The organism is Altererythrobacter sp. MTPC7, assembly GCF_042851395.1.
Classification (GTDB): domain Bacteria; phylum Pseudomonadota; class Alphaproteobacteria; order Sphingomonadales; family Sphingomonadaceae; genus CAJXSN01.
This window is the reverse complement of the sequence record NZ_BTGS01000015.1, coordinates 1-54163: the sequence shown is the minus strand read 5'-3', so window position 1 is coordinate 54163 and position 54163 is coordinate 1. Positions and strand designations below refer to the sequence as shown.

The following is a 54163-nucleotide window of genomic DNA, read 5'->3' as shown; positions in this document are numbered from 1 at the left end:
CCGGGTGATGTTGCGGAGCATGCAGGCATCGCACGATTTGGCAGTGCGGGAATTGCCGTCGCAGGTCTCGATCAATGTCTCGGCCGTCCAACTGGTCGATAACCGGATCGTCGAGATCGTTCATCGCGCCCTGAACGAGTCTTCGGTGAACCCCTGCGATATCACGATCGAGATTACGGAGACGGCCAGGATCGAGGATTTCGACCGTGCGGGCGCGATCATGCTGCAATTGGCAGAGGAGGGGCTTCGCTTCTCCATCGACGATTTCGGCGTTGCCAGCGCGAATCTCGATGCATTGTTCCGACTGCCCTTCAATGAGCTGAAGCTGGACCAGATGTTCGTGCGCGAGATCGGCCGTTCGAACCTCGCAGGTTCTATCGTCGCCAACACCATCTCTCTCGCCCGCGATGCCGGTCTCTCGACGGTGGCCGAAGGTATCGAGGACGAATCGACCTTCGTATCGTTAAGAAATCTGGGCTGCGAATACGGTCAGGGTTACTATCTGGGTCGACCGCAAACCATTCCGCTGTTCAGGGAAACCCTTATTTTGCAAGGGGATATGGAGGATCGCCAGAGATCGTTTGGTTAATGCTTTACTAATCGTAAACCTTAAGATATTCCTACTGGTCCAAACCATTAAGGGGATATTTTATGTTCCGTTCGATCTGGGACTGGCTTTTCGGCAACTGAGCCGATCCAGCAATTCAAGAAAAAAGGCTCCGTTGACGGAGCCTTTTTTTGTTTCAGGGCCAGTTTGGCGCGTTTGCGGTAGGGCGGATAGGCTCGCCGCACGCGCATATGTTGCTGCTTTCTTGAAGAGCGGCAGGGCACTAGCCCGAGGTGACGCAATACCGCTCGGCTATCAGGTTTGAGGCCCTCGTCGGGCGGCGATCACATCACCCCTCGGGCGCCTTCTTTCGACGACGCATCATGCCTTCCTGCGCTACGCTGGCGACGAGGTTTCCGTCCCGGTCGAAGATGCGGCCGCGGTTGAAGCCGCGTCCGCTGCCGCTCCACGGGGCGTCGGTGGCGTAGAGCAGCCATTCGTCGGCCCGGGCCTCGCGGTGGAACCAGATCGCGTGGTCGAGGCTGGCGCCGACCAGTTCGCCGCGCATCCAGCTTAAGCCATGCGGCAGGGCGCTCGTACCGAGCAGGGTGTAATCGCTGGCATAAGCGATGACGGCGCGGTGGATGGCGGGGTCGTCGGCGATCGGGGGAAGGGTTCCGGCGGTCTTGAACCAGCTATGCGCGCGCGGCTCCTTGGGTTCCGCGTTCATCCAGTGCAGCTTGTCCGTCGTGCGCATTTCGATGGGGCGGGGGCGCAGCATGATCTTGCGCGTTTCTTCCGGCATATTGCCCTTGTCCGCGAAATACCGCCGCATCTCCATGTCGGATTTGAGATCCTCGGGCGGGGCGACGTCGGGCATCGCGCTGTCCTGGTGCGCCATGCCTTCCTCCGGCCGCTGGAAGCTGGCGGTGAGGTTCAGGATCGGCTTGCCGTTCTGCGAGGCGACCGCGCGCCTGTTGGCAAAGCTGCGACCTTCGAAATCGCGGGCCGTGGCGTGGTCGATATCGACACCTTCTTCGCCGCCGCGCAGGAAGTAGGCATGCAGGCTGTGCGCGTGCTTTCCGTCGCCGACGGTAGCCTGTGCGGCCTGCAGCGCCTGCGCAATGACCTGCCCGCCGAATACGCGGCCGAAACCGTCTTTCTGCTGCCGCCCCCGGAAGCTGTCCTCGCCCTTGCGCTCCACCGTCAGGAGACGGACCAGGCCGTCTGTCAGCTGCTGGGGATCGGGCGTCTCGTCGCTATTGTCACTCATCGCAACCGCTCATGTGACGCGGTCGCTGTATCGTCAAGACACGCGCCTTTCAGCCGCCGAGGCCAAGTCGCCGGGCTGCGCGGTACGCGAGCGCTTTCCCCCGGTTTGTGGCAGGCCAGCGGCCGGGTGCGGAGGGTTCGAGCCCCGCGCGGCGCGCCAACCGGTTGAACCCGCGCGCATCGGCCTCTGCAAAGCTCCAGTCGCTGCGCCAGGTGATCGAAAGCGAGATCGAGCTTTCGGGGCCGTTGCGCACGAAATGCGGCGCCATCACGGGCACGAACAGGGCTTCTCCGGCAGTGATGGGATAGTCGGTGCCGCCCGGTGCCAGCGCGTCGCTCCACGGCAATTCGCGCGCTCCGCCTGAATGATAGCTTTCGTGCACCGTATCGGGCGCATAGGCCGCGTCGCCCGCGGGAAACTGGGTCATCACCTTTCTGCCGACCAGTTGCAGAAGGATGTTGTGCTCGGGATCAAAATGGTAGGGCGTAACCGCATCGGGGCTGGAGATGAAGACGAAGCCCTGCGGCCGCAGCATCTCGCCTGTCTTTGCCTCGATCGACGGTTTGAGTTCGCCCAGCAGGCGCAGCAGCAGGGCACGATAGGCCGGGGCCTGTTCGATATTCTTCAGGACCGCCCAGCTATTGCTGGTGGCGATATGGCGAATGGTTTCGGCGATCGAGAGGCCGTTGCTACCGGGCTTGCCGTCCACGCCGATCGGCAGATCGCCGCGATTGTATTCGATGCTGCCTGCAGGGAGAGCCTGCGCCAGCTTCGCCAGCGCGTCCAGCGTCAGCAGGTCGTGCCGTTCGAGCGAATGGCGCAGGACATGCGGCGTTTCGGGATAATTCGCGGCGAAGGCATCGCGAGAGGACGGGGGGAAGACGGCTTGCGGCAGCGCCTCTGCGTCGCCCGCCATATCGAAGGCGGCTGTGCCCGTTGCATGGTCCATCATGACGTCCTTTCCAGAGCCGCGCTGCGGCTCCCGGTTTCGAGCTTGCGGGGAAACTGCCGCGTTTCGGCGGCGAGGAAGGCGCGGGCGGCCTGTCGCCGCAGCATTCCGCCGAGACCGATGGAAACGCGCAGGATCGTGCGTTTCTCGCGCCAGATACGTTCGATCATCGGATGCCCTTCGGAGGCGCAGCTATCGCACCATTCGATGTCGCTACGCTCCAGCAGGTCGAGGTTCTCGCGCTGCAGCAACACGCCCGGGCTGAAGCGCGCATAGGCCTCGTCATAGGCCGTCTTGAAGCTGAAAACGCCCGGGGCCGCGACAAGGTTTGCCAGCATTGCGATGGGCGCGCCGTCGAGCGTCAGTGTCAATCGTTCGAGGCGGCCCAGACCGGCCGCGTTCTTCATCGCCTCGCGGAAGAAACGCTCGGTTTCGGGGGCACTGGCGAGCGCGCTGCCTTCGTCGCCTTTCCAGCCCTTCTTCTCCAGCGCCAGGAATTGATCGGACCACTGTGAGATGCTGCGTTCATCCGTCTCGCGGGAGAAGTGGAGCGTGCCTTCCTCGCCCAGGCGGCGTGCCTGGCGTCGCAGTTCCTTGCGCTTCTTGCCGCTCATCGACTGGTCGAAATAGGCAGCAGGGGCGAGGTCCGAACTGAGCAGGGCGCGCTCTTCGCGCATGACGACGGCAGAGGGCCGGTTATGCCGGTCCGCGGCGCGCGCAAGCGCGGCGTAGAGCGGGCCGTCTTCGGGCAAGCCTGCCAGGTGGAGGAACAGCGCGCTGGCAGAGGCTGCGTCGGCCCAGTCCAGCAACGCCTGCCAGAACGCATCCTCGCGTCCCTGCAACACCAGCGGCGCGCCGCAAAAGGCATTGGCGTGAAGCCATGTGCGGTAATGCGGCACGGGATAGCCGTAATAATCCCCGCTATGGACGACGGGCAGCAAGCCGATCAGACGGTCCGCCTCGTAGATGCAGGCAATGCGAACGCTGTCGCCGGGGGCAAACGCACCCAGCGCAGGGAGCAGCGCCCAGCGTTCGAAGAAGGGGTTGGGCAGGGCGCTGCCCTGCGCCAATTGGTCCCACCGCGCGGCAGGCAGGTCCGGATCGCCGCGCCGCAGCAGGGCGACCCGGATGCCTGTATCGTGACTGTCCGCGTGTGCGGATCGTGCGCTGCTTGCCACCGTTAACCCTCTTGCACGGCACACGTCTGTGCCGCCTGCCGGGATGTAGCGGGCGCTCTATTAAGAATGTTTAACTGCGGGGGCGTGTGTCCGGGATCGATACACAAGGCCCCGCCCGGGTTAACGCCGGGCGGGGCCATGCTTTTCTTCCCCCGAGGGAAGCGTTCGATCAGTTCGCGGCGAGGGCTGCCAGCAGCAGCAGGGCCACGATATTCGTGATCTTGATCATCGGGTTGACGGCCGGACCTGCGGTATCCTTGTAAGGATCGCCGACCGTGTCGCCGGTCACCGCGGCCTTGTGCGCTTCGGAGCCCTTGCCGCCGTGATTGCCGTCCTCGATATATTTCTTCGCATTGTCCCATGCGCCGCCGCCGGCGGTCATGGACAGGGCGACGAAGATACCGCCGACGATTACGCCCAGCAGCAGCGCGCCCAGCGCTGCGAAGCCGTTCGCTTGGCCTGCAACCAGTGTGATCGCGAAATAGACCGCGATCGGCGCCAGGACAGGCAGCATGGACGGCAGGATCATTTCCCTGATCGCCGCCTTCGTCACGAGGTCGACCGTCCGGGCGTAGTCGGGACGGCTGGTCCCTTCCATGATACCGGCATCGTTCGCAAACTGGTCGCGCACGTCGACCACCACGTCGCCCGCGGCACGGCCCACGGCGGTCATGCCCATTGCGCCGAACAGGTAGGGCAGCAATGCGCCCAGCAGCAGGCCCACGATGACGTAGGGGTTTTCCAGGCTGAAGCTGACATCGACTTCGGGGAAGAACTCCTCCAGGTCGGCCGTATAGGCACTGAACAGCACCAGCGCGGCCAGCCCGGCAGAACCGATGGCATAGCCCTTGGTCACGGCCTTGGTCGTGTTGCCCACGGCGTCCAGCGCATCGGTCTTGTCACGCACCGACTGGTCCAGTTCCGACATTTCGGCGATGCCGCCTGCATTGTCGGTCACCGGGCCGTAGGCGTCGAGCGCCACGACCATGCCCGCCAGCGCCAGCATCGACGTGGCGGCGAAGGCGATGCCCATCAGGCCCGCTAGCTGGTACGTCACGATGATGCCGACCACGATCACCAGCGTGGGCAGGGCGGTCGATTCCAGCGAAATCGCGAGGCCCTGAATCACGTTCGTGCCGTGGCCGGTTTCCGACGACTTGGCGATCGAGCGGACCGGACGGTATTCCGTGCCGGTGTAGTACTCGGTGATCCAGATGATCAGCCCGGTCACTGCCAGGCCCACCATCATCGACCAGAACAGGTCCATGCCGGTGAAGCTGGCGACGGTCGCCTCAGCCGTTTCGGTCGTGAAGCCGGTCTCGCCCGCCAGCGGAGCGCCGCCGATGGGCGCGTTCATGTCGCCCAGCACGAAGGCGGTGGCGAAATAGATTGCCGGGATCGACAGGACGGCGGTTGTGATGAACCCCTTGTAAAGAGCGCCCATGATGTTCTGCGACTTGCCCAGGCGCACCAGGTACGTGCCGATAATCGAGGTCACGATGCACACCCCGCCGACCAGCAGCGGCAGGCTCATCAGCGCGTTGAGCTGGTCCGCGGCAAGGCCGGTGAACAGCAGAGCGGTCAGCACCATGGTGGCGCCGACGGTCACGACATAGGTTTCGAACAGGTCGGCAGCCATGCCGGCGCAGTCGCCGACATTGTCGCCCACATTGTCGGCGATGGTGGCCGGGTTGCGCGGATCGTCCTCCGGGATGCCTGCCTCGACCTTGCCGACCAGGTCGGCACCGACATCGGCGGCCTTGGTGAAGATGCCTCCGCCAAGACGTGCGAAAATGGAGATGAGCGAGGCGCCGAAGGCGAGGCCGACCAGCGCGTCGATAATCTCGCGCTTTTCATCCAGCGCGGTCAGGTCCAGCCCCATCGGGCCGACCAGCACGTAATAGAAGCCCGCAATCGCCAGCAGGGCGAGGCCTGCGACCAGCATCCCGGTGACCGCGCCTGCACGGAACGCGACGGTCAGGCCGTGCTGCAGGCCCGACTGCGCGGCGGCAGCGGTGCGGACATTGGCGCGCACGGAGATATTCATCCCGATGAACCCGGCCACGCCCGACAGGATCGCCCCGACGATGAAGCCGATGGTCAGGACCGGTCCGAGGAACAGGAAGACGATGACCGCAACGGCCAGTCCGACGATACCGATGGTGGTGTACTGGCGGCGAAGATAGGCCTGCGCGCCTTCCTGGATGGCACCGGCAATCTGCTGCATCTTCTCGTTCCCGGCCCCTGCGCCAAGAACCTGTCTGCTGGTAATGATGCCGTAGACGACGGCAAGCAAACCCAGCAGGATCGCTATGATAATTGTGTTCACGTGATGGCCCCTCTCCGAACCTTGTGTTCTTTTTATGTGGCCGGCCCTGGTTCTTTTGCGGGTCCGGTCCGCGAAAAGGTATAAACACTGGTCGAAGGCGCGCAAGCCTGCTGCGCCGTAGTGTCAACCGCGGCGAAATCCGTGTCTCCGGCAGGTTTCTAGTGCGCGTAGCCGAGGCCCGATGCATCGGTAACGGCCAGCCCGTCGAGGATGAGCGGCGTCTCGCCTTCCTCGACCGTGCCGACCGGAACTGCGCCCGCCGGCAGGGCTGCGGTCAGGGGCGCGGTGAAGAGCAGCTGGTAATCATCGCCCCAGCGCAAGGCATCGGCGCGGCGGTCTTCGGGCACAGCGATCGGCACCTCTTCCGATGCGATGACCAGCGTCACACCGCTGGCCGTTGCCAGACGCCAGCTGTCGAGCAGCAGACCGTCGGACACGTCCATCATCGCGGTGACATGGGGTGCAAGCGCGAGGCCCTGTTCCAGCAGCGGCATCGGGCGGCGGAATGCGGCGGTGTCGCCCTGCGTCCCGGCGCGCAGGGCCTCGAACCCGGCCATCGCCGCGCCAACCGGGCCGGTCAGGAACAGCGTATCGCCCGGCTGCGCGCCCGACCGAGAGGGGACGGGCGTATGCACCGCGCGCCCGATGGCCGTCAGGCCCAGCGTCCGGTCACCGCCATCGCCCTTTACCGTGTCGCCGCCCAGCAGGGGGCAGCCAAAGGTCAGCATGGCTTCGCCCAGGCCATGCAGGAAGCGGTCGTCGTCCCGGCCCAGCGTGTGGGACAGCATCAGGCCGACAGGCTCCGCCCCCTTGGCCGCAAGGTCGGACAGATTGGTGGCGACCAGTTTCCAGGCGACGTCGGCCATGTCCTGCGAAGGCAGCCAGTGGACGCCTTCGACCATGCTGTCATGGGTCAGCACCAGCGTTTCGCCGCCGATTTCCAGCACGGCGGCATCGTCTGCCAGACCCCGCGCGCCCCGGTGGAGGGGCAGGCGGCGCAGCGCCTCGATGAAGGCAAGCTCGCCCGTCAGGCGCGCACGTCCTTCGCCACGCCGTCGAGCAGGCCGTTCACGAATTTCGCCTCGCGGTCGTCAAAGAAGGCCTTGGCCACGTCGACATATTCGCTGATCGCCGCGCCGACCGGAATGTCCGCCCGGGCCAGCAGTTCGTATGTCCCGCAGCGCAGGATCTGCAGCATCGCCTTGTCCAGCCGCTTGAGCGACCAGCCGCTGGCCAGCCGGGCCTCGATCGCTGCGTCGATTTCCCCGCGGCGGGCATCGACGCCCTTCACGATGTCATCGAAGAAATCGGTTTCCGCCTCGGCATATTGCTCGTCCTCGACCTCCTGCCCCAGCCGGTGCTGGTGGAATTCGTTAAGCAGCTTGGGCAGGGGCGTGCCTTCCATGTCCTTCTGGTAAAGGGCCTGGACGGCGGCGAGGCGTGCGGCGGAGCGCGCGACAGATCGTTTGGGAGAGTTCATTTGAGGCGCATCTCTATAGATGCGGCATGGGCAGGCAAGCCCTCCGCATGGGCCAGGCGAACAGCGGCAGGGCCGAGCGCGGCCAGCCCGTCTGCGCCCATCGCGATGAAGCTGGTGCGCTTCATGAAATCGAGGACCGAGAGCCCGCTGGCAAAGCGTGCGCGGCGACCGGTCGGCAGGACATGGTTCGGCCCCGCAACGTAATCGCCGATGGCTTCGGGCACGTGGCGGCCGAGGAAGACGCTGCCTGCATGGCGCAGGCCCCTCATCAGCGCGTCCGGATCGTCCACCGCCAGCTCCACGTGTTCCGCGGCAAGGCGATTGGCGAGGGGAAGGGCGTCTTCCAGCGTATCGACGACGATCAGGGCGCCGTTGGCATCCCAGCTCTGCCGGGCCGTCTTGCCGGTCGCCAGCGCGGCGCATTGCAGGTCGACCTGGTCCTCCACCATGGCGGCGAAGGCGGCATCGTCGGTGATCAGGATGGACTGGCTGGTCGGGTCGTGTTCGGCCTGGCTCAGCAGGTCGGCTGCAATCCATGCCGGATCGTTCTTCGCATCGGCAATGACCAGGATCTCGCTCGGCCCGGCAACCATGTCGATGCCGACCGTGCCGTAAAGCTGGCGCTTCGCCTCCGCGACCCAGGCATTGCCGGGGCCGGTGATGACATCGACCGGCGCGATGCGGTCCGTGCCGTGGGCCAGCGCGGCAATGGCCTGCGCCCCGCCGATGCGCCATATCTCGTCCACGCCCGCAATGTGCGCGGCTGCCAGGACCAGCGGATTGACCTCGCCCTTCGGTGTGGGGGTGACCACCGCCAGACGCCCGACGCCCGCGACCTTTGCAGGGATGGCGTTCATCAGCAGCGAAGAGGGATAGGCCGCGCGTCCGCCCGGCACATACAGGCCCGCGGCATCCACCGGCAGCCACTTCGCGCCCAGCCGCACACCCGCGTCGTCGGTATAGTCGCGATCCTCGGGCAGTTGCGCCTCGTGATAGGCGCGGATGCGGTCCGCCGCCAGGTGCAGCGCATCGCGCAATTCGCCGTCCAGCCCGGCATGCGCTTCCTCGCACCGGTCGGCCGAGATCGTCCAGTCGCCATCGCCGCCGAGGCCGTGGCCGTCGAAACGCTGCGTATATTCGACCAGCGCGCGGTCGCCCTGCGCCCTGACGCGGGCGATGATGTCGGATACGTCGCGGCCGACATCCTGCGCGGTGTCGCGGCGGGCATTGACCAGCCGGTCGAACCGCTCTGCAAAATTGGGATCGCTGGTGGAAATGTGTCGCATCAGGCTGCCTTCTGCCGGTCTTCGGCATCGGCCCGGAACGCCTCGACCAGCGCGGCGACGCGGGCATCGGTCTTCAGCGCCGCACGGTTGACGATCAGGCGCGCACTGATGTCGAGAATGCGTTCACGTTCGACCAGCCCGTTTTCCTTCAGCGTACGGCCGGTGGAAACCAGGTCGACGATGCGCCCGGCAAGGCCCAGCGACGGGGCAATTTCCATCGCGCCGTTCAGCTTAACGCATTCGGCCTGGATGCCCTGCGCCTCGAAGAAACGGCGGGTCAGGTTGGGATATTTGGTCGCGATCCGCAGGTGGCTGGCTCCGCGCGCGCTCATGTCCATATCGGCAGGCTCCGCCACGGCGAGATGGCAGTGACCGATGTCGAGATCGACCGGCGCATAGAGGTCGGAATAGTCGAATTCCTCGATCACGTCGGAGCCGACAATGCCCATCTGTGCTGCGCCATGCGCGACGAAGGTCGCCACGTCGAAGGCCCGCACGCGAATGAGCGACATGTCGTCCCGCGTGGTGGCGAAGGTCAGGCTGCGGTTGCCCTTGTCGTGGAATGCGTCCTCCGGCACGACACCCGAACGCGCCATGACCGGCAGCGCTTCGTCGAGGATACGGCCCTTGGGCACGGCGAAGGTAAGCGGCGTTTGCGACATGGCGCGCGAGATAGGGACCGGAGGCTGAAAGGGCAATCGCGATGATGGCAGATGGGCAGGATTCGGGCGAAAGGGGCGGCGGCGGTAAAGCAGCCTCCGGCAATCCGGGGGCGGTGATGGAAATCGCATCCATCCCGCTGGCGATCGAGTGGCAGTCGCGCCACTGCGAGGAGGCTGGCGCGCCGGGCACCGCCATGGTGGTCCGTGCCCTGCTGGCGCTGGAAGACAGCGAGGCAGCGACCGCCCGGCGCATTTTCGGCTGGCAGGGCCTGACGCTGAAGGACGCGCTGCCGCTGCGGATCAATGGCGGCCTGCACAACCTTGTCCTGTCGGGCGAGGATACGCGGCTGGCCGCGGTCTATGGCGGACAGGTGCGCGATCAGGCCCATGCCGATGCGCTGGTGCGCGAATTGGTGGAAACCTACGACACGCGGCTGCTGCCGTGGCTGGACGGGCCGCCGCAGACCAACGAGGCCGGGCGCTCGGCCAGCCTGATGGCAGGCCTGCTATGGCTGGCGGAGCTTGTGTGCCCCCGCTTCGAGATGCTCGAAATCGGGTCCAGTGCAGGCATCAACACCATGATGGACCGCTATTTCTTCGATCTGGGCGGCCGCACGGTCGGCCCGGCAGGCAGTCCGATGCGGATAGGGCCCGAATGGAAAGGCGAGGCGCCGCCCGCGACGTCGCCCGAGATCGTGTCGATCAGGGGATGCGACATCGCGCCCGTCGACCTGACCGACGAAGAGGCGGCCCTGCGTCTGAAGAGCTATGTCTGGCCCGAGGCGTCGGAGCGGATGCACCGGATCGATGCAGCGCGGGAACTGGCGATGGAGAGCCCGCCCGATATTGCGCGGCTCGATGCTGCCGGGTTCGTGACGCAGGCGCTCGGGCACGACCAGGCGGAGGGGACCACGCGGGTGCTGTTCCATTCAATCGTCTGGCAATATGTCCCCGATTTCCAGCAGGATGCCGTGATCGAGGCGATGGAGGAGGCAGCCGCATCCGCCTCGCCCGGGCGTCCGCTGGCGTGGCTCTCGCTCGAGACCAACCGGAAAACTTTCGCGCACGAACTGGTCGCCCGGTACTGGGACGGAGCCGCAAAGGGCGAGCCGCATTTGCTCGCCAGCGCCCACCCGCATGGTGCGTGGGTGGAGTGGCTGGCCTAGCGCGAGAGGAAGTCCTCCATCGCTTCGTTGACCGCTTGCGGCGCCTCCCACGGGATGAAGTGCCCGCAGCCTGGCACCTCCACCACGGTCAGGTCGTCGATGACCTCGTCCAGCCCCTGAAGGTTCTCCGGCGGTAGCGCCCCATCGTCCAGCGCCCAGATGACGAGGGTGGGGATGGAAAGGTCCGGCAGGGCGGGCGGCGTCCAGTCCGCCGGGATTTCGAACGGCGCGTCCATCGGCGGCACGACGATCGGGCTGGCGCGGTAGTAATTGATCATGCCGACGGCGGCGTCGCGATCCTCGTAATCGCGCATCAACGCGTCGTGTTCTGCCTGCTCCATCGCGTCGGACCGGCCCCAGGTCACTTCCTGTTCCAGAATGCCGGGAATGCCCTTCTCGCGGATCAGGGCGTCGTTCGCGGGATCGCGGAAGCCGCGGATATACTGGCTGGCCTCGCGCTGGCCGGGATGGGTGTACAGCAGCCTCTGGAAGACCAGCGGATGCGGCGCGTTGGCGATGATGGCCCGCGTCACGCGCGACCCCTGTCCGCCCAGCGCCACGCCCCACGCAATCGCACCGCCCCAGTCGTGGCCGACGATGGTGAAGGTCTCCACGCCCAGCGCATCGGCCAGCTGGAAGATGTCGCCGATCAGCTTGTCGGGCGTATAGGACGCCGCGTCCTGCGGTTTCGACGACCCGCGATACCCGCGCTGGTCGGGCGCAATGCAGCGATAGCGGTCGCGGAAGTGCGCGATCTGGTGGCGCCAGGTCCGGTGGCTTTCGGGAAAGCCGTGGAGGAAGATCAGCGTGTCGGCGTCGTCCTGCCCCGGCGGAGGGCCGGTATCGACGACGTCCAGTTCGATCCCGTTCGCCAGCCGGACGCGAACCTGCTCCATCACTCGCTGGCCTCCATCTTCTCCATGTAGCCGTCGGCGACCATGCCTGCGACCTGGTCGAACAGCTGGTCGGGCGTGCGCCGAAGCTCGCCCATCGCTTCTTCCATGCCGCGCGCCACGATGATTTCGCGCTGGTTGAGGGCGACGGCGTCGAGCATGGTCGCGGCCGCCTCGTCCGCGGGGATGCCGTTGTCGATTACCTTGTCGCTCTTATCGCGCTTCGCCCCGTCGCCCTTCAGCGCGTTGCGGCTGACATCGGTGGCGACCGAGCCGGGGTAGATGACATGGACACCGATGCCGTCCTGCGACAGCTCTGCACGCAGGGCATCGGCATAGCCGGCAAGACCGAACTTCGCCGCGCAATAGGCCGTGCGCATCGGCACGCCGACCTTGCCTGCAATGCTGGAAATGAACAGCAGGCGGCCCGATTTGCGCTGCGTCATGTGCGGCAACAGCGCCTGCGTCGCGGCGATCTGGGACGTCAGGTCGATATCGATGATGTCGCGGTAGACCTGCATATCCGTCTTCGCCGCGCGGCTGCGCTGCGACACGCCCGCATTGGCGACGAAACCGTCGATCCCGCCCGAGCTGTCCGCCGCCGATTCTCCGGCCCAATCCGTGGCCTTGCCGGTCGCCTGCAGCATCGCGTCGTGGTCGCGCACGTCGAAGGGGAGGGTGAGCGTCTGGGTAGCGATTTCGCTCGCCACGCCGGCCAGCCGGTCCTCGTCGCGGCCCGACAGGATGACCCGCGCACCGCGTGCGCCCAGTTCGCGGGCCAGCGCGGCGCCGATGCCGCTGGATGCGCCGGTAATCCACCAGCATTCGTTTTCGTAAGCCATGGTCTCTCCCTGATCGTGATGTCAGGGATAGGTGACCGTCTTCGGCACGTCGGGCAAGGGGATGCGTTCTTCCCGGTCGCCCGGCACCTCGGGAAAGCGGCCGTTTCGCCAGTCGTCCTTCGCCTGCTCGATCCGCTCCTTGCTCGACGATACGAAGTTCCACCACGCGGTGCGCCTGGTTGCAAAAGCCTCGCCGCCCAGCAGTACGACCCGTGCACCCTCGGCAGAGGACAGGGTCATCGCCATGCCGGGTTTCAGCACGGTCAGCTGGTAGGGCTCCAGCGCAATCCCGTCGATTTTCGCATCGCCGCCCACGACCATGACCGCGCGCTCGTCCGCCTCGGCTTCGACCGGGATACGGCCACCGGGGCCCAGCACGATTTCGGCATAGATCGTATCGGCATAAGTCGTCGTGGCAGCGCGTTCGCCCCACAGGCTGCCCATCACGACGGTCGCGCGGGCAGAGCCGTCATCGACCACCGGCAGGTCCTTCACCGCCTCGAACGCTGGATCGATTTCCTCGCGCCCGTCGGGCAGGGCAAGCCAGGTCTGCATCCCGTAAAGTTGCGGTCCTGCCTCGCGTTCTTCCTGCGGGCTGCGTTCCGAATGCACGATTCCCCGGCCTGCCGTCATCAGGTTCACCTGCCCCGGGCGAATGGTGCTGAACGTGCCCAGCGAATCGCGGTGGTCGATCGCGCCCTGGAACAGCCATGTGACGGTCGCCAGGTTGATATGCGGGTGCGGGCGCACGTCCATCCCGTCCCCGATGGCGAGCGATCCGGGCCCGAACTGGTCGACGAAGATGAAGGGCCCGACCATGCTGCGCGCCTTCGACGGCAGCGCGCGCCGCACCTCGAACGCGCCCAGATCGTGGGTCGTCGGCGTGATGACCTGTTCGACCGCTTCCTCCAGCCGGCTCATGGCGTGGGCGCGCTGGCCTGGATGGCGAGAGCGTGGACCCGTTCGCCGGGGATGTCCCCTAGCGCCTTGTTCACGGCGCGCTGGCGCTCCACGCGGTTCATGTCGGCAAAGGCGGGGGCCTCTATCACCACGGTGAAATGCGATTCCCCGCTGCCGTCATCGCCCGAATGGCCGGCGTGGCTGGCACTGTCGTTGATGACTTCCAGCCGCGTGGGCGAGAACGCTTCCATCAGCAGCTTTTCCATTTCCTGTTGCACCTGGCCTGCCATGACGATCCTTTCGCGTTTTGCGGTCCGGGGGGTTTTCACCCGGCCTTGCATACCCCATCCTAATGGCGATGCGCAGTGCAAGGTTCCATGGACGATACGAGGATACTGGCCACACGTGCGAGCACCCGACCTGCCAGGAAGCAGGCGAGTTCCGCGCGCCCGGGGCCAGCGGCAACAGCTTCGACGGACCCGGCCAGTGGCGCTGGTTCTGTCTCGATCACGTGCGCGAATTCAATGCAGGTTATGACTGGTTCGAAGGGATGAGCGCGGACGAAATCCTGGCCGCGCAGTCGCCCGCATCCGGCTGGCGCACGGAAAGCCGCGCCTTTCGCGGAGGGCCGGGCAGCCTTGGTGCCGGGGTCGACGGAATGCCGCGCTGGTCCGATTACGACGATCCGCTGGATGCCATCGGCGCGCGTGCCGCCGGGATCAAGAGCCGTGCCCGGCGCGAGGCGGAAATGGCCATGGACGGGCGGTTCAGCCCGGACGAGGCCAAGGCGCTGGAGGTCATGGGGCTGGGCCTCGAAACCGATCGCCGCCGCCTTCGTCGCCGCTATTCCGAACTGGTCCGCCGGTATCATCCAGACCGCAATGGCGGCGACCGGAAGTTCGAGAAACGCCTCAACCGCGTAGTCGATGCCTACCAGTTGCTGCGAAAATCACGCGCTATCGGCTGACCGTCAGACGGCATCGCCCGGCGTGATATGGGCGATGACCCGGCGCAAAGTTATGTACATCAGCACGACCGTGGCCCCGGCCAGTCCGATGACGGTCACGGTCCCGATGAACAGCGCTTCGTAAAGAGTCTCGAACCATTGGCGGGGCAGGTCCTCGAACTCGCCGACCGGAAAGACGAACGCCAGCAGCAGGAACAGGCTACCGAGCAGGCTGGCGGTCGCGAGACGGGCGATCAGGTCGACGTCGCGATAGGCCTGGTCGCTGAAGTCGTGGTCCATCCGCCGGATCATGCCGATCAGCGTCAGCATCAACGCAAGGATCGTGGTGGAGCCGCCGGCAATGGCCGAGGCTAGATACAGTCCCGCACGCGACAGGGCATCCAGCAGCACGATCGCCTCCGCCGCGGAATAGACCGTGCCGATGGCGCTCCGTGCGAAGTAACCGGCAGCGGCGATAATGAAGAAGGTCGCGATGGGCCAGGCGTGGCATTTGATAAATTGCAGCATCGCCTGACCTAGCCTTAGGTCGGTAGATCGTTCCGCCCTGTCTGCCTAACCCTTGTTAAGTCGGAGTTGGCAGACATCGGTCCTGCACGCTGCTGCCTCAGTGCCCGTGCATCCTTGCAGGGTTTCAGGCGGGCGGGGCCGTCATGCCAGCTTGCCGTCCGTGTCGAAGATCGGCTGGAAGCCGGAGAAGATCATGCGCTTGCCGTCCATCGGCATCTCGCCCAGCGCTTCGAACCGCTCGTCGCTTTCCATCTTTGCATAGGCCGCGTCGCGGGCGGCCTTGTCGGGATATTCCATCCAAGAAAACACCACCGTCTCGCCGTCCTTCGCATCGACGGCGCGGTAGAAATCGGTCTGCTTGCCGCGCATCAGGTCGTCGCCCCAGCATTCGACCATGCGCGTCACGCCGATATCCTTGAACAGCGGTGCGGACTTGCGGGTGAATTCGAGATAGTCCTCTTTCCTGTCGGCCGGAACGGGGGCGAGAAATCCTTCGATATACGGCATGCCATGGTCCTCCATCGTTTTCCTACACGCGCCTTTTGTGCCAGCACGTCCGGTCGATGGAAAGCTATCACGATTCGCGTCGGTTTACCTGTTTGCTGACGGGGCCAGCGCGATTTTCCCTCGCTCCCCGCGCGAAGTGTCAACTTCGTGTTTTCAAGGACTATCGCTTCGTTTCAGGGACTTGTCTGACAAACCTGCGAAGAGGGAGAGATTTGCACTGTCGCCTTCGTCAACTTCGCAGCTTTCGGGCAGGGCTATTGGCGGAAGGCCCAGCGCAGCGTCCTTCCCACGCCCCATGTCGCCGCACGGGCGGGGATGCCGCCGATGCCGGGACGCTCCAGCCCGAGCATCGACCGGGCGAAGGCGGGCAGGGTGGCGGTCGCTTCCGACACAAGCGCTTTCTGCAAGGCGGCTGGCGCGCCCTCGGGCTTGATCTCGCTCACGAAGCGGGCAACCTCGCGAGCCTCGGGCGAGGTGGTCAGGTCCGCTCGCAGCTCGCGGAAGATGGCCTCGGCCTCGCGCTGGTCCAGCGGGACCGGATCGGCACCCAGCGCGCGGGCGATGATGGCGAACTGGCGGTAATATTCGTCCCGCTCGCCATGCGGCATGTCGGGCCGGACATGGCGGACATAGGCGGCAAGGAAGCTGGTCGCCTCCGCCACGTGGACCCAGGCCAGCGTGCGCGGGTCGGTCGCGGAATAGGGGGTGCCGCCGGGCAGGGTGCCGTTAACGTGGCGGTGGATGCGGTTGACCCGCTCGATCGCCTCTTTCGCGCGGTCGCGGTGGCCGAAAGTTGTGGTGGAAATGAAGCTCGCCGTGCGCCGCAGCCGTCCGTGCATGTCGGTGCGGAAATTGGAATGGTCAAGCACGCCCTGCAGCGCATGGGGGTGCAGCATCTGCAGGAACAGGCCGCGAATGCCGCCGACCATCATGCCCACGACATCGGCATGGACCATGCGGATCGGGCTGTCCTTCTCGAACAGGGCATGGTCGCTGGGCGGTTCGGGCTGCACCAGGTCGGGCCGCTCGTGGAAAACCGCGCGAACGCGGCCCACCAGCTGGCGTCGCAGGAATTCGGACGGGGAGGGCGGCGATGGCGGCATTGCGCGGTAAATATAGGGACTTGTCAGCAGGGAACAAAATGTCGCCCTTGGTCCCGCTTGCAGGGGAGGGTTCGCGCGGCTAACCGCTGGCAGCAATGAACGACATGACCGAAAAAACCTTCGAAGCCCGCGACAAGACCCTGATGGCCGCGCCCGACACCACCGTCGACGTGCGCGAAACCTTCGGGGTGGATATCGACTGGCAGGTCCCCGCCTTCTCGAAAGCGGACGACCGCGTGCCGGATCTCGACGAAAGCTACGTGTTCGACCCGGATACCACGCTGGCCATCCTTGCCGGGTTTGCCCACGACCGCCGCGTGATGGTCCAGGGCTATCACGGCACGGGCAAGTCGACGCATATCGAACAGGTTGCAGCGCGGCTCAACTGGCCCTGCATTCGCATCAACCTGGACGCGCATATCAGCCGCATCGACCTGATCGGGCGCGATGCCATCGTGCTGCGCGACGGTTTGCAGGTGACGGAGTTTCGCGAAGGCCTGCTGCCATGGGCCCTGCAGCATCCCGTGGCTCTGGTGTTCGACGAATACGATGCGGGCCGACCCGACGTGATGTTCGTGATCCAGCGCGTGCTGGAACAGCAGGGCAAGCTGACGCTGCTCGACCAGAACCGCGTGATCCGCCCCGATCCGAATTTCCGTATGTTCGCGACCTCGAACACGGTCGGCCTGGGCGATACCAGCGGGCTGTATCACGGCACGCAGCAGATCAACCAGGGCCAGATGGACCGCTGGAACATCGTGGTCGGGCTGAACTACCTGCCTGCCGAGGTGGAGCAGGACATCGTCGCCGCGAAGAACCCCGATACCGATCCCAAGCTGCTGGCCGACATGATCAAGGTCGCGGACCTGTCGCGGCAGGGGTTCATGAACGGCGACATCTCCACCGTGATGAGCCCGCGTACGGTCATCACCTGGGCGCAGAATGCCGCCATCTTCAAGGATACGGGCTTCGCCTTCCGCTTGAGCTTCCTCAACAAGTGCGACGAGGCGGAACGGATGCTGGTGGCGGAATACTACCAGCGCGTGTTCGGCGAGGAATTGCCCGAGAGCGTGGTTTCCAGCGCGAACTGACCGTCAGGCGGACTTGCGGCCCACGCCGGGCTGTTTCTCCGTATCGGTGGCCGCCGCCTTCAGTTGTGATACCTTCGCCGGCTTCGCGCGGGCAGCGCGAAGCTCGGCACCGTGTTCCAGCTCTGCAGCCGGCCGGGCGTGGTCGAACAGGAACCCCTGGACGGACGTGCAGCCCGTTGCGCGAATGCGTTCGAGCTGCTCGGAATGCTCCACGCCCTCGGCCGTGGTCCGCATCTTGAGCTTGCCTGCCAGGCCGACGACCGCGTTGACGATGGCGTCGCTGTCTTCCTTGTTGGCGATGTCGCGCACGAAGCAGCGATCGATCTTGATGCGATCGAACGGGAAACTGCGCAGGTAGTTGAGGGAGGAATATCCGGTCCCGAAATCGTCGAGCGCAATCTGCACGCCGATATCGCGGATGCGGTGCAGCAGTTCGATATTCTCGTCATTGTCCTGCATCAGCAGCGATTCGGTGATTTCCAGCTCCAGCCGCTGCGGCGCGACCCCGCTGGCGGCAAGCGCGCCGACAATCGTGTTGAGAAGCCCCTCGTCGCGCATCTGCGCAGGAGACAGGTTCACGGACACGGTCAGATGCTCGGGCCAGTTGGCCGCCTCGTTCAGCGCTTCGCGCAGGACCCAGGAACCGATCGCCATGATCTGCCCCGTCTCCTCCGCAATGGGGATGAAGACGGCGGGGCTGACATCGCCGCGCTCGGGATGATGCCAGCGGAGCAGCGCTTCGTAACCGACGGTTTCGGTTGTCGCAGCGTCTTTCAGCGGCTGGTACTGCACTTCCAGTTCCCCGCGCGACAGCGCAGCCCTGAGGTCGAGCTCGAGCGCGCGGCGGTCCTGCACTTCCTTCTGCATGCCGGGGTCGAACACGCTCGCCCCGCTGCGACCGCGCGACTTGGCATCGTAGAGCGCAAGGTCGGCGGCCTTCAGGACGTCCTCGCCGGTGATGCCGTTGTCGGGCGCAAAAGCGACGCCCACGCTGGCCCCGATGGGAAGGGGCTGGACCTGACCGTCGATCTCGATCGGATCGTCCATCGCTGACACGATCGCCTGCGCGATGCCGAGCGCTTCCTGGCGGTCGGCGAGCCTGTCCAGGAGAACGGCAAACTCGTCGCCGCCAAGCCGTGCCACCATGTTGGAATTGCCGACGGCCTGTTCGATCCGGCGTCCGGCCTCGGCCAGGACCGTATCGCCGATGGCATGGCCGTGCGTATCGTTGATCGCCTTGAAGTGATCCAGGTCGACGTAAAGGATACCCAATATCTGGTCGTGGTCCTGCCGGTCGAAGGCGCGGCGCAGTGTGGTGTTGAACAGGCTGCGATTGGGCAGGTTGGTCAGCACGTCGTAATGCGCCATGTAGGTGACCTTGGCCTCTGCCCGGCGCGAGCGGGAGATATCGGCCATGAACCCTCGCCAGCAATCGAGATTGCCCTCGCCGTCGTAGATCGGGCGCGCGCTGATCGACCACCAGCAGCTTTCGCCTTCGATGGTGAGCGGGATGACCAGGCCACGAAAATTGTCTTCCTTCTCGCCGAGGACACGCAATTCGTCGCGTTCCGGACAGTCGTCGAACAGGAGGGAAAGCCGCATTCCGTCGAGCTCTTCCGCCGACCGGGCAGCGGCCTTGCAGAAACGGGCATTGGGACGAAGGATGCGGCCATCCTCGTCGCATTCGAACAGCCAGTCGCTGCCGTCTTCGTCATACTGGTTCAGCAGGAGCTGGATGGTCTCGCTCGCTTCCCTCAGGCGGCGCGTACGCAGGCGGCGCGTCGCGAACAGGAAGTGAAGGTTGAAGACCGCCCAATGCAGGAAGAGGAACCCGGAACAGGCCAGGATCGCCGCCATCAGGACAGGGCCCGAATGGAAGGCGACCAGCGGAACGGTGGTTGCCGCTGCATAGATGGCCGTCGCCAGGATTGCGCGGCGAGGCATCGCCACCATGCACAGGGCATCGACGAACATGATGAACAAAGCGCTCATCGCGATGATCGGCGCATATGCGGGAGGAGCGATGGAAAGACCGACCGCCGTCACGCCGCCCCAGAAGAGCGCCCGAACGATGACGAGATCGCGGTAAGAGGCATAGTTCTGCCTGTGCGACTGCGTGCGCGACGCGATCCGTTTCTCGATCTGGATCTGGCGGACGATAATGGCAAAGCCGCCAGCTGCGAAGATCCCCAGCAATATGGCATTCGCGAAGGTCGCATAGATAATCAGACCGGCTGCAAGGCGGGCAGCATCCCATCCGAGGTAGGGGAAGGCCGCCGTATGATTGAGCTTGCAACGCGCCCACCATTCCACGTCCCTGTCGGCAACGCGGTGATTGATGAGATTGAGGAGCAGAAACTCCCTGACGGACTGTTTTTGCAACCAGCTATTCAGCATCGACCCCTTAACCCTCGCCGAAAATTTTGTGGTGAGAGCCGTTTAGGTCCGGGTGGTTAAGATGATGTTGCCGCTGAATAGCCCGCAAACGAAGCTCTCGTCTTTACCGTGTTAATGGTCTAATACAGTCTGATGCGTCGCTTTTTCCGTCGATCCCGCCAGACAGAGGGCGAACCGTCCCGTCACGAGGGGTATTACGCCATCGCGGACAGTCCGGCAGCGGGCTGGAGCGAGGAAGACGACTGGGATGCAGAGGCCGACTGGGACGACCGGCCGGGAGGCGTAGACCGGGACCCCTTCGAAAACGAGGTGGATCGGGAATCCCGCGGACAAGGACGAACCGGCTGGCGTCGTCTGCTGACGTGGAAATGGTTCAGGCGCGGCCTCCTGCTGTTTGCCGCCGTCGTCATATTGCTGATCGGCTACCTGGCGATAACCGCTCCGCTCTCGAAGTCGCTTCAGCCGGTTGTCCCGCCGCAGGTCACGCTGCTTGCATCCGACGGCACCCCGATCGCGCGCAGTGGCGCGGTTACGGAGCCTCCAGTGCCTGTATCGGAGCTTCCGCCCCACGTGGTCGATGCGTTCCTGAGCGTCGAGGACCGGCGGTTCTATTCGCATTGGGGAGTTGATCCGCGCGGTCTGGCGCGAGCCGCCTGGTCCAATGCCACGGGCGGAACCGTCCAGGGCGGCAGCACCATCACCCAGCAATTGGCGAAGTTCACCTTCCTGACGCCGGAACGCAGCCTGACCCGAAAGGCGCGAGAGATGCTCATCGCCTTCTGGCTGGAGAGCTGGCTGACCAAGGACGAGATCCTGACGCGCTATCTCGCCAATGCGTATTTCGGGGACAATACGTACGGATTGCACGCCGCCAGCCTGCACTATTTCCATCGCCGGCCGCAAAACCTGACTGTGGCGCAGGCCGCCATGCTTGCGGGCCTTGTGCAGGCGCCGTCCTACCTCGCGCCGAGTAAGCATTACCAGCGCGCCGAAGAGCGCATGCGCGTCGTGCTGGGTACCATGGTGGCGGCGGGGCACCTGACGCAGGCGGAAGCGGACGCGGTGAAGGCCCCTGCGCTCGATATCCGCCGTGGCGACGTGATGCCGACTGGGACCTATTTCGCGGACTGGGCACTGCCGCAGGCCCGGGATCGCGTGGAAAGCGGTTATGCCCGGCAGACCCTGACCACCACGCTGGATGCCCGGTTGCAGACAATTGCGCGTGACGCGGTTGCCCGCGCTCCGCTGGGCGGCGCGCAGGCCGCGCTCGTCGCGATGCGCCGCAATGGCGAAGTCGTCGCCATGGTGGGGGGCAGGGATTATGCCAGCTCGCCCTTCAACCGCGCCACGCAGGCAAGGCGGCAGGCCGGATCGACCTTCAAGCTGTTCGTCTATCTAGCGGCGCTGGAGGCCGGGGCGCAGCCGGACGACGTCGTCAGCAACCTGCCGATCGAAACCGGTTCCTATCGGCCGAAGAATTCCGGTGGGAAGTACAGCGAGAGCCTGACACTGGAACAGGCCTTTGCCGCGTCCAGCAATGTCGCCACCGTTCGCCTGTTCGAACAGGTGGGGAGCGAGAATGTCATCGAAATGGCCCGCGCCTTCGGGATCGAGGCCTCGATGGACCAGGGCGATCCCAGCCTTGCACTGGGCACGGCCAGTATTCCCCTGATCGATCTCACCGCGGCTTATGCGGGCGTTGCCAGCAATGCCTTCCCGGTTGAGCCGACGGCGTTCCCCAAGCCGGAACAGGGCTGGTGGGACTGGTTCTGGAACGGGCCGGAAAGTCTGGGTTCCGCCGATCACGAGGCCATCGAGACGATGCTGCGTAGTGCCATCAACTCGGGAACGGGACGCGCGGCGATGCTCGCCGGACCCAATTACGGGAAGACCGGGACCACGCAGGACAACCGCGACGCGCTGTTCGTCGGTTATGCAGGGGACCTCGTGGTCGGCGTCTGGATCGGGAACGACGACAATTCGTCGCTTGGGGACATCTCCGGCGGCGGTGCCCCTGCTCGGATTTGGAAGGACTTCATGCGCCATGCCCTTGGCGCGCAGGACCGGGCGACCAATGGCGGCAGCGCGCCCAGAGCCGATCCGTCAGGTCCGGTGGAACCTCTCGACGTGCCCGAACCGTCCGACATTCCGTCCGACCTACCCGGCGACCTTCCGGGCGGGCCGGGTGATGTCAGCCTCAGAATGGAAGACGGCGAGGTCATCCTGCGGACCCGGGTCGAGGGCATTCCGATCGATGTGCGCCTTGGCGAAGGCGGCATGCGGATGGACGACGAGGCGATAGAGGAGGCTCGGCGCGAAGCGGAGGAAAGGGTTCGCGAAGAAATCGCCGAAGCGACCGAAAGAGCGCGCGAGACTGCAGGCGAGCGCTAGGTCCCGGATGTATCGGACGCCTCGGGAGCCTCATCCTCGATTTCGCCCATCAGGACATTCATCACAGCGGTCGCACGCGGCCTTGACCTGTCGTCCTGCCAGCATTCGACCTCCACATTGGCATTCCTGCGGCCCAGCTTGGTGATCCGCGCCTGCGCGTACAATGTCTCCGACTTCGCGCCGGCGAGGAACTGCATGGTGATGTTGATCGGCTTGAGCTGAACCTGCGTCCGCCCGTCCTTCTTCAAACGCATCCGGATTGCGCCGTAGCCTGCTGTTTCGAGCAGACCACTGATCGCGCCGCCATGATAGTGGGACGGCCGGCCCTGCACCGTATTGGAAAACGGCACGCTCAGGATGGGTTCGTCCTGCAGGTCATGGACGGTTATGCCCATCGACCGGGCGTATGGGGTGAGCAGCGCGTCCATGTCGGCAGGGTCGTTCGCAAACGTATCAACGGACATTTCTCGTTCCTCCACCGATGGCCATGAACACCCCGGCCATGTTCGCGACGGGATCGTCCGGATCGCCGTCATGCGCGATGCCTTTCACGAAGGCTGCAGAGCGCGTGAGGCGGTAGCACTGCGAACGGCCGAAAACGGCTTTGCGAACCTTTGCCGGACGCAGGTAATCCACCCGCAGGTCCAGCGTCGCAATTGGCCGGAATTCCCCCATCCGCGTCCAGATTGCCATCCCGCTCGCCATGTCCATCAGGCTGATGATGGGGCCGGAGGCGAGTACCGCGCGGTCCTCCTCCCCGATCAGGTCCTCGCGCCAGGGGAGCTCTATTTCCACCCAGTCGCCCCCGTGGTCCGCATAGCGCATGCCCAGCCAGCCATTATGGCTGCCCCCGAACATGAACGGCGCGAAGGTTTCGGGATCGAATTTGGCTTGCTCGTCAGTCATCGCTTCAACCCAGTGATAGAGGTCCGCCGCGATGACAATGTTTTAATTGTCCCGGTGGACCGGGGCGCGCCAGTTTCGCGATCCGCGTTGCCCATTCCGGGCCGCCGCAACAGGAGGGTCGCAAACCTTGAAACTACCTGAAATCAGTAACGACAGCCTGCCCGATCTCGAACGGGTGACCGGCGTTTTCGGCAGCCTGACCGACGGCGCCAGCGCCACGGTGGACGACCGCGTCGTGATCATCATGGTCTATCTCTACGACCATATGTCCCTCGGCCTCTAGGGGAGGCGGACATGGTTCCCTGTGCCGAACTTTCGGCCTTCATCGCCAACCGTTCGGCACAGGTTTCTGCCCAGCGCCTGATGACGCGTGCAGCCACTGCATGGCGGGAGTGCGAAGACGTGGCGCCCGTGGCGAAGGCCCTGCGAGATTATGGCGAAGGTTTTCCGCCGGATGGGTGCGCTGCGCTGTTCGATCTGATGTCTGATCCCGCAAAGGCCGAAGCGTTCGCAAGTGGGTTCCTGACGGCCATGGCAGCGGCCATGGCCGAACAGCCGCTGGGCCATCCATGTTTCTGGCACAGCATCGAAGGCGATTTCACCGCTGTCCACTTGCTGCATTCGGGACAGGCGACACTTTCCCTGGTGGTCGTCGAAGCGGACCCGGGTTCGCGGACAACACCCGTGGTTTCCGCCAGCTTCACCGCGACCGAGCGGCACGAGATCATCCTCACCGGAAAGGCCGAAGGGAAAATATACAGTCTCGAAAACCGGTCGAACCTTCGCCGCAACAACGGCCGAAAAGTCTTTGAAAAGGGACAGGTCCTGCATTTGCCTGCATGGACAGTGCGGGTGTTCCAGCGGGTTTCGGCTCCGCTCGTCAGCCTCCGCCTGTCGCACCGACCCCAGCCGATGCCCGTCACGAAGCAGGTGCGGCTCTCCGATGGAGCGGTGCTGCACGAGGCAGCGGGCGATCCGGTGGATACGCGTCACGAATTGATGGCGGCCCTCTTGGGCGAGATGCAGCATGAAGAGGCGACGCCGGCACTTGCGGCCTTTGCATCCCGTCCCGGCTTTTCCGGCGCCCGGTGGGAAGCGCTGCGCCGGACGCTTGCGCTCGACACGGAGACCGGTTTCCGGCTGCTGACGCGCATCGCCGACGATCCGGACGACCCATTAGCTGCAGACGCATACAGGCTGCGCGGTCGTCTTCTGGAATCCCATCCGGTCCTTGCGAATTTGGTGGAGGGCTGACCATGCCAGCTGTTATCGAGCCCGCGAAATGTGCGCCAATCTCCCTGGCAGAGGCCATCGCGAGGCTAGACGCACTCGACCCGGACTTCCGGGACGACGGGGATATTTCCGAAGCGGCCCGATGCCTGTTCGCACTCGACGCGAATCGCGCTTTCCTCGGCGATCTGATCGCTCGTGAGCTGAAGACAGGCCACAAGGAGGTGCCGGGCGAAAACGGTTACGGGCCTCAGGCTATCATGCTGTCCGGGGCCCGGCCCGGCTATTTCCTGCGCGCGAATATCTGGCCATCGCCGGGCGAAAGCGCTTTCCGATCGAGCGGGCCGGAAAGCTTCGTCTACGGACTGCCGCACGACCACAATTTCGATTTTCTGACCGTCGGTCACTTCGGGCCGGGTTATGGCAGCGACTATTACGAGTACGATTACGATACGGTCGCGGGCATTTCGGGCGAGCATGCAGGCCTGCGGTTCGCAGAACGGTCCATCCTGTCGCCGGGCCGAATGCTGCATTACAGGGCGCACCGGGACGTGCATGCGCAATTGCCGCCTACCAGCCTGTCCGTTTCGCTGAACATCGTTGCAGCGGACCCGGCGCGCAGCTGGTGCGACCAGTACCGCTTCGACGTCAGGGAAAACCGCGTCGCCGCAATCGTCAATTCCGGAGCGAGCGAAGCGCTGCTGCGATGCGGCATCGCCATGGGTCACGGCGAGACGCTGGATATGGCAGGCCGGTTCGCACGTCATCATCCGTGCGAGCGTCTGAGGCTGGCCGTTTTCGACGCTCGCAGCCGTATGGAAGTCGATGCCGACGCGGTGTGGCGCGAAGCGGAGTTGTCGGGCAGCCGCCTCGTCGCAGGGGAGGCCCGGCTGAGGCGGCAACAGCTGGAGCGCTAGAAAATCGCCCCGCCGGCAAGCCTGTCGATCGCGGCTTGCAGGATGATGGCCGCCGCGTGGCTGTCGATCCTTTCCGCCCGGCGGGCACGGCTGGTACCCTGGTCGATCATGGCGCTATCGGCACTCTGGGTCGACCAGCGCTCATCCCACAGCAGGATGGGCAGGTCGAACGCCTCCACCATGTTTCGGGCATAAGCGCGGCTGGCCTGCGCCCGCGGCCCCTCGCTCCCGTCCATGTTGCGGGGCAGGCCGATGACAATGCCTGCGACCTCTCGCGGAGCCATGATGGTGCGCATCGCCTCGCGGTCGCGGCCGAACTTGCCACGCGGCAGGGTCTTGCCCGCCGTGGCGAAACGCCATCCGGCATCGCAGGTCGCAATCCCAATGGTCTTGGTGCCGAGGTCGAGCGCCATCAACACACCGCCATCAGGCAGCGCATCGCCGAATTCCGCAGCGTTCTCGGTAATCAGCGCGCTGCTTCCCATGCCCGGACCCTGCTCACAACGTTTTGCTGGAGGTTCCGCCAGAACAGCGGGATGTCGTAGACGTGATAATTGTTCCCCGGCAGCACCGCGCTGCCGATTTCCGGCGGGTCGCCGATCAGCAGCAGCCCGCTTTCATCGCATCGCGCCGGAACGCCGCCGGGAACAAGCGAAGCGGAGGAGAAATCCTCTTCCGGTATGAGCGTACCCAGATTGGCGGAAGCAGGCGCGCTGCCATTAGCGCTACCTGTGATGGGATTGACGCACACGATCGGACCGTCGCCCCGCGGCTGCTCGTCGAACCCCGGCGTCATGCTGTAGCGCTCCATGACGAAAGAGGGATCGTTGTCGTCTGCGAAGCTCGACCAGGTCGAGATGCAGGCCGACTGGTCGACGCTGCCGCAGACGGGGAAGGGCAGGGCCGGGAGGTCATGCTCGACGGAAATCGGCCAGCCTATCGGATAGACGGCGGCGATCCTGTCCTCCAGCGGCGTTCCCGCCACGCGGTCCTGCAACAGGCGCAGGATATGCAGCGAACCCTGGCTGTGGCCGGCCAGCACGATTGGACGCTCGTCGTCGACGCTTTCGATGAAATAGGCGAAGGCCTGCTCGACATCGCGATAAGCGGCATCGATTGCCTTTTGCGCGTCGTCCCTGTCGGTCAGGAACGCGCCGACCGATGCCTGCCTGTATTTCGGGGCCCAAATCTCGTCCGCACGGTTGAACGCGCTGGCGAGCCCGCGCAGGAACAGCCGCGCCCGCAATTCCGCCTGTTCGTCGCCCAGCGCAGCGTTCCAGTTCACCTCGTCCCGGAAATTGACCGGGATGTAACTGGTGGGATGGACGAAGAAGACTGCGAAATCGGGGATATCCTCGGCGGGCACGATTTCTGCCCGGCGCGTCGTTTGCGGCGTCAGGTCTGCGCTACCCTCTGGAAGGCTGGCCTCCGTCGCCGGGTTTTCGGGCGACGGGGCGGGGGACGCGTCGTCCGCTTCCTCATCTTCGGCAATCGCAGGCTGATAACGCGAGGGATCATCCGTGCCGATGCCGGGCCGCGAATACCACATGTCCGGATCCTCGTAGGCATTCCGGGCGAGGGCATCCTGCTCCACGAATTCGCCGCGCGGGACGAGAGCGATCTCGGTCGCTTCTCTCGACCAGATGCTGAGCGCGAAGCCCGCAACGACCACCAGAACGACCAGGAAGACGATGAAGTAGAGGAATTTGCGCGCCAATTCAGGTTCCCGTTTGCATTGTTGCAACACCGTCGCTGTCTGCCTGCGACTGTATCGCCTCGTCGTTCTGCTCCGCTCGGCGTTCCAGCGCTACCTTCAGCATGGCCATCAGCGGATCGGCCAGCAGCAGGCCCAGTATACCGAACAGAATGCCGAGGATCAGCTGGGCGGCCAGTACCAGCGCCGGTGCAAGGTCGACGGTCTTCTTGGCGATCATCGGAATGACGACATAACCGTCGAAGGTCTGGACGAAGAAATAGATGCCGATGGTGTAGAGGCCGGTTTCCACGTCCACGCTGAAACCGACCATGGCCATCAGCAGCCCGGAAATCGGCGCGCCGATATTGGGAATGAACGCCAGCAGGCCTGTCAGGATGCCGAGCAGGGCCGCCATTGGCACATCGAACATGGTCAGGGCCAGGAAAGTCACGAACCCTTCGAACACCATGCCGAGAAGACGTCCGGCCATCAGGCGCCGCAAGGTATGGGCCATCCGGTCCAGTGTGACGCTGAAGGATTGGCGGCTGCTGCGCGGGGCAAACCATTCGACACCGCGTTCGTAAAGCCTAGGCTCGAAAGCGACGTAGATCCCGATGATGACGATAAGGATTGCCGTTGCCACCCCGCCTGCAAGGCCCGTGAGCGCCTTAGTGACCGTACCGACGCCGCTCAGGACCTGGCTGCTCATGGACTGGAGTTGCGACAGGGAAACGGCAATGCCGTTCGCCTCGGCCCATTGCTCGATCAGTGTCGCCTGCCGCTCCACGATGGATGGCAGTTCGGCGGCCTGCTGCGCGATCTGCGCGCCGGCGAATGTAACCAGCCAGTAAAAGAACGCGACGACGCCGATCAGGACCAGCGAAACGCGCCAGCGCCGACCGATCGGCAGTACCCGGCCCAGAAGGCGCGAGCCGCCATCGATCATCGATGCGAAGACGAGCGCACCGAAAATCACCAGCAGGCTTTGCGAGATATAGACGGCGAGTGCGACCAGCCCGATGACCGAGACCCAGACGAAGGCGCGGTTTGCCTCTTGCCGCAGCCGCGGATCGAGGATGAATGCCGGGCTGGAGCCGTGCGTTTCAGGCCCCTTGTCGTCGGTATCGGGCCCTGCTTCGCTCATGCGACGGGATCGGTTTCCGCATCGGCCGGCGGCGTGCTCATCTCCGGCCGCAGGCTGGTCCAGGCCCGCCCGCTACGCATCGCGGCAAACCAGCTGATCGGGTTCCATGACGCCGTACCGTCGAGCGAGAAGGTAATGAACTCGGCCCGGCCGCCGATATTCTCGAACGGGATGGGGCCACCAAGTCCCTGTTCCATGATGCTGGCGCGGCTGTCTGCCGAATGGTCGCGGTTGTCGCCCATTACGAAGACGTGACCTTCGGGAATCAGGATTTCGTCCATGTTGTCGAGCGGGTAATCGGGCTGGTGATCGAATATCCGGTAGGTCGCGCCGTTGGGCAGCGTTTCCTGGTATGTCGGGATGCGGCAGACCTCCTCGCCGTTTTCCGTGCGGGCCTGGAGCCCCGGATAATCGAAGGTGGTGCAGGGCGAATTGGGATCGACCGGGACTTCGATGGCCGGCACGACTTCCTGCGGCACGGGTTCCCCGTTCAGCACGAGCTGGCCGTTCGTCACTGCGATCCGGTCCCCCGGCAGGGCGACGACGCGCTTGATATAGTCTTCGTCCCGTTCGGGATGAACCGGGATGACGATATCGCCATATTCCGGGACGCTGCCGAAGACGCGCCAGTCACCGCGCGGGGCCATGTGGAAACTGATCGAGGCCCAGCTATAGCCATACGGGTATTTGCTCACCACCAGCCGGTCACCGACCAGCAGGTTCGGCATCATGGATTGGGAAGGGATGTAGAACGGTTTCGCGATGAAGCTGTGAAACGCCACGACGGCGAGAAGCATCAGTGCCAGCCCGCGTATCTCTGCGAACCAGTTCACTTTCTCGTCGTCTTTTTTCTTGGTCTTGTCGGTCACGGGATTGTCGGTATCCGTAGGTGGGTCTGGATCAGATCGGGTGGGCCTCGATGATCACGAAGGCTTGTGCCCATGGGTGATCGTCGGTGAGGGTGAGGTGAATGACCGCCTCATGGCCATCGGGCGTCAGTTCCGCAAGCCGCTTGGCCGCGCCGCCTTCCAGCGCCAGGGTCGGCGCACCGGATTTTGCGTTCACGACGCCGATGTCCTTCATGAAGACCCCGCGGCGAAAACCGGTTCCAACCGCCTTGGAGAACGCCTCCTTGGCGGCGAAACGCTTGGCATAGGTGCCAGCGATGGTGAAGGGGCGGCGCCGCGCCTTGGCGCGCTCCGTTTCGGTGAAGACGCGGTTTTCGAACCTTTCCCCGAACCGGTCGAGCGAGTTCTGGATGCGCTCGATATTGCAAAGGTCCGATCCCAGCCCGATGATCATCGCACTTCGTCCATCAGGTCGCGCATCCGCCGGACGGCGTTTTCCAGGCCGACGAACACCGCCTCGCCAATGAGGTAATGACCGATATTCAATTCCGCGAGCTGGGGAATGGCGGCAATCGGCTGCACGTTCTCGTAGGTGAGGCCGTGGCCCGCATGGGGCTCGATCGCGTTCTTCGTCGCCAGCGCCGCCATGTCGGCAATCCGCTTTACCTCGCTCGAGACTTTCTCGCGGTCATCGTCGAGGCAGGCGTGGGCATATTCTCCGGTATGAAATTCCACGATGTCCGCGCCCAGGCGAATGGCAGCATCCAGTTGCCGCTCCTCTGCCTCGATGAACAGGGACACGCGGATGCCGGCATCGACCAGGTTTGTGACGATGGGCGCCAGCTGGTTGTGCAGGCCGGCCGCATCCAGCCCGCCCTCCGTCGTCCGCTCTTCCCGCTTTTCCGGCACAATACAGGCGGCATGCGGCTTATGGGCGAGGGCGATGGCCAGCATTTCGTCGGTCGCCGCCATTTCGAGATTAAGCGGCAGGCCGGTCGCCTCCTGGATCCGTTTCAGGTCGCCATCGCGGATGTGACGCCGGTCTTCGCGCAGATGGGCCGTGATCCCGTCGCCGCCGACTGCCGCAACGATCTGCGCGGCGCGCACCGGATCGGGATGGTCGCCGCCCCGGGCGTTCCGGATGGTCGCCACATGGTCGATATTCACGCCGAGGCGCAGTTTCGCGGCAGCGTTCAAGATGCGCGGCTCCCTGGCTTGGTCACGGGCACGGCTGCCAGCTCTTCGGGGACGTCTTCATCGGCATAGGTCGGGAAGTTCAAGGCGACGAGCGGATAGAATGGTACCCCGAGGTCGACCGAACCGCCCGACCTGTCGACGAGCGACACTTCGGCGATCACCTCGCCGCCTTCATTGCCGACCGCCTTTATCGCCTCGCGGCTGGAAAGACCGGTGGTGACCACGTCCTCCACCATCAGCACCTTCGCGCCGGGTTGCAGAGCGAATCCGCGCCGCAGGTGAAAGACTCCGTCCGGGCGCTCGAGGAACATTGCGTCCTTGTCCAGCGCGCGGCCCATTTCGTGGCCGATAATCAGGCCGCCCATGGCCGGGGACACCACGCAATCGATCTGCTGACGCAGTTCGCGGGGGATATTTCGCGCCATCGCAGCCGCCAGGCGGGCCGCGCGTTCCGCGTTCATGAGGACGCGCGCACATTGCAGATAGAACGCGCTGTGGCGTCCCGACGACAGGAGGAAATGCCCTTCGAGCAGGGCGTCGCAGCTACGGAATTCGGCAAGTACGTCTTCGTCCGTCATCGGGTCCTCGATACTGTTGCAAGGCCATTATGGGGCGCCGATCTGGGCTGGCAATTGCAAGCGACACCACGGGGCTTGCGGAAAAATGTCCGTAGAAGCGCTTGAGACAGTGGGCAAGCGTCCGTATAGGCCGCGCAGTCCGGCTGCCCTATATGGCAGGCGAAGCCCCCCTGTGCGGGGCAAACTACAGATGCCAGATGGCCAGCAATGGCCGGAAATTGGGAAGCTTGTTCGCAATGATGACTACCGCCCGGCCTACTGCCACCCTCCGCGCCTTGGCGATGCTGTTTGCCGCCGTTCTTCTGGCATTCGGCGCACAGGCCGCTTTCGCGCAGGACGTATCGCTTGTCCCGGAGGCCGGCAGGGTCGGTGAAATCGATCCTGCCGCTTCGGCAGAAGTTGCCGACAGTGACGAAGTGGCCCCCGGTGCGGATGCGGCCGGCTACGAATATTACGGCCCAGAAATGATCAAGGGTCAGCCGACCGCCTTCGAAGACGATGCGCTGGCCAGCATGACCTTCCAGGACCAGTACACCGAAAACGGCGAATATGCGCAGTGGATGCATGACATCATCCTGATGCCGATCATCACGGTTATCAGCCTGTTCGTCCTCGGCCTGCTGCTGTGGGTGGTCGCGAAATATCGTCGCCGCGAAGGTCGCGAGCCTTCGAAGACGACGCACAATACGCTGGTCGAGGTGGTGTGGACAATCGTTCCCGTCATCATCCTCGTCGTGATTGCCGTTCCGTCCATCACGCTGCTGGCGCGCCAGTACGAAACGCCGCCGGCCGATGCCATTACGATCAAGGCGACCGGTTACCAGTGGTACTGGGGCTACACCTATCCCGACCAGGGCGGCTTCGAGATCATTTCGAACATGATGCCCGAGGAAGAAGCTCTGACGAAGGGCCTGCCGGGCCAGCTGGCTGTCGATAACCGGATGGTTGTTCCGGTCGGTGTGCCGCTTCGTATCCAGACCACCGCCGCCGACGTCATTCACTCATTCGCCGTGCCGAGCCTGTGGTTCAAGCTCGACGCCGTACCGGGCCGCCTGAACGAGCGCCTGCTGACGATCGACGAGCCGGGCATCTATTACGGCCAGTGCTCCGAGCTTTGCGGCGCGCGTCACGGCTACATGCCGATCGCTATCGAGGCTGTCCCGATGGAGCGGTATCGCCAGTGGGTCGCGGCACAGGGCGGTACGTTCGGTGAAGAGGAAGAGACCGCTCCGGAAGCCGCTCCGCTGCAGGATCCGGAAAGCTCCGTCCCGGGCGCTCCGGGTGCTGGCGCCCCGGCCACGATCGACACCGCTCCCGAAGGCGCGGACGCGCTCGACACCGAGTAAGACAGGGCACGTTCCCCTGTCCGTAGTGACACCGGGGAGCGGCAGGACTAATGATAATCGCCGCGAAGGCGACCAGACGCTAAGAGAAACGAGACCGAACGATGGCTACCACCGCTGAAGGCTACCAGGCCCACACAGAGGATACGGCTCACGGCGCACATCACGACGCCGATCACAAGCCGGGCTTCTTCGCCCGCTGGTTCATGTCCACCAACCACAAGGACATCGGTACGATGTACCTGATTTTCGCGATTTTCGCGGGGATCATCGGTGGCGGCATCTCGGGGATCATGCGCGCAGAGCTGGCCGAGCCGGGTATCCAGGTCCTGGGTTACTGGGTCGAACTGATGGGCGGCGAGGCTGCTTTCGACGCCAACCTGCACATGTGGAACGTCCTGATCACGGCGCACGGCCTGATCATGGTCTTCTTCATGGTCATGCCGGCCATGATCGGCGGCTTCGGCAACTGGTTCGTCCCGCTCATGATCGGCGCGCCCGACATGGCGTTCCCGCGGATGAACAACATCTCGTTCTGGCTGACCGTGGTCGGCTTCATCTCGCTGCTGTTCTCCCTGTTCGTGCCGGGCGGCACGGGTCTGGGTGCGGGCACGGGCTGGACCGTATACGCGCCTCTCTCGACGAGCGGATCGACCGGTCCGGCCGTCGACTTCGCGATTTTCTCGCTTCACCTCGCGGGCGCAGGCTCGATCCTCGGCGCGACGAACTTCATTACCACGATCTTCAACATGCGTGCACCGGGCATGACCCTGCACAAAATGCCGCTGTTCGTGTGGTCGGTCCTGGTGACCGCGTTCCTGCTGCTCTTGGCCCTGCCGGTCCTGGCAGCCGCCATCACCATGCTGCTGACGGACCGTAACTTCGGTACGACCTTCTTCGACCCGGCAGGCGGCGGCGACCCAGTTCTCTACCAGCACCTGTTCTGGTTCTTCGGTCACCCCGAGGTCTACATCATGATCCTGCCGGGCTTCGGCATGGTCAGCCAGATCGTGGCGACGTTCAGCCGCAAGCCCGTGTTCGGCTATCTCGGCATGGCCTACGCCATGGTCGCGATCGGCGTCGTCGGCTTCATCGTGTGGGCGCACCACATGTATACCGTCGGTCTCGACGTGAACACGAAGATGTACTTCACCGCCGCGACGATGGTCATCGCCGTGCCGACCGGTGTTAAGATTTTCAGCTGGATCGCCACGATGTGGGGCGGCAGCCTGGAATTCAAGTCGCCCATGGTGTGGTCGCTCGGCTTCATCTTCCTGTTCACCGTCGGCGGTGTGACGGGCGTGGTCCTTGCCAATGGCGGTATCGACGACAACCTGCACGACACTTACTATGTGGTGGCGCATTTCCACTACGTGCTGTCGATGGGTGCGGTCTTCTCGATGTTCGCGGGCTTCTATTACTGGTTCCCGAAAATGAGCGGCCGCTGGCACAGCGAGTTCCTGAGCCACCTTCACTTCTGGCTGTTCTTCATCGGCGTGAACGTGATCTTCTTCCCGATGCACTTCCTCGGGATGCAGGGCATGCCGCGGCGCTATCCGGACTATACGGCAGCCTACGCCTACTGGAACGAGATCGCTTCCTACGGCTATCTCATCATGGCCGGTTCGATGCTCGTGTTCTTCGTGAACCTTGCCTACGCCTTCACCGCGGGCCGCAAGGCTGAAGCGAATACGTGGGGCGCAGGTGCGACGACGCTGGAATGGACGCTGCCCAGCCCGCCGCCGTATCACCAGTTCGAAACCCTCCCGGTGATCGAAGACCATCACGATTACCACGATCACATGTCTTCGCCTGCCAAGGCGTAAGCGACCGGTTCGCCAGTCAGCGGACCGACGCAGACCAGAGATCGAGGGGGCGCATCAGCGATGGTGCGCCCCCTGTTGCAGGAAAACCGATAGAGAACTGTAAGATCCGATGACCGCCGCGACACCCTCTGCCAACGCACTGCCGAGCGACTGGCGCGATTTCTTCGCGCTGACCAAGCCGCGCGTCATGAGCCTGGTGATTTTTACCGGGCTGTGCGGATTGCTGGCGGCGCCTGTCGGCATCAACCCGGTTATCGGCTTTACTGCGATCCTGTGCATCGCACTGGGCGCGGGCGGGGCCGCCACGCTGAACCAGTGGTGGGAAAGCGACCTCGATGCGGGGATGAAGCGGACGAAGGACCGCCCGATCCCCGGTGGCAGGATGGCGAGGGGCGATGCCCTGACTTTCGGCCTCCTGTTGTCGGCATTCTCGGTCATGACGATGGGGCTCGCCGTACACTGGCTGGCAGCCGGCGTGCTGCTGGTGTCGATCATCTACTACGCCGTCGTCTACACCATGTGGCTGAAGCCGCGCACACCGCAGAACATCGTCATCGGGGGCGGGGCAGGGGCGTTTCCGCCACTGATCGGGTGGATTGCCGCGACCGGTGAGATCACGGCGATGCCGCTGCTGCTTTTCGCCATCATCTTCATGTGGACGCCCCCGCATTTCTGGGCGCTGGCACTTTTCGTGCAGTCGGATTACGCGAAAGTCGGCATCCCGATGATGCCGGTCGTCCGCGGCGAGGTCAGCACCCGCAAGCAGATCCTCATTTACGCCGTACTGCTCCTGCCTATCGCCATAGCGCCGTGGCTGATCGGCGGTACGGGTGTTATCTACGGCATCGCAGCGCTGGTCCTGACGCTCGCCTTCATTGCGCTGAGCGTTCCGGTCGCGACGCGCCGCAGCGTCGAAGGCGATACGATGAAGCCGGAAAAGCGGCTGTTCGCCTTCAGCATCCTGTATCTCTTCGCCCTGTTCGCCGTACTGGTCCTAGACCGGTATGTGACGCCGCTGCTGGACACTGTATGATGCCTTCCATGACACCTGAAGAACAAGCCGAACTGGAACGCCGCCGCAAGTCGCGCAATGTCGCGCTCGGCCTGCTGCTGCTGTTTTTCGTCGTCCTGTTCTACGCCATCACCATCGTCAGGATGGGCGACTGATGGCAAGCATCCCCGTAGACGAGAATCGCAACGCCCGGACCGGCCTGATGGCGATCGGCCTGGCATTGGCCATGCTCGGCCTTGGCTACGCCGCCGTACCGCTTTACGATCTCTTCTGCCGGGTGACCGGTTTCGGCGGAACGACACAGGTGGCAAGCGAAGCCGACGCCGCGATTGCAGAGCGGTTGGCCGCCAGTGCCGGGGCGAAGCCGATTTCCGTCCGGTTCGATGCCAGCACCGCGCGCGACGTGCCATGGGTCTTCCAGCCGGCGCAGGCGACCGACACGGTGCAGATCGGCGTGCGCGACATGGCATTCTATACCGCGAAGAACACGTCTTCCGTCCCGATTACCGGCACGGCGACCTTCAATGTCGAACCGGAACAGGCGGGTAAATACTTCAACAAGATTCAGTGCTTCTGTTTCACGGAGCAGACGCTGCAACCGGGGCAGGAAGTGCGGATGCCGGTTCTGTATTACGTCGATCCCGCCATTCTCGAGGACGAAAACGCGAAGGGCGTGGAGCAGATCACGCTGAGCTACACCTTCCACAAGGCAATTCCGGGCGAGAGCGACGAAGAAAGCTGACACTTGCGGGCACCCGCCCTCTAGACCACCGCGCGCTGCCGTATTAGGGGCAGCCATACGAATTCAGGACTACCAAGCAGGATACGCGACCCATGGCCGGTAACGTCAATCACGACTATCACATTCTCGATCCCGACATCTGGCCGCTGGTCGGTGCCTTTTCGGGCCTGACCTTCACGTCCGGCATGGTTCTCTACATGCACGACATGGCGAACGCCTGGCTGGTTCTGGGGCTCGGTATCGCAGGTCTGATCGCAACGTTCTGGGGCTGGTTCTCGAAAGTCGTGAACGAGGCGGAGCGCGGCGACCACACGCCTGTCGTGCAGCTTCACATGCGTTACGGCATGATCCTGTTCATCGCGTCCGAAGTGATGTTCTTCGTCGGCTGGTTCTGGAGCTGGTTCGACTTCGCCCTGTTCCCGAGCGAGCTTTCCGAAGTCGTCGGCGGCGTCTGGCCGCCTGCCGCGATCGAGGAAGTCCTCAATCCGTTCGATCTCCCGCTGCTCAACACGCTGATCCTGCTGTGTTCGGGCACGACCGTGACCTGGGCCCACCATTCGCTGCTGAACGGCGACCGCGAAGGCCTGAAGAAGGGTCTGTGGGCAACGATCCTGCTGGGCGCGCTGTTCACCTTCGTCCAGGTGTACGAATATGGCGTCGCGCCGTTCGCTTTCGGCGGCAACACCTACAGCTCGGCGTTCTACATGGCGACCGGTTTCCACGGGTTCCACGTCCTGATCGGTACGATCTTCCTGATCGTCTGCCTTGCCCGTACGTACAAGGGCCACTTCACCCCGCGCCAGCACTTCGGTTTCGAAGCTGCGGCCTGGTACTGGCACTTCGTCGACGTCGTGTGGCTGTTCCTGTTCATCGTCGTCTATGTCTGGGGCGGCTGGGGCGCCGAATACCACTGATGGCAGTGACCGGTTCAGGCGGCTCGCCGGACCACGAAAAGGGGCAGCCCGCCATCTGGCAGGCTGCCCTTTTCGGTTTGTGTCCGCGTTGCGGGGAGCGCACTCTGTTTCGCGGGATCGTCAGCTTTGCTGCGACCTGCCGCGCTTGCGGTCTTGATTTCGCCAAGTTCAATGTGGGCGACGGACCTGCCGCTTTCCTTATCCTGCTCGTCGGGACTCTTGTGGTCGGGCTGGCCACATGGATGGAGGTTGCCCTGGCACCGCCCGTGTGGATCCACGCAATCTTGTGGCTGCCATTGATCACTGTCCTGACGCTTGTCGGCCTGAGACTGGCGAAGGGGGCTCTGATCGCGTCGGAATTCCGGCACGGCGCGCGCGAAGCACGGAGCAATCACGGGTGACGAAGAAACTTCCCCTGATACCGACCATCATCGTCCTGGTCGCCGTGCTGGTCATGATCCGCCTGGGATTCTGGCAGCTGGACCGCGCGGACGAGAAGGACGCGATGCTGGCCCGCTATGCCGGGGCCGGCGAAATTGCCGCGCCGGTCCGATACCCGCGATCCGAAGAGGCGGCAGAGCCCGTCCTCTATCGTCGCAGTTCGGTCGAATGCGAGCGGGTTGTCGAACGGCGTGCAACCGCCGGGACCAGCGAACGCGGCGCGAAGGGCTGGGCGCAGATTGCCCGGTGCGAACTGGCAGGTGGCGGCGAGACGGAAATCGCGCTCGGTTGGACCAGAGCGCCCGGCGGCCCGCAATGGACCGGCGGGCAGGTGACGGGAATCATAGCGCCGGGTCCGCGCCTGCTTGCCGATCCGCCGCGAGCGGGACTTATCGCCCTTGCACCGCCCGACCCTGCCGATCTGCCCAACAACCATCTGGCCTATGCCGGCCAGTGGTTCTTCTTCGCCCTCACGGCGCTCGTCATTTATTTCTTGGCGATCCGGCGCCGTCTTCGTGACGGGGATGGCGATGTTCGCACGGCGCGGCAGGTGGACGATCTCGACCATGATGAAGACTAGCTTTCTTGTCGCAGCCGCGGGCCGCCGCTAGCACCCCGCCATGCGCTACGTATCGACCCGCGGCTCCGCCCCCGTCCTCGACTTCGAAGGGGTGACCCTTGCCGGCCTCGCCAGCGATGGCGGGCTTTACCTGCCGGAAGAATGGCCGCAATTCTCCGCTGCCGAAATCACGGCCATGCGCGGGCTCCCCTACGCCGAAGTCGCTGCCCGGGTGATGGAGCCCTTCATCGGCGATTCGCTGACGCCCGAAAGGCTGCGCGAACTGACCGAGCAGGCCTATGGCCGCTTCTCGCACAAGGCCGTGGTTCCGCTGGTGCAGATGGACCAGCAGCACTGGCTGATGGAGCTGTTTCACGGACCGACTCTGGCGTTCAAGGACGTTGCCCTGCAAATGCTGGGCCTGCTGTTCGAGGAATTCCTGTCCCGCCGCGGGAAAAAGCTGACCCTGGTCGGCGCAACCAGCGGCGATACGGGGAGCGCGGCCATCGACGCTGTGGCGGGGCGCGACGGGGTTGAGATATTCATGCTCCATCCCGAAGGCCGCATCAGCGACGTGCAGCGTCGCCAGATGACGACCGTTCTCGCGCCCAATGTCTACAACATCGCGATTTCCGGCAGTTTCGACGACGGACAGGCCGCGGTAAAGCGCATGTTCGGCGATGACGCGCTGAAGGGCACGCTGAGGCTTGGCGCGGTCAATTCGATCAACTGGGCGCGGCTTCTGGCGCAGGTCGTCTATTACTTCACCAGCGCCCTGCAGCTCGGCGCGCCGGACCGACCGATCGCCTTCAGCGTTCCCACCGGCAATTTCGGCGATGTGTTCGCTGGCTATGTCGCAGCGAAAATGGGCCTGCCGGTCGCGAAACTGGTGGTGGCGACCAATGTGAACGATATCCTCCACCGCGCTCTCTCGGCAGGCGATTATTCCGCTGGAGAAGTCACCCCGACTGCAGCGCCCAGCATGGACATACAGGTCAGTTCTAATTTCGAGCGGTTGCTGTTCGATTGCGGCGGGCGCGACGGAGCTGCACTGGCCACGCAAATGGCAGGGTTCGAGACAAGCCGCGCCATGATGCTGAGCGACCTTCAGCGAAGCAGTGCTGCGGAACTCTTCACCAGCATACGGGTCGATCAGGACGCCATGGCGCAGACCATGCGGCGCGCGCATCAATATTGCGGGCAGGTCATCGACCCGCACACGGCCATCGGTTTCGACGCCGCGATGAAGGCCGATTTGCCGTCCGATGTCCAGGTGGTCACACTGGCAACAGCGCATCCGGCGAAATTCCGCGATGCGGTGGAGCGCGCAACCGGAACGCGGCCAGCGCTCCCGGCAAGAATGGGCGACCTGTTCTCGCGCGAGGAACGGTGCGTATCCCTGCCGGGGGATTACGAAGCCCTGACCGCTTACATCCTCGAACACGCCAGCCCGAGCGCCTGATGGCGCAGCTTGTCGAACAACCCGTCGTCATGGCGGGCGAGGGGTGGGACGACTACACCCTTGTCGACAGCGGCGAGGGCCGCAAGCTGGAGCAGTTCGGGCCTTACCGCTTTATCCGTCCGGAACCGCAGGCGATGTGGTCGCCCCGGTTCAATCAGGATGGAGAGGACTGGCAGGCCGACGGCGAATTCATCCCCGGCGCGGACGAGGATGGCGGCGGGCGCTGGCAACTTTCACCCGATGTGCCGCAGGAGGGCTGGCCGCTGGCGTGGCGCGAAACTCGCTTCACAGCTCACAATACGCCGTTCCGCCATCTCGGATTCTTCCCCGACATGGCCCCCGTCTGGGACTGGATGCGTTCGGAACTGGCGGGAACGCCGGATGCCAGCACGATGAACCTGTTCGGCTATACCGGGGTGGGCACGCAGGCATTGAGTGATTGCGGCCCGGTGACCCATGTCGACGCATCGAAGAAATCGGTCGCGCAGGCGCGTGACAATGCTGCACTGGCGGAAATGGACGATCGCCCGATCCGCTGGCTGGTGGACGACGCCGCCAAATTCGCCGCACGCGAGGTGAGGCGCGGCAAGAGGTATGACGGCATCATTCTCGATCCGCCGAAGTTCGGGCGCGGTCCGAAGAACGAGACCTGGCGTATCGAGGAGGGGCTCGCCCCGCTGGTGCGCGATTGCCGTGCTCTGCTGGACAGTGACAGCCGCTTCCTGTTCCTGACCGTCTATGCCGTGCGGATGAGCAGCCTCTCGCTCGGCGCATTGCTGGCGGACATTTTCGCTGATCTGCCCGGCAGTATCGAGCATGGCGACCTCGCCGTGCGCGAGACGGGCGAGGATGGTCGCTTGCTGCCGACGGCAATCTTCGCGCGCTGGTCGAATCCGCGCTAGACAGTCGCCCGATGGCCGATTCGCTGACCCTTCGCTTTGCCGACATCGAAACCGATGTCCTGACCGGTATCTATTCGGAAGAGACCGGCAAGCCCCAGCCCCTGCGCATCACGATAGAGGTCGGGTACAAGGTTGCCGACAGGTACGAACCGGATACGCCGCTCGAATCCAGCAAGAATTACATGGACCTGAAATTCGCCGCCACCGAGGCCCTGCCCGAAGGGGTGCATTTCAAGCTTATCGAATCGGTCGCGGACCATATCTGCGACACGCTGTTCGCGCAGGACGAGAACGTGCTGAGCGTGACGGTCCACATCGTGAAGCTGGCCATCGCCGTAGGCGCGGAAAAGATCGGTATCACCCTGTCCCGCGAGCGCCGATGACAGGCGCTGTGCCGGGCTCGACGCAGGTCGTCATCGAGACCGGTCCGCTCGCGCCGGGGGCGCTGGAAGCGGCCGCCACTTTCTACGAACGGTTTTCAGGCGCGGTGGCCCATGCCATTGCCGATGGTGCGGGCAGCGTCGTTCTGGTCCTGCCAGCCGCGCCTTACGATCACGCCGACTGGCGACGTGCAGCAGCGCGCGACATGGCACGGCTTCATGCCCCTGTCCGCGTCAATGTGATCGGGGGCGACGATCCCCGCGCAAGGGCGGCCACGACCGAATATCTCGCCATGGCCGAGGCTGTCACGGGACAGTATCTTCCGCTCGAAGCAGGCAGCAACGAATTCGCGCCGGGGCAAGGAGACGTTTGGTGACGGTCGGGCGGAACCTGGTCGATGGTTTCGGACGCCGGATCACCTATCTGCGTCTATCCATCACGGATCGCTGCGACCTGCGCTGCACCTATTGCATGCCGGAGCGGATGACCTTCCTGCCGCGCAAGGAAGTGCTGGACCTCGAGGAGCTGTATGCGCTGGCCCGGGGTTTCATGGATCGCGGCGTGCGCAAGATACGCCTGACCGGAGGAGAACCCCTCGTCCGCCGTGACGCGATCGATCTCGTCCGCGCCCTTGGCCGCCATGTCGGCGATGGGCTGGACGAATTGACGATGACGACGAACGGCACGCAGCTGGCGACCCATGCGGCTGCCTTGCGCGATGCCGGGGTGGCGCGGATCAACGTCTCGCTCGACACGCTGGACCGGGAAACATTCAGGACGCTTTCCCGGCGCGACGCATTGCCGCAGGTGCTGGAGGGCATAGCGGCGGCGAAGGCTGCCGGCATCGCGGTCAAGATCAACACGGTCGCGCTGAAGGGGGTTAACGAGCATGAAATCCCCTCCCTCGTCGAATGGGCGCATGGCGAGGGGCACGGTATCACGCTTATCGAGACCATGCCGCTGGGCGTGGTGGACGAAGACCGCATCGACCGTTTCCTGCCCCTGTCCAGGGTGCGCCGTGAACTGGAGCAGCGCTGGACGCTGAAACCGTCGGACCACCGCACCGGCGGCCCGTCGCGCTATGTCCGGGTGGAGGAAACCCGCGGACTGCTCGGCCTGATAACACCGCTGACCGAGAATTTCTGCGCCGGGTGCAACCGCATCCGTGTCACCACGACCGGGCAGCTGTTTCCCTGTCTCGGCGGCGGAGAACGTGTCGATCTGCGCGCCGCCCTCCGGTCTGAAAAACCACGGGAAAACCTCGAGGCCGCGCTGGACGAGGCTATGGCGATCAAGCCCGAGCGACATCATTTCCGTATTGGTGTGGGCGAAGCGCCTGCGCTGGACCGTCACATGTCGATGACCGGGGGCTGAAGATGGTTCGCGTACTTTTCCTGGGGCCGCTGGCCGATCTCGAAGGGGCGGAGGAACGCGTTTTCGCAGCCCCACTGGATTGGGCCGGATTGCTGGCGCAGGTATCGTCCCGAGTGGCCGAGCAATTGCAGGATAGCCGCGTCCACGTCGCGTGCCGCGGCAGCGTGCTTTCCGACAAGACCGGTCTCGATGCCCAAAAGGGCGACGAGGTTGCACTGCTTCCGCCGGTCAGCGGTGGCTAGGCTGCAGATAGCGACGCCCGCCGATGTGCGCGTGTGGGAAAGCGGCTTCTCCGTGGGGGAGGCGCTGGCTGCATTCAACGCTGCCCATCCGGCGTCGGGCGGTCTGACCAGCTTTACCGGTAAGGTCAGGCCGGACGGCGACGTGAAGGCACTGGAACTGACGCATTACGAGCCGCTGACCCTGCCCGGTATGGAAGTCATTGCGGCAGAAGCGATACGGCGCTGGAATCTCGACGGGGTGCTGGCTTGGCACCGGGTGGGCATGCTTCGCCCCGGACAGGCGATCGTGCTGGTGGCGGCGGCGGCGCGTCACCGCCGCGCAGCGTTCGAGGCGGCAGATTTCGTAATGGATCACCTGAAAACCGCCGCGTGGTTTTGGAAGCGGGAGCGCCGTGGAAGCGGCGACGATGGTGCATGGCACTGGATAACCCCGCGCCAATCGGACCATTCCGACCGGGAACGCTGGCAGCGGGCGGAATAATCTTCGCAGTTTGACCTGCGTCAAAGCGCGCCGACGCGTGTCGGTGCACAAGGTCCTCCGACACCAATGGAGGATTTCCCGATGTCCGATCTTCTCGCCCGCCACGTGCTTGCCGCCAATGCCATCGTTCACGATACCCTGCCTTTGCCGCAGGAAAAGCCGCACGAAGTCGACCGCACCTTCGAAATGCCGAAGGCTCTCTACGGTGTGACCGTGGCGCTCTATCTCGGATTTCTCGGTATCATGGCAGCGGGCATGCGTTCGCCCGGTCTCATCATCCCGATGGCGATCTTCGCCCTGTTCATCGTGGCCGGGTTCGGCGTCCCGGCACTTTGGGCGCGGCTGGACCCGCCGACCGACGCCAGGCCGCTGAGCATGGCGGCGTTTCGCAGCCAGGGCATCATGACCCATACCGGACCGCTCAAATCGCGGGATGCGGCGATCCAGATGCTGATCCTGCCCGTCCTGATCGTTTTCTGGGGCCTCGCCTGCGTGACCATTGCTGCGATCGTGGCCTGAGGGGCAGCCGCTAAAGAGGTCCCGAGAGGGCGGAGAGGCGCGCGGGATCGACCAGTTCGATCCCGCGTTTGCCGTGTCTGGCGATAATGCCATCCTTCTCCAGCTGCGAAAGGCGGCGGCTGACCGTCTCTATCGTGATACCCAGCATTTGCGCCATTTCGCCGCGCGTCAGAGGCAGGTCGAAGGTTCGTGCCGGGTGACAGGGGGAATGGCTGGCCGCATTGGCGAGCGAAAGGATCAGGCCCGCAAGCCGTGTTCCCGCATCCTGCTTGCCGGTCAGTTGCAGCAGGGACCGCGCGGCGTGCAGTTCGTCCTGCGAACGCCGCAGCAGGGCGGTCGCGAGCGCCGGATGCCGCTCCAGCGCCTGCTCCATCGATGCGCGCGAGAATATGCACAGCCGGCAATCGGTCAGCGCGGTAACGTCGTGGTCGGTGAAGGGGCGGAACATCTCGCCGACGAACCCTGCGGGATGGATCAGGGCGAGGATGCGTTCCTCTCCCGCTGCATCGACCGACGACACCTTGAGCGCGCCGGTCAGCAGGGTGGCACAGGCATCGTTATCGTCGCCTGCGGAAAAGAGGACCTCGCCTCTGGAGAGCAGCCGCGTCCGGCCGGCGCTTGCCAGGTCGGTCCGCTCCTGATCCGACAGGACTGCGCAGGCGGCCCGGTCGCGAACAGGGCAGGAGGCGCATTCCAGGTTCACTAGCGAATCCGTGAACGCAGGCCTGCCAATACGCGGTCTTCCTCTTCGACCAACGCGGTGACTTCCGCATGGGCCTCTGCGATCTCGGCTACCGGGTCGAAGGCGGTCGCCTGCGAGACGAGAAGCTCGTCGAGATCAGCCAAGGGAATGGCCGTTCGCGAACGCTGGGTTTCAAGATCGGCCAGGGCGACCTGCGCACTCGCCCATGCATCGCTGGCGCGGGCCGCACCGGCGCCTGCGGCGACGGCACGGCGAGCCGCCGGGGCCGAGCGGAGGAAACGCTGGTGCGCCGACGCGGCCTCGCTTCGCAGGTCAGAGACTTGTCGCAGAATGTCCGCTCCGACAACGCGCGGTGGAGGCGGGGTGGGTTCGGCTGGGGGAGGGGCGTCGATCGCGCCGCGCGGCCGTTCGGCGTCGCGGATGGCGAGAGAGGGATAGTCGCTGCTCGCTGCGGCACATGCGGACAGGGCGAGAAGGACGGCTGGCGCCATGAGAAGCTTGAAGGTCATCGTCGGACTTTCCATACCATGTGCCCTTACCACGTGCGGGGGGCCGCGCCACCCTGCATGGTGGGCGACACCCGACCGGATAATGGGGATGCGGGGAAAGAGTCCGTGCCGCGCCAGATTCCGGGCGATCGGTCGTTGACTTGGCGGCCGCCGTGCCTTAACGGCGACCATCTTTCCGGGCACTGCCATCAGGCGGTTCGTCCGGCGCGCCGTTCCTGCAAGGGGTCGGCACAGCAACTAAAACGGAAGTAGATAAGCCATGTTCGCTATCGTGCGCACAGGCGGCAAGCAGTATCGGGTTGCCGCCGGAGACAAGATTGCAGTCGAAAAACTCGCCGGGGAAGCTGGCGAGACCATCACGCTGGGCGACGTCCTGCTTGCAGGTGAAGGCGATTCGATCGCCGATGCCAGCAAGGTGACGGTGTCGGCCGAAATCATCGCGCAGGCGAAGAGCGAGAAGGTGACGGTTTTCAAGAAGCGTCGCCGTCACAACTACCGCCGCAAGGCCGGTCATCGCCAGATGATGACCCTCCTGCGCATTACGCAGGTCGGTGACAGCAAGGCCGAAAAGGCCGCGCCGAAGAAGGCTGCGAAGGCCTCCGATGCTCCGGCAGAGGAAACCAAGGCGGCCCCGAAGAAGGCTGCTCCGAAGAAGACGAGCGCTGCGAAGAAGCCCGCAGCCAAGAAAGCGGCCCCGAAGGCCGACGACAAGAAGTAAGGAACCCGGACCATGGCACATAAGAAAGCAGGCGGTTCATCCCGCAACGGCCGCGACTCAGCCGGCCGTCGTCTTGGCGTCAAGAAATTCGGCAGCGAGGGCGTTCTTGCTGGCAACATCATCGTGCGTCAGCGCGGCACCAAGTTCTATCCCGGCACCAATGTCGGCATGGGCAAGGACCACACTCTGTTCGCGCTCGAAGACGGCGTGGTGCGATTCCACACCGGCAAACAGGCGCGCAAATACGTATCGGTCGATGCGATTGCGGAAGCAGCCGAATAAACGGACGGTTCGATAAGGGATCCGTCCACCGGGACGGTCCCAGCCGGGTTTACCACCGGCACACGTAGAGGGAGATGGGGCTTTCCTGGTTCACAGGGAGCCCGTCTCCCTCTTGTCGTTTCTCCCTCTCCGGTCAGCCGATTTTGCGATTGGCGACAGGAAACCGTCATGATGCACCGCTAGTTGGATGCATCGGGGCACGGATGAGGAGAAGTGCAGTGTTTCATCGCAGCGAAAGATTGCTGCTCAGGCCCCCATGGCCAGAGGACTGGAGCCAGGTGCTCGGCGGGATCGCCGACGAAGGCGTCGTGCGTAATCTCGCGCGCGCCCCGTGGCCCTATTCACCCGAAGATGCGCGCGCATTTGTCGAGCTGCCGATCGCCTTCGATTACCCCCGCTTCCTGATCACCCGGGCCGACGATGCGTCCCTGGTCGGCTGCGTAGGTATCGATCCGCTTGATGGTGATGTGGAACTCGGCTACTGGATCGCGCGGCAGCACTGGGGTCAGGGCTATGCGACGGAGGCCTGCCAGGCCGTGCTGGAAGTGTCGCAGACCCTGGGGCATGGCCGCGTAGTCGCAAGCCATTTCCTCGACAATCCCGCGTCCGGTAGGGTGCTGGAGAAGCTCGCCTTCCAGCCCACGGGCCGGATCGTGGAGCGCCATAGTTGCGGCCGCGGTGAAGCCGCGCCGACCGCCGAATATGCGCTAAGTCTGGGCGAGGGCGCTTTGCTTCAGGCAGAACGCCGCGCCGCCTGATTCCGCCGGACAGCGTACAAGAAAAAGCCCCGCTACCGCGCAAACGGTACCGGGGCTTCTCCTTGGAGAGAGGTTTATTACTCCGCAGGCAGCAATGCGGCTTCGAATTCGCCTTCATACTTGCCGATCAATTCGCGGTCGTCATGGTCCCACGGATGGAAACCCGGCTTGAAATAGGACAGCCAGGCGGGGAAAATCCGGCGCACGACGCCGGGGCTGACGGTCAGGTACTTGAAGAGGCCCCAGCGCGCCTTCCACCCGGTGATGCCGTCCTGGGCGAGAAGCTCGATGGTGTCGGCCCAGCGGTTCTTGAAGAAACGCGCCGTCACCAGCAGCATGGTCAGCGAGCGGACCTTCCACGCCTTCCAGCCGCTCCAGTCGCGCGTGGCGTGCAGCCAGGTATCGTAAGCCACGCCCTTGTGCTCCACCTCTTCCACGGCGTGCCAGCGCCACATGTCGCGCACTTCGGGATCGGCATTCTCGAAATGCTTCGGGTTGGCCAGGAATTCGTGCGCCATCATGGCCGTATAGTGTTCCAGAGCCATCGTGACCGCGAGGTTGGCGATAGCGGGCCGGCCCTTCGTCAGTTCCAGCATTTCACGGACCCGGTCGTCGATCTTCGCGATGTCGTAACCCGCATCGGAAGCCAGGCGGTTGAACGCGATGTGTTCGCGCGTGTGATTGATTTCCTGCCGCACGAAAGCGCGGATCTCCGCCTCCAACCTGGGGTTTGCGCCTTCGCCGGGCTGGGGCCGGTGCGCCTTCACCGCCTCGATAAAGAACGCTTCTCCGCGCGGGAAGGTGGCAGACAGCGCATTGTGCCACGCCGTTCCGAACGCATCACCGGCCCACCAGCGATTGGGGGAGGTGTTGCGGTTGAACCGTTCGTCGCGGATGCGAATTTCCAGATCGGCGGGGCTTCCCGAGGGGGAGGTAGCTTCGGACTGGATGGAGGTATGGGCGTTCATGGCGTCCTCGATTTAACTTACAATGATGTCAATAACGTTACTGACATATATGTCAATAAGCGATTTGCAGCGATGCTTGTCGCAGGCGCGAGCGCACTCTATCAGCGGCTGCAATGGCCACTCGCAAAAGACTTTCGCCCGAGGAATCGCGCGCTTCCGCACTTTCTGCCGCCCGTGCCTTGCTGATCGAGGCGGGGCCCCAGGCGGTTACGCTGAAGGCGGTGGGCGCACGGATCGGGCGCACCCATGCGAACCTGCTGCATCATTTCGGCTCGGCGTCCGGCCTGCAGCGCGCGCTTGCCTCGCATCTTGCGGAAACGGTCTGTGAAAGCGTTGCGGAAGCGGTGCGGGCCAATCGCGCCGGGCTCGGTACGCCGCGCGAAGTGGTCGATATCGCGTTCGACGCTTTCGACAAGGAAGGCGGGGGCGCGCTCGTCAGCTGGATGCTGGCGACGGGCCACGAGGATTCGATCGAACCCTTCGTCGAGACCATTCATAACCTCGTGCACGACCTCCATCCGGAAGAAAGCGACCGCGAGGAAACGCGCGTTGCCCACGAGGCGACGCTGGCGGTCGTGCTTCTGGCTCTCGGCCAGTCGCTGATAGGCGCACCGCTGGCGCAATCCCTGAAGCTGGGAAGCTCCACGGCGCGCGACATGGCGGCCAACATCATCGATGCGTCCCTGATACAGGCTTCGATGGACAGGGAAGGGGCGGGGTAGGGCGCGCCGGCCTGGACCGGCAGGCGGGTCAGTCTTCCGCCGTCAACCGCATCCACTCCGGCGTCACGTCGGGGTCGATATCGGCGACACGCATATGGGCGACGACCAGCCCCAGGTCGTCATGCGCCTTCTTCACCCGCTTCTCCTCGGCCCGATCGGCAGGAAGAACGATCAGCCGCCGATTGACCTTCTGGCGCCAATTCATCCGGGCAGTGTTCTCCTGCCCGACATAGCAACCCTTGGCGAAGCTCACCCCGTTCAGCTCGGCAGCGTTTGTTTCCAGCCACAGGATGTCACCGAGTTCCTCGCGGCCTTCCGGCACGCCGAGCGAAAGGCGGTGGTTGCGCCATGCCGCATCGGCCGCTGCGTCCGCTTCGCCAACCGGAGCGATCCAGCGCTGGCCCAGAGCGGGCAGTCTTGGATCCGGAGCGCCGCCGTCGCCTTGCTGGGCCTGCCAGTAAACGCCGAACCCGGCATCTACCGAAATGTCGATCTTTCGGCGCAACCGGTAGAGGGACAGCCGCTTGACCAGTTCGTCAGCCACGGCCGCTTCGCAGTCGAGCATCAAGCCGCCGTCGCCCGCAGGCCAGACTATCATGTCGAACAGGCACTTGCCCTGCGGACTTAGCAATCCGGCGTAGGCGGGAAGCGGCCCTTTGACGTCATTGGTCAGCAGGCCTTGCAGAAAATCGGGGACGTCCTCGCCTCCATCGGAAGGGGTCAGTCGCACGAGCGCGCGGTCGAACAGTCGGGAAGCGGTCATACCGGACAAACTGGGCCTTCCTGCGATGCGGTCAAGGGAGAGTGTCCCTAATCCGGTTCGTTCCGGCAATTCGCCCGCCCTTCTGCAAAGCGTCTGGAAACAGGCCGTGCGCCTCCTTATGGCAGGCGCCGATGACACAGACACTGACGATCCGCCGCCCCGACGACTGGCACGTTCACCTACGCGACGGCGCCATGCTGGCCGATGTGGTCCAGTATACTGCAAACCAGTTCGACCGCGCGATCGTGATGCCGAACCTGTCGCCGCCCGTGACGACCTCTGCCGCGGCGGCTCAGTATCGCGACCGCATATTGGCGGCGCTACCGGATGGGTCCGGCTTCACCCCGCTCATGACCTGTTACCTTACCGACGATACCGATGCCGACGACCTGGCTGAGGGGTATGCTTCCGGTATCTTCACGGCGGCCAAGCTGTATCCGGCGAATGCGACGACCAATTCCTCCCACGGGGTCAGCGACATTGCGAAGCTGCGCCCGGTATTCGAACGCATGGCGCAGATCGGGATGATCCTGTGCATTCATGGCGAGGTGACCGATAGCGACATCGACATATTCGACCGCGAGGAGGAGTTCATCCGCCGAACGCTGGCGCCGCTCCATGCCGACCTGCCCGAGCTGAAGATCGTCTTCGAGCATATCACGAGCAAGGATGCGGTCGATTTCGTGAATGACGCCGGGCCAACGGTCGCCGCGACGATCACTCCGCAGCATCTCCACATCAATCGCAATGCCATGCTGGTCGGCGGCATACGGCCACACAATTACTGCCTGCCGGTGGCCAAGCGGGAAACGCACAGGCTGGCTCTGAGGGCGGCGGCGGTTTCCGGCTCCCCGAAATTCTTCCTCGGCACCGACAGCGCGCCCCATGCGAAGGATGCGAAGGAAACCGCCTGCGGCTGTGCCGGTATCTTCAATGCGCCCTTCGCCATCGAAAGCTATGCCGAAGTCTTCGACCAGGAAGGCGCGATGGACAGGCTGGAAGGGTTTGCGAGCGAATTCGGCCCGGCATTCTACGGACTGCCGCTCAATGAGGGCACGATCACGCTCAAGCGGGAAAGCCACGTAGTGCCCGAAACGCTGGAAGCCGGCGGCGGACCGATCGTTCCTTTCCATGCCGGGCAGGAACTCAGCTGGCGGCTGGCCTGACGCGCGATTTCGACCAGAGGTCCCAGACGAACAGCGCCAGCGCGATCCATATCAGCGCGAAGCACAGGGCCTGCGCCGGCTTCAATTCTTCCTCGAACACGGTCAGGCCCAGCACGAAGACGATGGTCGGGGCGAGGAACTGGATGAAGCCCAGCGTGGAATAGGCCATGCGCTTTGCCGCCACGGCGAACAGCCATAGCGGAATAGCCGTCAGCACGCCGCCAAGGATGATTGCGAGACTGAGGAGCAGCGAATCGTCGAAGGCGCTTCCTGCGGGGGAAGCCGCGTACCATGCGGCAATGCCCATCGCGGGCAGCAGCAGGAGCCCGCTTTCGACCGTCAGACCGGGTAGGGCACCAACCGGCACACGCTTTCTCAGCAAACCGTAGGTGCCGAAACTGAATGCCAGGGTCAGGCTGATCCACAGCGTGGTCAGCGCACCTGCGGCGAGGACCGCTACGCCGGCAGCGGCAAGCGCGACCGCGGTCCATTGAAGGCGGGACAATTTCTCGCCCAGCAAAACCGTCCCCAGCAACACGTTGAGGAGGGGATTGATGTAATAGCCGAGGCTGGCCGCGTAGACATGGCCCGTCTGGATTGCCCAGACATAGACGAACCAGTTGATCGCAATCAGGGTCGCGGTCGCCAGCAGGATCTTCAGCGTCTGGAAATTGAACAGGGCCGCGCGGATCTCGCCCCATTGTCCGCGCACGCTCACGATGAGCGCGCAGATCGGCAGGGTCCAGACGATGCGCCAGCCAACGAACTCGAAAGGCGGCACGCTCGACACCAGTATCAGGTAGAGCGGGAGGAGCCCCCAGATCAGATAGGCTGCGAGCGCAGCGGGTAGTCCGGAGCGGCCCGAATCAGAGGTGCCGGGGTCACCGGTGGGGAGAGCGCCCTGCGGCGCCGGGATGTCGGATGTGCTCACCCGCGCCGGGTAAGCCGCTGCAACCAAAGCAGCAACCGTCAATTCGTCTGCCGGATTGCCTCGCTTCATCGCAAATTCGCAATCTGACAACGCGGTTGCATTCCGTTCAGGAAACAGGGCGTATTGCTGAACGTGTCGAAGGGGTCACGGTGGACGGCCCGGCAGACGACCAAACGAACCAAGGAATTACGCAATGATCAGCACCGCCAAGACCGCCACCCTCGGCCTCATCGCAGCCGCCGGTATGGCCATCTCCGCTCCTGCCGCTGCCGCACCTGCCGGCCACGGTATCGCCGCCAATACGTCGTTCGGCGTGTCCAGCGTCCAGCCGATGGGCGACATGCAGTTCGAGCACGGTCGCAAGCATCACAAGCGGTACAAGCGCGGTCGCGGCCACCAGAGCAATTATTACGACCGGGGCTACACCCAGCAGCGCGCCTATTACGGCGAGCCGGTCTACCGCGATACCCGCGTGTGGCGCGATCGCCGCGACGGCCAGTATTACTGCCAGAAGAAGGACGGCACGACCGGTCTGCTCATCGGCGGTGCAGCCGGCGCCCTGATCGGCCGTGAAGTCACCCGGGACCGCACGCTGGGTGCGATCCTCGGCGCAGCTGGCGGTGCCCTCCTGGGCCGTGAAATCGACCGGGGCGGCTCGCGCTGCCGCTAAGCCGGCCTCGGTGATGGTGGCAACCAGATAATTGATCAACGAACTTCGCCGCCTGCGAGAGCAGGGGGCGGGGCGCGGCACCCCACCAGGCCGTGAAAGGCGTCCCGGTCCGGAATCCTCCGGTCCGGGACGTTTTTGCATGGAAGCTGGACAAGATCGCGCACATTAGCGCGGTCTTTACCCTGATCGCGCTAGGCCGCGCGCGATGATGCGCGTTTTTCTCCCCCTGGCTGCCATGGCTATCCTCGCCGGATGCGGCGAAGGCGACGATCAGGCCTTCCTGCCGCCCGAACGGGATCCCGTAGCGGTCCAGGCGGTCAACGATCAGATCATGACCGACCCCGACCTTTCCAGCCGGAACGAGGCGAATGCCGCGCTGACATCCAGCACGGAAAACACGGTGCCCCCCGTGGTCGGTACGGCAGAAGCGATCGAGACGGCCAAGGCACAGGCTGCCGAATTGCTGGGCAAGAGGGTTCCGCCGCTACCCCCGGTAACCGAACCGGACGAAGAGGAATTCATACCGGCCAGCGCGGCCATTGCCCTGCAGGACATGGCGGCAATGACCCCATCCTTCCGCCGCTGCGCGGAAGGGGTCGGTTACACCGCTCGCTGGGCCGTGGACTGGCCTTCCGTCCTGCCGATCTACCCGCTTTCGAATTTGCGGGAGGGCGCCGGGAATGTGAGCGGCGACTGCGACCTGCGTGCCGTATCGCTGCTGACGCCCGTTGCCCGTGACGATGTGTCGGCCTTCTACCACGCAAAAGCCCGGGCCGAGGGCATGGATGTCGCTACCGAGATGTTCGGCCCGGCGCATCGCATCACCGCGAGGGGGCGGGGGGTAGAGGCAAGGATTTATACCGTGTCGACGCCTTATGGGCAGACGCGACTGGACATGGTCATTTCAAAAGCGAAATAAGGCGTCCGCGGATGCTATCGCCCTCTATCAGCCGTCCCTGAAGCCGACACCGACACTGGCGCGCGGCTGGTCCAGTTCTGCGCTGGCGACCGGATAGGCACAGTAATCGGCCGCGTAGAAGGCCGCCGGCCTATGATTGCCCGACAGGCCGAGCCCGCCGAAAGGCGCTTTCGAGGATGCCCCGTTGGTCGGCTGGTTCCAGTTGACGATGCCGGCCCTGACACTGGCCCAGAAACGGTTGTAATCCTGCGGCGAGCCACCGATTAGCGACGCCGCCAGGCCGAAGCGCGTATTGTTTGCCTCGGCAATACCCTCGTCCAGGTCCTTCACCCGGATCACCTGCAGGAGCGGGCCGAACAGCTCGACATCCGGCCGGTCTTTCAGCGCGGTGGTGTCGATGATTGCGGGGCTGAGGAAAGGCAGGGAATCGTCGGCGCGCTGCATATGCTTGATCGCCTTCCCGCCATTGGACAGGAAATACAGGAAGCTTTCTACCAGCTGGTCGGCCACGCCATTATCGATAACGGGGCCCATGAACGGGGCCGGTTCGGCAAAGGGATCACCCACGATCAGGCGATCGGACAGGCGCTTCACCTCCGCGATGACATCGTCATACATGCTGTCGACGACGATCAGGCGGCGGGCGGCCGTGCACCGCTGTCCGGCAGTGGTGAAGGCGGATTTGACGATCAGGACCGCAGCGTCGGTCACCAGCGGCGTATCGGTGACGACCAGAGGATTGTTGCCGCCCATTTCCAGCGCGACGATCTTGCCCGGGTTCGTTGCCAGCCGCTTGTTGATGGCGATACCAGCCTGCGCGCTGCCGGTGAACAGGACGCCGTCCGTGCCGGGATGTGCGACCAGCGCTTTCCCTTCTTCCGGCCCACCGACGAAGAACTGCGCGACAGCGGCGGAGATGCCCGCCTTGTTGAAGCATTCCATCAGCAGTTCGCCCACCGCCGGGGTCTTCTCGCTCGGTTTGAAAATGACGACGTTGCCGGCAATCAGCGCGGGAACGATATGGCCGTTGGGCAGGTGTGCCGGGAAATTATAGGGGCCGAGCACGACCATCACGCCATGCGGCTTGTGACGCACCGCAGCCGATCCCCCCAGTGCGCTGTCGAGCTTCTTCTGGCCTGTCCGGTCGGCATAGGCCGTGACCGAGATGTCGACTTTGTTGATGACGGCCTCGACCTCGGTATGCGCTTCCCACAGGGGTTTGCCCGTCTCGCGCGCGATCAGGGTGGCCAGCTTGTCCGATTCCTTGCGGACCTCGTTCGCGAAGCGCCGGACCAGTTCGATACGGGTGGCTAGCGGCTTGGCCGCCCAAGCCGGCCAGGCCCGCCGTGCGCGGTCCACCGCTGCATCGACATCCCCCGTCCTCGCACGCCAGAGTTCCTCGCCGGTGGCAGGTTCGTAAGAAATGATTTCAGGTGTCGACACGCGATCTGTTGTCCTGTCCTGAGTGCGACGACGCTTCAGCCACGAGCAGGTAAGCGTCGTTAACCTTGATGAAAACCCATTAATACTCTTGCACTTCCTGCCGCGATGACACACTGTCCCGTTGCTGAACAGAGGGGGTCAAACGTTTCAGAAGTGCACTTCTCGTCCAATGGCAGCGTTAGACGGGCAGCCTCCAACAATAAAGGCCTGCAGGCCAAACTGCGGGACGATCTGGGATCGCATCGGGTTTAGTCATCTTTTTGACGGGAGGGACTACAATGCAATTTTCCAAGAAGAGGGACCATTATGCGTAAATCGATGATCAAGGGGGCTAGCTACGCCCTGTCCGTGTCGGACAGGCTCTTGCATTCATAAGACTGTCCGTAGCACCCGCTTCGGCTGCCGGCGGTTTTTTGGACACGACCGAAG

Annotated in this window: 63 protein-coding genes (1 of these 63 cut by a window edge); 31 read left to right on the top strand and 32 right to left on the bottom strand. The window is 64.2% G+C overall.

Annotated elements, in window-relative coordinates; genetic code table 11:
* Positions 1-589, top strand: the final stretch of a protein-coding gene (locus ACGHJ7_RS12795; RefSeq protein ID WP_390478323.1) for an EAL domain-containing protein. 1748 nt of this gene lie to the left of the window's left edge; only the last 589 of its 2337 coding nucleotides appear in the window; its start codon lies beyond the left edge, outside the window; it ends in the stop codon at positions 587-589.
* Positions 590-896: 307 nt separating this feature from the next.
* Here the strand turns inward: ACGHJ7_RS12795 and ACGHJ7_RS12790 are convergent, their stop codons facing one another.
* The 8 genes from ACGHJ7_RS12790 to hisG all read right to left on the bottom strand — a co-directional run bounded on the left by ACGHJ7_RS12790 (position 897) and on the right by hisG (position 9704).
* Positions 897-1820 (bottom strand): acyl-CoA thioesterase, encoded by a 924-nt coding sequence (locus tag ACGHJ7_RS12790; RefSeq protein WP_390478320.1) that lies wholly within the window; start codon positions 1818-1820, stop codon positions 897-899.
* A gap of 49 nt (positions 1821-1869) precedes the next feature.
* Complete coding sequence (locus tag ACGHJ7_RS12785; RefSeq protein WP_390478343.1) at positions 1870-2736, bottom strand: transcriptional regulator; 867 nt, start codon at positions 2734-2736, stop codon at positions 1870-1872.
* Between the two features lie 32 nt (positions 2737-2768).
* Entirely contained in the window at positions 2769-3947 is a 1179-nt protein-coding gene (locus ACGHJ7_RS12780; protein WP_390478317.1) for a GNAT family N-acetyltransferase, read from the bottom strand.
* A gap of 169 nt (positions 3948-4116) precedes the next feature.
* A complete protein-coding gene (locus ACGHJ7_RS12775) occupies positions 4117-6276 on the bottom strand; it encodes a sodium-translocating pyrophosphatase (protein ID WP_390478314.1) in 2160 nt (719 codons plus the stop codon).
* Positions 6277-6434: 158 nt separating this feature from the next.
* Entirely contained in the window at positions 6435-7307 is an 873-nt protein-coding gene (thiL, locus tag ACGHJ7_RS12770) for a thiamine-phosphate kinase (RefSeq protein WP_390478341.1), read from the bottom strand.
* The gene (gene nusB, locus ACGHJ7_RS12765) at positions 7304-7756 is read right to left on the bottom strand and encodes a transcription antitermination factor NusB (protein WP_390478311.1); all 453 of its coding nucleotides are present in this window, start codon (positions 7754-7756) and stop codon (positions 7304-7306) included. The genes thiL and nusB overlap by 4 nt, the downstream gene beginning before the upstream one ends.
* Entirely contained in the window at positions 7753-9042 is a 1290-nt protein-coding gene (gene hisD, locus ACGHJ7_RS12760; RefSeq protein WP_390478308.1) for a histidinol dehydrogenase, read from the bottom strand. The genes nusB and hisD overlap by 4 nt, the downstream gene beginning before the upstream one ends.
* Positions 9042-9704: an ATP phosphoribosyltransferase gene (gene hisG, locus ACGHJ7_RS12755; RefSeq protein ID WP_390478305.1), complete on the bottom strand. Its 663-nt coding sequence runs from the start codon at positions 9702-9704 to the stop codon at positions 9042-9044. Before hisG ends, hisD begins: the two co-directional genes overlap by 1 nt.
* Positions 9705-9745: 41 nt before the next feature.
* Here hisG and ACGHJ7_RS12750 point away from each other — a divergent pair, with 41 nt between their 5' ends.
* The gene (locus ACGHJ7_RS12750; protein WP_390478302.1) at positions 9746-10870 is read left to right on the top strand and encodes a DUF2332 domain-containing protein; all 1125 of its coding nucleotides are present in this window, start codon (positions 9746-9748) and stop codon (positions 10868-10870) included.
* On the opposite strand, the gene ACGHJ7_RS12745 is transcribed toward ACGHJ7_RS12750, so the two are convergent.
* From ACGHJ7_RS12745 to ACGHJ7_RS12730, 4 genes are read right to left on the bottom strand one after another with little or no spacing between them, the layout of a single operon-like run.
* A complete protein-coding gene (locus ACGHJ7_RS12745) occupies positions 10867-11766 on the bottom strand; it encodes an alpha/beta fold hydrolase (protein ID WP_390478299.1) in 900 nt (299 codons plus the stop codon). The genes ACGHJ7_RS12750 and ACGHJ7_RS12745 overlap by 4 nt on opposite strands.
* Positions 11766-12605, bottom strand: a complete 840-nt coding sequence (locus ACGHJ7_RS12740) for an SDR family NAD(P)-dependent oxidoreductase (RefSeq protein ID WP_390478296.1) — start codon at positions 12603-12605, stop codon at positions 11766-11768. The genes ACGHJ7_RS12745 and ACGHJ7_RS12740 overlap by 1 nt, the downstream gene beginning before the upstream one ends.
* Positions 12606-12626: 21 nt before the next feature.
* Positions 12627-13526 (bottom strand): pirin family protein, encoded by a 900-nt coding sequence (locus ACGHJ7_RS12735; protein ID WP_390478294.1) that lies wholly within the window; start codon positions 13524-13526, stop codon positions 12627-12629.
* Complete coding sequence (locus tag ACGHJ7_RS12730) at positions 13523-13795, bottom strand: BolA family protein (protein WP_390478338.1); 273 nt, start codon at positions 13793-13795, stop codon at positions 13523-13525. Before ACGHJ7_RS12730 ends, ACGHJ7_RS12735 begins: the two co-directional genes overlap by 4 nt.
* A gap of 68 nt (positions 13796-13863) precedes the next feature.
* On the opposite strand from ACGHJ7_RS12730, the gene ACGHJ7_RS12725 reads away from it, so the two are divergent.
* A complete protein-coding gene (locus ACGHJ7_RS12725; RefSeq protein WP_390478335.1) occupies positions 13864-14472 on the top strand; it encodes a DnaJ domain-containing protein in 609 nt (202 codons plus the stop codon).
* A gap of 3 nt (positions 14473-14475) precedes the next feature.
* Here the strand turns inward: ACGHJ7_RS12725 and ACGHJ7_RS12720 are convergent, their stop codons facing one another.
* The 3 genes from ACGHJ7_RS12720 to ACGHJ7_RS12710 all read right to left on the bottom strand — a co-directional run bounded on the left by ACGHJ7_RS12720 (position 14476) and on the right by ACGHJ7_RS12710 (position 16589).
* Positions 14476-14979: a hypothetical protein gene (locus tag ACGHJ7_RS12720; RefSeq protein WP_390478291.1), complete on the bottom strand. Its 504-nt coding sequence runs from the start codon at positions 14977-14979 to the stop codon at positions 14476-14478.
* A gap of 141 nt (positions 14980-15120) precedes the next feature.
* Positions 15121-15486, bottom strand: a complete 366-nt coding sequence (locus ACGHJ7_RS12715; protein WP_390478289.1) for a DUF1428 domain-containing protein — start codon at positions 15484-15486, stop codon at positions 15121-15123.
* A gap of 254 nt (positions 15487-15740) precedes the next feature.
* Complete coding sequence (locus ACGHJ7_RS12710) at positions 15741-16589, bottom strand: oxygenase MpaB family protein (RefSeq protein WP_390478286.1); 849 nt, start codon at positions 16587-16589, stop codon at positions 15741-15743.
* Positions 16590-16684: 95 nt separating this feature from the next.
* Here ACGHJ7_RS12710 and cobS point away from each other — a divergent pair, with 95 nt between their 5' ends.
* Positions 16685-17680 (top strand): cobaltochelatase subunit CobS, encoded by a 996-nt coding sequence (gene cobS, locus ACGHJ7_RS12705; RefSeq protein WP_390478283.1) that lies wholly within the window; start codon positions 16685-16687, stop codon positions 17678-17680.
* A 3-nt stretch (positions 17681-17683) separates the two neighbouring features.
* Here cobS and ACGHJ7_RS12700 read toward each other — a convergent pair whose 3' ends face one another.
* Positions 17684-20077 (bottom strand): putative bifunctional diguanylate cyclase/phosphodiesterase, encoded by a 2394-nt coding sequence (locus ACGHJ7_RS12700; protein ID WP_390478282.1) that lies wholly within the window; start codon positions 20075-20077, stop codon positions 17684-17686.
* Between the two features lie 132 nt (positions 20078-20209).
* Here ACGHJ7_RS12700 and ACGHJ7_RS12695 point away from each other — a divergent pair, with 132 nt between their 5' ends.
* A complete protein-coding gene (locus ACGHJ7_RS12695) occupies positions 20210-22468 on the top strand; it encodes a transglycosylase domain-containing protein (RefSeq protein WP_390478279.1) in 2259 nt (752 codons plus the stop codon).
* On the opposite strand, the gene ACGHJ7_RS12690 is transcribed toward ACGHJ7_RS12695, so the two are convergent.
* The gene (locus tag ACGHJ7_RS12690) at positions 22465-22932 is read right to left on the bottom strand and encodes a PaaI family thioesterase (protein ID WP_390478276.1); all 468 of its coding nucleotides are present in this window, start codon (positions 22930-22932) and stop codon (positions 22465-22467) included. The two genes, ACGHJ7_RS12695 and ACGHJ7_RS12690, sit on opposite strands and share 4 nt — an antisense overlap.
* Positions 22922-23374, bottom strand: a complete 453-nt coding sequence (locus ACGHJ7_RS12685; protein ID WP_390478274.1) for a PaaI family thioesterase — start codon at positions 23372-23374, stop codon at positions 22922-22924. The genes ACGHJ7_RS12690 and ACGHJ7_RS12685 overlap by 11 nt, the downstream gene beginning before the upstream one ends.
* A 127-nt stretch (positions 23375-23501) precedes the next feature.
* On the opposite strand from ACGHJ7_RS12685, the gene ACGHJ7_RS12680 reads away from it, so the two are divergent.
* The 3 genes from ACGHJ7_RS12680 to ACGHJ7_RS12670 are packed head-to-tail and all read left to right on the top strand — an operon-like array spanning position 23502 to position 25521.
* Positions 23502-23657 (top strand): hypothetical protein, encoded by a 156-nt coding sequence (locus ACGHJ7_RS12680; RefSeq protein WP_390478272.1) that lies wholly within the window; start codon positions 23502-23504, stop codon positions 23655-23657.
* An 11-nt stretch (positions 23658-23668) separates the two neighbouring features.
* On the top strand, positions 23669-24628 hold the full coding sequence (locus ACGHJ7_RS12675; protein ID WP_390478269.1) for a hypothetical protein: 960 nt from the start codon (positions 23669-23671) through the stop codon (positions 24626-24628).
* A gap of 2 nt (positions 24629-24630) precedes the next feature.
* The gene (locus ACGHJ7_RS12670; protein ID WP_390478267.1) at positions 24631-25521 is read left to right on the top strand and encodes a transposase; all 891 of its coding nucleotides are present in this window, start codon (positions 24631-24633) and stop codon (positions 25519-25521) included.
* Here ACGHJ7_RS12670 and ruvX read toward each other — a convergent pair.
* The 7 genes from ruvX to pyrE are packed head-to-tail and all read right to left on the bottom strand — an operon-like array spanning position 25518 to position 30984.
* Complete coding sequence (gene ruvX / locus ACGHJ7_RS12665) at positions 25518-26006, bottom strand: Holliday junction resolvase RuvX (RefSeq protein ID WP_390478264.1); 489 nt, start codon at positions 26004-26006, stop codon at positions 25518-25520. The two genes, ACGHJ7_RS12670 and ruvX, sit on opposite strands and share 4 nt — an antisense overlap.
* Positions 25988-27238, bottom strand: coding sequence for a DUF3089 domain-containing protein (locus tag ACGHJ7_RS12660; RefSeq protein WP_390478261.1), 1251 nt, complete (start codon positions 27236-27238; stop codon positions 25988-25990). The genes ruvX and ACGHJ7_RS12660 overlap by 19 nt, the downstream gene beginning before the upstream one ends.
* A 1-nt stretch (position 27239) precedes the next feature.
* The gene (locus ACGHJ7_RS12655) at positions 27240-28361 is read right to left on the bottom strand and encodes an AI-2E family transporter (RefSeq protein WP_390478258.1); all 1122 of its coding nucleotides are present in this window, start codon (positions 28359-28361) and stop codon (positions 27240-27242) included.
* Positions 28358-29230 (bottom strand): signal peptidase I, encoded by an 873-nt coding sequence (gene lepB, locus ACGHJ7_RS12650; protein WP_390478255.1) that lies wholly within the window; start codon positions 29228-29230, stop codon positions 28358-28360. Before lepB ends, ACGHJ7_RS12655 begins: the two co-directional genes overlap by 4 nt.
* 31 nt (positions 29231-29261) lie before the next feature.
* Positions 29262-29663 (bottom strand): holo-ACP synthase, encoded by a 402-nt coding sequence (acpS, locus tag ACGHJ7_RS12645; protein ID WP_390478252.1) that lies wholly within the window; start codon positions 29661-29663, stop codon positions 29262-29264.
* Positions 29660-30406, bottom strand: a complete 747-nt coding sequence (locus ACGHJ7_RS12640) for a pyridoxine 5'-phosphate synthase (RefSeq protein WP_390478249.1) — start codon at positions 30404-30406, stop codon at positions 29660-29662. Before ACGHJ7_RS12640 ends, acpS begins: the two co-directional genes overlap by 4 nt.
* The gene (gene pyrE / locus ACGHJ7_RS12635; RefSeq protein WP_390478247.1) at positions 30403-30984 is read right to left on the bottom strand and encodes an orotate phosphoribosyltransferase; all 582 of its coding nucleotides are present in this window, start codon (positions 30982-30984) and stop codon (positions 30403-30405) included. Before pyrE ends, ACGHJ7_RS12640 begins: the two co-directional genes overlap by 4 nt.
* Before the next feature lie 239 nt (positions 30985-31223).
* On the opposite strand from pyrE, the gene coxB reads away from it, so the two are divergent.
* The 16 genes from coxB (at position 31224) to ACGHJ7_RS12555 (ending at position 43182) form a co-directional block, all read left to right on the top strand.
* Positions 31224-32330 (top strand): cytochrome c oxidase subunit II, encoded by a 1107-nt coding sequence (gene coxB, locus ACGHJ7_RS12630; protein ID WP_390478332.1) that lies wholly within the window; start codon positions 31224-31226, stop codon positions 32328-32330.
* Positions 32331-32431: 101 nt separating this feature from the next.
* Positions 32432-34153: a cytochrome c oxidase subunit I gene (ctaD, locus tag ACGHJ7_RS12625; protein WP_390478244.1), complete on the top strand. Its 1722-nt coding sequence runs from the start codon at positions 32432-32434 to the stop codon at positions 34151-34153.
* 109 nt (positions 34154-34262) lie between these two features.
* On the top strand, positions 34263-35186 hold the full coding sequence (locus ACGHJ7_RS12620; RefSeq protein WP_390478241.1) for a heme o synthase: 924 nt from the start codon (positions 34263-34265) through the stop codon (positions 35184-35186).
* Between the two features lie 8 nt (positions 35187-35194).
* Positions 35195-35320 carry a hypothetical protein gene (locus tag ACGHJ7_RS12615; RefSeq protein ID WP_390478239.1) on the top strand — a complete coding sequence of 42 codons (126 nt, stop codon included), beginning with the start codon at positions 35195-35197 and terminating at the stop codon, positions 35318-35320.
* A complete protein-coding gene (locus ACGHJ7_RS12610; protein ID WP_390478238.1) occupies positions 35320-35907 on the top strand; it encodes a cytochrome c oxidase assembly protein in 588 nt (195 codons plus the stop codon). Before ACGHJ7_RS12615 ends, ACGHJ7_RS12610 begins: the two co-directional genes overlap by 1 nt.
* 92 nt (positions 35908-35999) lie before the next feature.
* The gene (locus tag ACGHJ7_RS12605) at positions 36000-36821 is read left to right on the top strand and encodes a cytochrome c oxidase subunit 3 (protein WP_390478236.1); all 822 of its coding nucleotides are present in this window, start codon (positions 36000-36002) and stop codon (positions 36819-36821) included.
* 5 nt (positions 36822-36826) lie between these two features.
* Positions 36827-37222 carry a DUF983 domain-containing protein gene (locus ACGHJ7_RS12600; RefSeq protein WP_390478233.1) on the top strand — a complete coding sequence of 132 codons (396 nt, stop codon included), beginning with the start codon at positions 36827-36829 and terminating at the stop codon, positions 37220-37222.
* Complete coding sequence (locus tag ACGHJ7_RS12595) at positions 37219-37842, top strand: SURF1 family protein (protein ID WP_390478230.1); 624 nt, start codon at positions 37219-37221, stop codon at positions 37840-37842. Before ACGHJ7_RS12600 ends, ACGHJ7_RS12595 begins: the two co-directional genes overlap by 4 nt.
* A gap of 40 nt (positions 37843-37882) precedes the next feature.
* Positions 37883-39283 (top strand): threonine synthase, encoded by a 1401-nt coding sequence (gene thrC, locus ACGHJ7_RS12590; RefSeq protein WP_390478228.1) that lies wholly within the window; start codon positions 37883-37885, stop codon positions 39281-39283.
* Positions 39283-40185 carry a class I SAM-dependent methyltransferase gene (locus tag ACGHJ7_RS12585; protein ID WP_390478225.1) on the top strand — a complete coding sequence of 301 codons (903 nt, stop codon included), beginning with the start codon at positions 39283-39285 and terminating at the stop codon, positions 40183-40185. Before thrC ends, ACGHJ7_RS12585 begins: the two co-directional genes overlap by 1 nt.
* An 11-nt stretch (positions 40186-40196) precedes the next feature.
* Positions 40197-40568, top strand: coding sequence for a dihydroneopterin aldolase (locus ACGHJ7_RS12580; protein WP_390478222.1), 372 nt, complete (start codon positions 40197-40199; stop codon positions 40566-40568).
* Positions 40565-40942 carry a Rossmann fold domain-containing protein gene (locus tag ACGHJ7_RS12575; protein WP_390478220.1) on the top strand — a complete coding sequence of 126 codons (378 nt, stop codon included), beginning with the start codon at positions 40565-40567 and terminating at the stop codon, positions 40940-40942. The genes ACGHJ7_RS12580 and ACGHJ7_RS12575 overlap by 4 nt, the downstream gene beginning before the upstream one ends.
* Complete coding sequence (gene moaA, locus ACGHJ7_RS12570) at positions 40939-41940, top strand: GTP 3',8-cyclase MoaA (RefSeq protein ID WP_390478217.1); 1002 nt, start codon at positions 40939-40941, stop codon at positions 41938-41940. Before ACGHJ7_RS12575 ends, moaA begins: the two co-directional genes overlap by 4 nt.
* A 2-nt stretch (positions 41941-41942) precedes the next feature.
* The gene (locus tag ACGHJ7_RS12565; protein WP_390478215.1) at positions 41943-42182 is read left to right on the top strand and encodes a MoaD/ThiS family protein; all 240 of its coding nucleotides are present in this window, start codon (positions 41943-41945) and stop codon (positions 42180-42182) included.
* Positions 42175-42663 carry a molybdenum cofactor biosynthesis protein MoaE gene (locus ACGHJ7_RS12560; RefSeq protein ID WP_390478212.1) on the top strand — a complete coding sequence of 163 codons (489 nt, stop codon included), beginning with the start codon at positions 42175-42177 and terminating at the stop codon, positions 42661-42663. Before ACGHJ7_RS12565 ends, ACGHJ7_RS12560 begins: the two co-directional genes overlap by 8 nt.
* A gap of 81 nt (positions 42664-42744) precedes the next feature.
* The gene (locus ACGHJ7_RS12555) at positions 42745-43182 is read left to right on the top strand and encodes a hypothetical protein (RefSeq protein WP_390478209.1); all 438 of its coding nucleotides are present in this window, start codon (positions 42745-42747) and stop codon (positions 43180-43182) included.
* Between the two features lie 10 nt (positions 43183-43192).
* On the opposite strand, the gene ACGHJ7_RS12550 is transcribed toward ACGHJ7_RS12555, so the two are convergent.
* On the bottom strand, positions 43193-43885 hold the full coding sequence (locus ACGHJ7_RS12550) for a Crp/Fnr family transcriptional regulator (RefSeq protein WP_390478206.1): 693 nt from the start codon (positions 43883-43885) through the stop codon (positions 43193-43195).
* Positions 43885-44394, bottom strand: a complete 510-nt coding sequence (locus ACGHJ7_RS12545) for a hypothetical protein (protein ID WP_390478203.1) — start codon at positions 44392-44394, stop codon at positions 43885-43887. Before ACGHJ7_RS12545 ends, ACGHJ7_RS12550 begins: the two co-directional genes overlap by 1 nt.
* Positions 44395-44653: 259 nt before the next feature.
* On the opposite strand from ACGHJ7_RS12545, the gene rplU reads away from it, so the two are divergent.
* From rplU to ACGHJ7_RS12530, 3 genes are all read left to right on the top strand, one after another.
* On the top strand, positions 44654-45112 hold the full coding sequence (gene rplU, locus ACGHJ7_RS12540) for a 50S ribosomal protein L21 (RefSeq protein ID WP_390478202.1): 459 nt from the start codon (positions 44654-44656) through the stop codon (positions 45110-45112).
* A gap of 12 nt (positions 45113-45124) precedes the next feature.
* Positions 45125-45394, top strand: coding sequence for a 50S ribosomal protein L27 (gene rpmA / locus ACGHJ7_RS12535; RefSeq protein ID WP_390478200.1), 270 nt, complete (start codon positions 45125-45127; stop codon positions 45392-45394).
* A 218-nt stretch (positions 45395-45612) separates the two neighbouring features.
* Entirely contained in the window at positions 45613-46152 is a 540-nt protein-coding gene (locus ACGHJ7_RS12530; RefSeq protein WP_390478197.1) for a GNAT family N-acetyltransferase, read from the top strand.
* Positions 46153-46229: 77 nt separating this feature from the next.
* Here ACGHJ7_RS12530 and ACGHJ7_RS12525 read toward each other — a convergent pair whose 3' ends face one another.
* Together ACGHJ7_RS12525 and ACGHJ7_RS12520 are read right to left on the bottom strand one after the other, a co-directional pair.
* Positions 46230-47120 carry a metal-dependent hydrolase gene (locus ACGHJ7_RS12525; protein WP_390478194.1) on the bottom strand — a complete coding sequence of 297 codons (891 nt, stop codon included), beginning with the start codon at positions 47118-47120 and terminating at the stop codon, positions 46230-46232.
* A 52-nt stretch (positions 47121-47172) separates the two neighbouring features.
* Entirely contained in the window at positions 47173-47247 is a 75-nt protein-coding gene (locus tag ACGHJ7_RS12520; protein ID WP_390478330.1) for a hypothetical protein, read from the bottom strand.
* Here ACGHJ7_RS12520 and ACGHJ7_RS12515 point away from each other — a divergent pair.
* Positions 47234-47842: a TetR/AcrR family transcriptional regulator gene (locus ACGHJ7_RS12515; RefSeq protein ID WP_390478191.1), complete on the top strand. Its 609-nt coding sequence runs from the start codon at positions 47234-47236 to the stop codon at positions 47840-47842. The genes ACGHJ7_RS12520 and ACGHJ7_RS12515 overlap by 14 nt on opposite strands.
* A 28-nt stretch (positions 47843-47870) precedes the next feature.
* Here the strand turns inward: ACGHJ7_RS12515 and ACGHJ7_RS12510 are convergent, their stop codons facing one another.
* Complete coding sequence (locus tag ACGHJ7_RS12510; protein ID WP_390478188.1) at positions 47871-48605, bottom strand: YgfZ/GcvT domain-containing protein; 735 nt, start codon at positions 48603-48605, stop codon at positions 47871-47873.
* 131 nt (positions 48606-48736) lie between these two features.
* Here ACGHJ7_RS12510 and pyrC point away from each other — a divergent pair, with 131 nt between their 5' ends.
* Positions 48737-49771: a dihydroorotase gene (pyrC, locus tag ACGHJ7_RS12505; protein WP_390478187.1), complete on the top strand. Its 1035-nt coding sequence runs from the start codon at positions 48737-48739 to the stop codon at positions 49769-49771.
* Here pyrC and rarD read toward each other — a convergent pair.
* Positions 49752-50687 carry an EamA family transporter RarD gene (rarD, locus tag ACGHJ7_RS12500; RefSeq protein WP_390478328.1) on the bottom strand — a complete coding sequence of 312 codons (936 nt, stop codon included), beginning with the start codon at positions 50685-50687 and terminating at the stop codon, positions 49752-49754. The genes pyrC and rarD overlap by 20 nt on opposite strands.
* A 208-nt stretch (positions 50688-50895) precedes the next feature.
* Here rarD and ACGHJ7_RS12495 point away from each other — a divergent pair, with 208 nt between their 5' ends.
* Positions 50896-51372 carry a glycine zipper 2TM domain-containing protein gene (locus ACGHJ7_RS12495; protein ID WP_390478184.1) on the top strand — a complete coding sequence of 159 codons (477 nt, stop codon included), beginning with the start codon at positions 50896-50898 and terminating at the stop codon, positions 51370-51372.
* A gap of 205 nt (positions 51373-51577) precedes the next feature.
* A complete protein-coding gene (locus ACGHJ7_RS12490) occupies positions 51578-52291 on the top strand; it encodes a hypothetical protein (protein WP_390478181.1) in 714 nt (237 codons plus the stop codon).
* Between the two features lie 27 nt (positions 52292-52318).
* On the opposite strand, the gene astD is transcribed toward ACGHJ7_RS12490, so the two are convergent.
* Positions 52319-53734 (bottom strand): succinylglutamate-semialdehyde dehydrogenase, encoded by a 1416-nt coding sequence (gene astD / locus ACGHJ7_RS12485; protein ID WP_390478179.1) that lies wholly within the window; start codon positions 53732-53734, stop codon positions 52319-52321.
* Positions 53735-54163 lie beyond the last annotated feature (429 nt).

What these genes read in the sequence shown, in the direction of transcription:
- ACGHJ7_RS12790 (WP_390478320.1), bottom strand. Translation starts at nt 1,820, where the DNA reads ATGAGTGACAATAGCGACGAGACGCCCGATCCCCAGCAGCTGACAGAC.
- ACGHJ7_RS12785 (WP_390478343.1), bottom strand. Translation starts at nt 2,736, where the DNA reads ATGGCGGGCGACGCAGAGGCGCTGCCGCAAGCCGTCTTCCCCCCGTCC.
- nusB (WP_390478311.1), bottom strand. Translation starts at nt 7,756, where the DNA reads ATGAACTCTCCCAAACGATCTGTCGCGCGCTCCGCCGCACGCCTCGCC.
- hisD (WP_390478308.1), bottom strand. Translation starts at nt 9,042, where the DNA reads ATGCGACACATTTCCACCAGCGATCCCAATTTTGCAGAGCGGTTCGAC.
- hisG (WP_390478305.1), bottom strand. Translation starts at nt 9,704, where the DNA reads ATGTCGCAAACGCCGCTTACCTTCGCCGTGCCCAAGGGCCGTATCCTC.
- ACGHJ7_RS12750 (WP_390478302.1), top strand. Translation starts at nt 9,746, where the DNA reads ATGATGGCAGATGGGCAGGATTCGGGCGAAAGGGGCGGCGGCGGTAAA.
- ACGHJ7_RS12745 (WP_390478299.1), bottom strand. Translation starts at nt 11,766, where the DNA reads ATGGAGCAGGTTCGCGTCCGGCTGGCGAACGGGATCGAACTGGACGTC.
- ACGHJ7_RS12740 (WP_390478296.1), bottom strand. Translation starts at nt 12,605, where the DNA reads ATGGCTTACGAAAACGAATGCTGGTGGATTACCGGCGCATCCAGCGGC.
- ACGHJ7_RS12735 (WP_390478294.1), bottom strand. Translation starts at nt 13,526, where the DNA reads ATGAGCCGGCTGGAGGAAGCGGTCGAACAGGTCATCACGCCGACGACC.
- ACGHJ7_RS12730 (WP_390478338.1), bottom strand. Translation starts at nt 13,795, where the DNA reads ATGGCAGGCCAGGTGCAACAGGAAATGGAAAAGCTGCTGATGGAAGCG.
- ACGHJ7_RS12725 (WP_390478335.1), top strand. Translation starts at nt 13,864, where the DNA reads ATGCGCAGTGCAAGGTTCCATGGACGATACGAGGATACTGGCCACACG.
- ACGHJ7_RS12720 (WP_390478291.1), bottom strand. Translation starts at nt 14,979, where the DNA reads ATGCTGCAATTTATCAAATGCCACGCCTGGCCCATCGCGACCTTCTTC.
- ACGHJ7_RS12715 (WP_390478289.1), bottom strand. Translation starts at nt 15,486, where the DNA reads ATGCCGTATATCGAAGGATTTCTCGCCCCCGTTCCGGCCGACAGGAAA.
- ACGHJ7_RS12710 (WP_390478286.1), bottom strand. Translation starts at nt 16,589, where the DNA reads ATGCCGCCATCGCCGCCCTCCCCGTCCGAATTCCTGCGACGCCAGCTG.
- cobS (WP_390478283.1), top strand. Translation starts at nt 16,685, where the DNA reads ATGAACGACATGACCGAAAAAACCTTCGAAGCCCGCGACAAGACCCTG.
- ACGHJ7_RS12700 (WP_390478282.1), bottom strand. Translation starts at nt 20,077, where the DNA reads ATGCTGAATAGCTGGTTGCAAAAACAGTCCGTCAGGGAGTTTCTGCTC.
- ACGHJ7_RS12695 (WP_390478279.1), top strand. Translation starts at nt 20,210, where the DNA reads ATGCGTCGCTTTTTCCGTCGATCCCGCCAGACAGAGGGCGAACCGTCC.
- ACGHJ7_RS12690 (WP_390478276.1), bottom strand. Translation starts at nt 22,932, where the DNA reads ATGTCCGTTGATACGTTTGCGAACGACCCTGCCGACATGGACGCGCTG.
- ACGHJ7_RS12685 (WP_390478274.1), bottom strand. Translation starts at nt 23,374, where the DNA reads ATGACTGACGAGCAAGCCAAATTCGATCCCGAAACCTTCGCGCCGTTC.
- ACGHJ7_RS12675 (WP_390478269.1), top strand. Translation starts at nt 23,669, where the DNA reads ATGGTTCCCTGTGCCGAACTTTCGGCCTTCATCGCCAACCGTTCGGCA.
- ACGHJ7_RS12670 (WP_390478267.1), top strand. Translation starts at nt 24,631, where the DNA reads ATGCCAGCTGTTATCGAGCCCGCGAAATGTGCGCCAATCTCCCTGGCA.
- ruvX (WP_390478264.1), bottom strand. Translation starts at nt 26,006, where the DNA reads ATGGGAAGCAGCGCGCTGATTACCGAGAACGCTGCGGAATTCGGCGAT.
- ACGHJ7_RS12655 (WP_390478258.1), bottom strand. Translation starts at nt 28,361, where the DNA reads ATGAGCGAAGCAGGGCCCGATACCGACGACAAGGGGCCTGAAACGCAC.
- acpS (WP_390478252.1), bottom strand. Translation starts at nt 29,663, where the DNA reads ATGATCATCGGGCTGGGATCGGACCTTTGCAATATCGAGCGCATCCAG.
- pyrE (WP_390478247.1), bottom strand. Translation starts at nt 30,984, where the DNA reads ATGACGGACGAAGACGTACTTGCCGAATTCCGTAGCTGCGACGCCCTG.
- coxB (WP_390478332.1), top strand. Translation starts at nt 31,224, where the DNA reads ATGACTACCGCCCGGCCTACTGCCACCCTCCGCGCCTTGGCGATGCTG.
- ctaD (WP_390478244.1), top strand. Translation starts at nt 32,432, where the DNA reads ATGGCTACCACCGCTGAAGGCTACCAGGCCCACACAGAGGATACGGCT.
- ACGHJ7_RS12620 (WP_390478241.1), top strand. Translation starts at nt 34,263, where the DNA reads ATGACCGCCGCGACACCCTCTGCCAACGCACTGCCGAGCGACTGGCGC.
- ACGHJ7_RS12615 (WP_390478239.1), top strand. Translation starts at nt 35,195, where the DNA reads ATGACACCTGAAGAACAAGCCGAACTGGAACGCCGCCGCAAGTCGCGC.
- ACGHJ7_RS12610 (WP_390478238.1), top strand. Translation starts at nt 35,320, where the DNA reads ATGGCAAGCATCCCCGTAGACGAGAATCGCAACGCCCGGACCGGCCTG.
- ACGHJ7_RS12605 (WP_390478236.1), top strand. Translation starts at nt 36,000, where the DNA reads ATGGCCGGTAACGTCAATCACGACTATCACATTCTCGATCCCGACATC.
- thrC (WP_390478228.1), top strand. Translation starts at nt 37,883, where the DNA reads ATGCGCTACGTATCGACCCGCGGCTCCGCCCCCGTCCTCGACTTCGAA.
- ACGHJ7_RS12585 (WP_390478225.1), top strand. Translation starts at nt 39,283, where the DNA reads ATGGCGCAGCTTGTCGAACAACCCGTCGTCATGGCGGGCGAGGGGTGG.
- ACGHJ7_RS12580 (WP_390478222.1), top strand. Translation starts at nt 40,197, where the DNA reads ATGGCCGATTCGCTGACCCTTCGCTTTGCCGACATCGAAACCGATGTC.
- ACGHJ7_RS12575 (WP_390478220.1), top strand. Translation starts at nt 40,565, where the DNA reads ATGACAGGCGCTGTGCCGGGCTCGACGCAGGTCGTCATCGAGACCGGT.
- ACGHJ7_RS12565 (WP_390478215.1), top strand. Translation starts at nt 41,943, where the DNA reads ATGGTTCGCGTACTTTTCCTGGGGCCGCTGGCCGATCTCGAAGGGGCG.
- ACGHJ7_RS12555 (WP_390478209.1), top strand. Translation starts at nt 42,745, where the DNA reads ATGTCCGATCTTCTCGCCCGCCACGTGCTTGCCGCCAATGCCATCGTT.
- ACGHJ7_RS12545 (WP_390478203.1), bottom strand. Translation starts at nt 44,394, where the DNA reads ATGACCTTCAAGCTTCTCATGGCGCCAGCCGTCCTTCTCGCCCTGTCC.
- rplU (WP_390478202.1), top strand. Translation starts at nt 44,654, where the DNA reads ATGTTCGCTATCGTGCGCACAGGCGGCAAGCAGTATCGGGTTGCCGCC.
- rpmA (WP_390478200.1), top strand. Translation starts at nt 45,125, where the DNA reads ATGGCACATAAGAAAGCAGGCGGTTCATCCCGCAACGGCCGCGACTCA.
- ACGHJ7_RS12525 (WP_390478194.1), bottom strand. Translation starts at nt 47,120, where the DNA reads ATGAACGCCCATACCTCCATCCAGTCCGAAGCTACCTCCCCCTCGGGA.
- ACGHJ7_RS12515 (WP_390478191.1), top strand. Translation starts at nt 47,234, where the DNA reads ATGGCCACTCGCAAAAGACTTTCGCCCGAGGAATCGCGCGCTTCCGCA.
- ACGHJ7_RS12510 (WP_390478188.1), bottom strand. Translation starts at nt 48,605, where the DNA reads ATGACCGCTTCCCGACTGTTCGACCGCGCGCTCGTGCGACTGACCCCT.
- pyrC (WP_390478187.1), top strand. Translation starts at nt 48,737, where the DNA reads ATGACACAGACACTGACGATCCGCCGCCCCGACGACTGGCACGTTCAC.
- ACGHJ7_RS12495 (WP_390478184.1), top strand. Translation starts at nt 50,896, where the DNA reads ATGATCAGCACCGCCAAGACCGCCACCCTCGGCCTCATCGCAGCCGCC.
- ACGHJ7_RS12490 (WP_390478181.1), top strand. Translation starts at nt 51,578, where the DNA reads ATGATGCGCGTTTTTCTCCCCCTGGCTGCCATGGCTATCCTCGCCGGA.